This window comes from Bizionia sp. (genome assembly GCF_048259285.1).
Taxonomy (GTDB): Bacteria; Bacteroidota; Bacteroidia; order Flavobacteriales; family Flavobacteriaceae; genus Algorimicrobium; species Algorimicrobium hallyeonense.
In genome coordinates this window covers 1-45,465 of record NZ_JBLXHU010000012.1, presented here as the reverse complement: position 1 = coordinate 45,465, position 45,465 = coordinate 1, and the positions used below count along the sequence as shown (strand labels likewise).

The window sequence follows — 45,465 nt, the reverse complement described above, 5'->3', positions numbered from 1 at the left end:
ATTTAAATCCAATGGTTTCATTACTGAGCTCAAAAAATATCGTTTTATGTACTAATTTAATTAACGTTCTCTTTTTTATTCAAAAAATAAGGGGATATTGAACTCTTATTTTTATGTAAATGAGGGAAAAATGAAATAATTTTATTGTCATCTATTATGTAGAAATTAACTCTATTGCTATTATTATCAAAAACGGTAAAATATACTTTATCAAAATCTGAATATTTCAAATTTTTAAATATTTCGGATTTTGAAACAATAGAATCACTTTTCGCTTCTTTGTATGAAAGAATTTTAATTTTGCTCCAATTTTCTTTATTAATTTGCTCTTGATATGCCATAATAACAAAATTTGACATTTCTAAAATTTCGACTTTTTCATCTTTATTTATTTTGTCTATGTTTAAAAATGGTCTCAACTCCTCATAACTGTATTTCTTTAAAGAAATTTGAACAAGGCTGTCCAAATTTCTTTTTAAAATACGACGTTCCTCTTTTGTAATTGCGAATTGATTGTTGTTATAAAACATTGTTAATTCTTCTATTTCATGGCGATTATTTTCGTTGTCATTTAAAATGATTTCTATGAAAAAATTATTTATTAATTCTTTGTGATTATAAATGTTTAGTGAGTTGTTGGTTTCGCCACAACTCACTAAAATTAATATCATTATTAAGAATGTTGAACTTTTCATTATTAGGTTCTATTTTTTAATAAAACAGTGAAAATAATTATTAAAATTAAAACGGGAATCCAAAATAACCAACTAAATTTGAGTGAGTTAGAATTTATTAAGATCATAATTAAAGGGAATATAGCAAGCAAATAACCCAACGTTGATATGATTTTGTTTTTTAGGAAAATCAAGATTAGACCTGAAATACCAATTACGTGTATTAATAAATCTAACGATAAATCATTTTCCATGATTCGTTCAAAAGGAGTTAGAATTAAAATAAATCCATAGGGAATATCAAACTTCTTTCCAGGTACAAAAACTGCTAGTAATGCTAGGATTGAAATAATTTTCAGAAATATAATTTTGTATTTATTCATCTTTTGATTGGTTTTAGTTACAGTTACTATCTAAAGGCGCAATACCTCCATTTGGATTTCTTGTACTGCCTTGAGGTAAATCCATATTTCTTATATATTCACCAAAAGCGGCAGGTGTTGCTCCCTATCCAATGGTATATTAACCAATGCATTCAGACAAAGGCACATCAAAACCTACAATATTGGATGCGGAAATTGCAAAACTTGTGCAATTTGCGTTTTGAGCAGAATAGTCAGTATTTATTTTTCTTTCAATATTCTTATAGATGTATATATTGATACTATTATGCTTAATAAAAAAGGAATTATGAATTCTATTGTTTTAAAAGAATTTTGCTTTAAAATTAGGATCCAAAAAGAAATATTCAATATAAAACCAATAATGAAAAGTCTATTTCTTTTTTGAATCATTAACAAGATTGAAATAATATAAACAATTGCTAGTGTAAATTCTCTTAAATAGCTTTCTTGAAATTCTGAAGTCAATAGTAGAAAAGTCAGATTTAAAAATTGAAATATCATTGCTAAACCTGAAAATATAATAATTTTCCCAGAAGGTATTGGTGTTAACATTAATAAAACAACAGATATTCTTTTTAGCATTTTGATTGGTGGGTTCATATTGTTTAGTTTAATTACAGTTGTTGCTTGGCGTAGTTCCACCTATTAAATTTCTAGAAAAGGATGGTTATTACTAACCTATTGAGTGTATTAAATTATTTTTCCTGAAACTTCAAATACAATACTAAAATCATGGAAAAGGTAAAAATAATAAAAGGTAAATAAAAGGAAGTTTCAAAATCTGGTTGTATATAATATACATTTGCAATCAACAGAGGTAATGATAGGGTATACCCCATTAGTATAATGTTCTTCCTTTTATTAAAAATCATGAAAAGCCCAACGAGCAAAAGAAAAGAAAGAATAAAATGACTATTCAAAAAATCTAATCTATAGAAAGAATCTAAAATACAAAAAGAGGCTAAAAGACCATAAAGTATATCAAACTTGTTTCCAGGTATGCTTACACAAAGCAAAGCTATAATTGATATAATTTTTAAGGGTATAATTAATTTTTTTTCTAATTTAATCATTTTGTTTGTTTTTTAGTTACACCCATTTTCAGTTGGTGCATTTCCTCCATTTGGATTTCTTGTACAACCTTGAGGTAAATCCATATTTCTTATGTATTCTCCAAACATTCCAGGAGTTGGCCCTGTTCCGATACCATAATTACCTATACAACTTGATAAAGGAACGTCTAAACCGATAATGTTTGATGCTGAAATTACAAAACTAGTGCAGTTTACATCTTGTAATACATAATCAGTTAAGGAAAAACTAATACTGTGAGTAATTAAATCACCTAAAGTATCTCCATCAATTTCAATAGTTACACTTACATCATAACTATGATATTCATCATTTTCCATTGTTCCATCTACAGGAGAAAAGTAACCAATACCTTCATTAGGATAAAATCCAAAAGTGACATTGTAATTTCCTTGCTCGATGTTAATAAAAGCATGTCCAACTCTATCACTAATAGAAATTGGCCATTGAGGGTTATTAGGATTAGGTTGATCAGCATAAATAGTAATATTTGCTGGTGAATTTGTATCAAAACAATTCAAATAATCTTCTAAATCTACAATAGGGTCGTCAGAAGCTTCTATTATAATAATATCCGGATTATCCATAAAATACTGTTCAAGAGCCTCTTCAAAATCCATATTAGGATTAGCAATCATGATACTTGTTACGTCTAGCATGATTTCTTGTGCTTCCTCACTACAACCACTTTCACCCAAGAAGTTTTGTATTTTTCCTGCTTTGTGTTTGTTTGCTTTAAGCCAATCAATCATAATCAAATCCATTACGGTGTTATCCATAGTATTTGGTTGGTCAAAACCATTCATACATTTTTGCACATTTTCCCATGGTTGCGTATAGTTTGGAGCTGAAACAAACGGATTTGAACCTGTGCCATAGCCATTAGGGCCTTCATTGGGTGTGTTTGTAGGTCCGTTGTTATTAGGGTTGCCAGTACCAGTTGTAGCAACACATGAACTAGATTGTAATACATAACCAGATTCCCTGTAATTGCACCCAGATACTTTACAGACACCGTTTCGAGGTGCTCCATGAAGTTGACCACTATGATCTACTGAACCTAACCAAAGCCAAGTTTCAGTACAAATAAAATACATCATTTTATTACTTTCAATAACAAAACCTAATTCATCAAATGAAATAGCTGTGTATTTCGTTGATAAATTATTTAATTGATTTAAATCTGAAGTTTCATATTCATCTTCAGTAAAATCATATTCTACGATGTAAATATCATACGTGCCTGAAGCATTTAAATGAAATACAAGATTTTCAATTTTATCATTTTCAGGATTATCTCTTTTAAGATTAAAATTATAAGAATGGAATCCAGTTACAGTATTCTCAACAAATTTAACGTTTTCGGTTTCTATTGTAAAGCCATGTTCTTCATTATGAACTTCTCTACTATACTCTGAATTTATAGATTCATCTGTATTGGAGTTTATAGCCCTTAATTTATTTGAAATGTCCGTGTTTGAAAATACAAACTCTTTATTAACGTTTGTAACCTTAAATTGAGATTGGGTTGCATTTTGATTGTCAGTTTCAATGAAATCATCTTGTTCGCAATTAAAGAGAGCGGAAAGAAAAATTAAGCAGAATAAAGTTTTATATTGTTTCATATATTATAATTTGATTATTTATTTGAAACAATAATAAGCTGGTTTTGTATAACAGGAGTCCAATATTTGTATATAGTTACAGATTCTGGACTTCTTTTTTGAAGATAGCAGGCGTTTTTCCAGTAAACTTTTTAAAAGCGCTGTAAAAACTAGATTTAGAATTGAAGCCACATTCTAAACCAATGGATACATTTGTGTAGTAATTGTATTCTGGATTGGCTAGAAGTACTTTAATTTCTTCAACTCGTAATTTATTTAAGTAGTCATTAAAGTTATAATCTGTATTCTTATTAATTAGTTGCGAAATATAGCCTTCACTTAACGCTAATTTAGTTGCAATATCATGTAAGTTAATATTAGGTGATAGAAATAATTGTTCTTTTTTTATTAATCTCTCTAATTCAATAAAAGCATTTTCTTTACTTGTAGCGTGCTTATTAGCAACGTTGTTTTCTCTATTTTTCCGTAACGATAGAAGTTCTTGTAATTTTAAAGATTTAGAAACCCCTAAATATCCTATCCAATAAACTAAAATAGACATGCCTAACCACATTGGATAAAACACAAAGGATTCATTCACGTTAAAAAATACAACCAAGGAAATACCAATTGCCCAAAAAACGCAAATAATAATGCCTGTATAGATCAATTTCTTTAACCAGCTCGTTTCTGGTTTAATTTTGATTATATCTTCATGAGGTTTGGCTTCAAACCTTTTTATAGTCATGTAGGTAAGATATATAACTATAAAATTAAATAGTAACGAAGCAAATTCCAGATAACTATAAATACCACGCTCAAAATGACTAACCAATTTGACGGTTCCTATTTTAGTTGTATTCGTTAATAGATACACGAGTTCAATAAGTAAGACAATAAAAAAAGGCGCAATTAGAAACATACGGTATTTTAATTTCGCTTTTTCATGGAACAGGAATTTTGTAACATAAATGTAAAACATGGGTAGTATGAGCCAATGCCATGGAAGGTAAGTGAATTTTAAAAAAGGATAGTAGGATTCTAAATTAGTGTCAATTATCCAATATTGTAGATTGCTTAAAGAAAGGAACAACACCGTTGCAGCTAAATACCCTGTGTTGGTGGTTATATATTTTTTTTGTGTTAAAACAATGAGACTAAATATAAATCCTTGGACAACACCTGAAATAATGAGTATATTAAATATGTTTAGATGCAATTCTTTCATGTTCAAATATAAATAAAAAGACTACCGGTTTGGTAGTCTTTTTCTGTAATAAAACAAAATTATAGATTCTTCGCTTTGCTCTGAATGACATGTTAAATATATTCAGCACAAAACAGTAACTTACATAAAAATAGTTTGTTTTCTATCTGGTCCAACAGAAACCACTGTAATAGGGATTTCTAGCTCTTTTTCTAAAAAAGCTATATACGCGTTTAATTCTTTGGGGAATTGCGATTTTTCAGTCATTTTGGTTAAATCGGCTTTCCAACCAGCGAACTCTGAATAAATAGGTTTAATATTTTCAGGTTCTATATTATAAGGTAAATGCGTAATGGTTTCACCTTTATATTCGTAAGCTGTACAAATTTTAAGAGTTTCAAATCCGGAAAGGACATCGCCTTTCATCATCATTAATTTGGTAACACCATTTACTTGACAAGCATATTTTAAAGCCACTAAATCCAACCAGCCACAACGTCTAGCACGACCAGTAACGGCGCCAAATTCACGACCTATTCTAGCCATATCTTCGCCAACTGTATCAAACAATTCTGTTGGAAATGGACCAGAACCAACACGGGTTGTATAGGCTTTAAAAATACCATAAACATCGCCAATTTGATTTGGCGCCACACCTAAACCAGTACAAGCACCAGCAGCAGTTGTGTTGCTAGAGGTTACAAAAGGATAGGTCCCGAAATCGATATCTAACAGCGAACCTTGAGCACCTTCGGCTAAAATAGTTTTACCTGCTTTTTGGGCTTGGTATAAATATTCTTCTGAATCAATAAATGTTAATTCCTTTAAGCGCTCTATTGCTTCAAAAAATTCAGTTTCTAATTCTTCTAAATCATATTCAATCTTCACATTGTAAAAGTCAATCATGGCTTCATGCTTATTAGCAAGCGCACGATATTTATCTTTCCAGTCAACCAATTCTAAATCGCCAACACGAATACCATTTCTACCTGTTTTGTCCATATAAGTTGGGCCAATACCTTTTAAAGTCGAACCAATTTTAGCCTTCCCTTTGGAGGTTTCGCTGGCGGCATCCAACATACGGTGCGTTGGTAAAATAATATGTGCTTTTCTAGAAATGATTAATTTCTTTTTATAATCAATGTTAAATTGATCAAGTCCTTCTAATTCTTTTACAAACACAACAGGATCAATCACCACACCATTACCAATGACATTTATGGAATCGTCGTGAAAAATTCCAGAAGGAATCGTTCGTAAAACGTGTTTAATACCATCAAATTCCAAGGTGTGCCCAGCATTTGGTCCGCCTTGAAAACGGGCAATAATGTTGTAGTTGGAGGTTAAAACATCAACAATTTTTCCTTTGCCTTCGTCTCCCCATTGTAATCCTAGTAGTAAGTCTACTGCCATGTTGTAAAATATTATTTAGTTGTTTTCTTGTTGCCGTAAAAGTAGAGTGAATGATTTGTGATTTCAATATCAAAAACTTCTTCAATTGTTTTCTTTATAGATTGAATTCGCGGATCGCAGAACTCGATTACTTCTCCTGTATCTGTTAAAATAACATGGTCATGTTGCTTATCAAAATACGATTTTTCATAATGTGCCTGATTTTGCCCAAATTGATGTTTACGCACCAAACCACATTCTAAAAGAAGTTCAATAGTGTTGTATAAGGTTGCACGACTAACACGATACTTTTTGTTTTTCATGTTCAAGTACAACGATTCTATATCAAAGTGTTCTTCGCTATTATAAATTTCTTGTAAAATAGCATAGCGTTCTGGTGTTTTACGGTGCCCTTTATCACTTAAAAAAGCTGTAAACACATTCTTAACTATCTCCTGGTTTTTTGTATCGGTTTTAACGCTCATAATCGGCTGCAAATTTACACATATTTTTAAACTCTTTGTACTTTATCAATACCATTAATTTTTTTTAGGTTATCCATCAGCTTTTTCAAGATATTATTGTTTTGAACAACCACATTTATTTTACCTGAAAAAATCCCGCCATCACTTTCAAAACTGATGCTTTTCATGTTTACATGCATGTTGGATGAAATAACTTTCGTAATCGTATTTACTAATCCCAAATTATCAATACCAGATAAAATAATTTGTGCTGGAAATTCTTGTTGTGATGAATCTATCCATTTGGCCGTCATAATGCGGTAGGCATAATTAGACTGTAAGCTTACAGCATTTGGACAGTTTTTTTTATGAATTTTTAATCCATCATTAATGGTTAAGAATCCAAAAACAGGATCCCCAGGAATTGGATTGCAACAATTGGCAAATTTATAGTCTAGCTTTTCTTCTTCTTTTCCAAAAACTAATAAATCATATTTAGAAGTTATTTCATCTTTTTCAAGTTCTTCCTTTGGAATATTAGGCTTTCTAGAGATTTTGTTTTTAATATAACTCATGAAAGCATTGCTTCGGGATGATGCAAACTCCTTGAGCATGGTATTATCAATAGACCCTGTACCAATGCGGTAAAACAAATCGAGACTCGTTTTAAGTTTGAAGAAATTTACCAGTTCATTGACAGATTTCTCATCCAACACAATTTTTAATTGTTTTAATTTCCGACGAAGAATTTCCTTACCATCTTCAGCAACTATTTTCTTGTCTTCTTTTAAAGCTGATTTTATTTTACTGCGTGCTTTTGCCGTAGTGGCATAATCCAGCCAGTTTGGATTAGGTTTGGCATTTTCGGCAGTTAAAATATCCAACCGATCACCACTTTTTAATTCGTGACTTAAGGGAACTAGTTTTCCATTTACTTTGGCACCACGTGTTTTCATGCCAACTTCGGTGTGGATGCTAAAGGCAAAATCTAGAGGCGTGGCACCTTTTGGAAGCGATTTTAAATCGCCTTTTGGTGTGAAAACAAAAATTTCTTTGGAGTAGAGGTTAAGTTTAAATTGCTCTACAAAATCAATAGCATTTGTTTCTGGGTTTTCTAACGTTTCTTGTAATTTGGAAATCCAGCTATCAATACTATCATCTTCATTCTCGCTGCCTTCTTTGTACTTATAGTGCGCGGCATAGCCTTTTTCGGCTATTTCATTCATACGTTCGCTTCGGATTTGCACTTCTACCCAACGACTTTTTGGGCCAACAACGGTAATGTGTAGGGCTTCGTAACCCGTAGATTTTGGGGAGGAAATCCAATCGCGTAAACGGATAGGGTTGGGGCGAAAATGATCCGTTACAATGGAATATATTTTCCAAGCTAGAAATTTTTCGTTTTCAGGATCACTTTTATAAATGATTCGTACCGCAAATTTGTCATAAATCTCATCGAAAGACACACCTTGATTTAAAATTTTCTTACGGATGGAGAAAATGGACTTCGGTCTCCCTTTTATTTCGTAATTTAATTGTTCCTTATCCAAAGAGGTCGAAATTACTTTACTAAACTCCTTGATATAGAGGTCCTGGTCCTCTTTACTTTCTTTTATTTTGTTGAGAATATCAAAATACACTTCCGGTTCGGTGTATTTTAACCCTAAATCTTCTAATTCAGTTTTAATGTTATACAGCCCAATTCGGTGAGCAAGAGGTGCATATATATAGAGGGTTTCTGAAGCAATTTTAATCTGTTTATCCGCTCGCATAGAATCCATGGTCTGCATATTGTGCAAGCGATCTGCAATTTTAATAATGATAACCCGAACGTCATCATTTAAAGTCAGTAGCATTTTTCTGAAATTCTCCGCCTGCATGGAAACATCCATATCTGTGTCCTTATTCAGCGAGGATATTTTAGTTAAACCATCTACAATTTTAGCAACGGTTTCACCAAATTGGTCTTCAATATCTTTAATGGTGTAACGCTCGCTGTCTTCAACAACATCGTGTAATAGTGCGGCGGTAATGGATGTGGCATCTAGCCCAATTTCTTTGGCAACTATTTTAGCAACAGCAATAGGATGAAAAATATAAGCTTCGCCAGATTTTCTGCGCTGATCTTTATGTGCATCCACAGCCACATCAAAAGCTTTTCTAATTAGAATTTTATCTTCTTTAGAAAGCGTTTGATAGCTTACGCTCAGTAATTCGCGATATGCTTTGGTAATTTTGGCATTTTCCTTTTCGATGTCAATTTCTGTCATAAAAATAAAAATAGTATAAAGAATTTTAGTTTACAATAATTGGCTGTTTATTTTTTGCGGATTACAGCCGTTTCATTTTCGGCAAAACTTTTAAAATTTTTTAAATAAGTTTTTGTTTGATTTATAAAGGTTTTAGGCATAACTAAAAGCATCATACGCATTTTAAAATTGGTTGGAATATATTCGTTCCTTGAAGTCCATACGATCTCTGAATCTGAAATGGCCTTAAAATAATTTTCTTGAATGTTATAAAGTCCATTGCTTTCATAGGTAAAATGCAACTTATGCGGTAATTTGCTTTCAGAAATAGTTTGAATTAAAAAGAAAGGCTTTTTATTTAACACATAATGTAGCCGTATTTTAGAGCCTGTTTCACCTGGCGTGCCGTAAATATGATCATAATGAGTAAGTCCCTCTTGCCAGTGTTTTAAATTTTCCACATTATTAAATTTACAGATAAATGCTTTTAAACTTAAATTAATGTGTATTTCAGATGTGTATGTCATGCACAATAGGAGTTTGTATAAATAAAGATACAATTATTATTGGTTTTGGTATCTATTAATTCCACATACTAAAAAACTTTATTATCCGTTTGTAAAGCCACTTGTATTATGGGTTAATATTCCTATTTTTGCAAGAATTCAAAAAACAAATTTCTGATGTTTAGATCTATATATGTTTTAATATGCTTCGTTGTTTTTGCTGCTACCCAAGCGCAAACTACTGATAAACCCGTTTTGTTTACGGTTGCGGATACACCCGTTTATTCGGAAGAATTTATTCGAATATTTAATAAAAATCTAGATTTAGTAAAAGATGAGTCTCAAAAAGATGTGGATTCGTATTTGGAGCTATTCATAAATTATAAGTTGAAAATAAAAGAAGCACAAGCAAAAGGTCTGGATACCATGCCAACCTATGTTCGTGAATTGAGTAACTATAAATCCCAATTGGCTAAAAATTATTTAACCGACACGAAAGTTACGGATGCACTTGTAGAAGAGGCATACCATCGTACAGCCAATGAGGTAAAAGCGAGTCATGTGTTAATTCGTTTGGACGAAAATGCTTCACCACAAGACACCTTAAAAGCTTATAATGAATTATTGAAATTGCGCGATCGAATTTTAAAGGAAGGTTTTCAGCCTGTTCAAAAGGAGGTTCATAACGGAAAAACTGTATATGCTGAAAATTTAGGTTATTTCTCCGCGTTTAAAATGGTGTACGATTTTGAAAACGCTGCCTATACTACCAAAGTGGACGATGTTTCCATGCCTTTTAAAACACGTTTTGGATACCATATTGTTTTAGTGGAAGATGCAAGACCATCCAGAGGTGAACGCACGGTTGCACATATTATGATAAATAATAAGCGTGATGATAAATTGGAAGACGCTGAAACACGTATTCATGAAATTTATAAAAAAATACAGCAAGGTGAATCGTTTGAGTCTCTAGCAAAACAGTTTTCTGAAGATCGAAGCTCATCAGAAAACGGTGGAAAATTAGCTGCTTTTAGTGGTGGGCAATTAAGTTCTACAGAATTTGAAGATGTGGCATTTGGACTAAAAAATGAAGGAGACATTTCAGCACCTTTTGAAAGTAGTTTTGGATGGCATATTATCAAATTATTAGATAAATCTGAAGTAGCAGATTTTAATACCATGAAATCTGAATTAGAAGCGCGTGTAAAGCGGGATTCACGTTCTCAACTAATAAATACGTCTATAGTTAACACGTTAAAACAACGCTATAATGTAAAGGATAATCCAGAAGCTTTAGCGTATTTTGAGTCTATTATGAATGAAGGGTATTTTTTAGGTTCTTGGAAATTGCCAGAAGATTTTACAGCTGCCAAAACCTTGGTGGTTATTGATGCCAAAACAATTACATACGATGATTTTGGTCAGTACCTTTTTAAAAATCAACGTAGAGCAATATCCAGAAAACCGTTTAATGCTATTGTAAAAGAAAACTACGATGCTTTTTTAAATGCGAATTTAATACAGTACCAAGAAGAGAATTTGGAAAATGAAAGCGAAGATTTTGCAAACATCGTCACAGAATATCGTGATGGTTTATTGTTATTTGATTTAATGGAGACTGAAATATGGAATGCATCAAAAACAGATTCGGTGGCATTACAAGCCTATTTTAATGCTAATAAAAACAAATACAATTGGCGTAAGCGAATAGATGCTGATGTGGCCTCGTCATCCAATAAAAAGGTTATAAAAAAGGCTCAAAAAATGTTGGAAGCTGGCCAGTCACCAGAAGCCATTAAAGAAGCTTTAAATACAAATGGCGTTGTTGACGTCATATTTACATCCGGAATTATGGATAAGGAACACCAAGCCGTTACCGCGGATATGAGTTTTGAAAAAGGTGTTTCTAAAATTTATCGTCATGATGCAGCATATGTTGTAGCAAATGTAAAAGAAGTTTTACCCGAATCACCAAAAACCTATGAGGAAGCCAAAGGCCAAATTATAAGCGATTACCAGGTTGTTAAGGAAAAACAATGGCTAGAATCTTTAGAACAGAAATACCCTGTGAAAGTTAATGAGTCAGTTTTAAAAAACGTTAAAGCTGAATTAAAAAACAATTAATTGAAACACGCCTATTTTAGCATATTAATGAGTGCCTTTTTGCTCGTGTCTTGTGAATATTTTTACAAACATGAAGTTGAGCAAACAGCAGTGGCACGTGTTAATGATGTTTTTTTATATACTGATGATTTACAACATTTGTTCACCGAAAACATGAGTTCAGAAGACAGTCTACTACGTGTAAATAATTTTATTACACGTTGGGCTACCCAGCAATTGCTGGTTGCGGGTGCAGAATTAAATCTTAACGAAAAAAAACTTCAGGATTTTAATAGGCTGGCCAAACAGTATAAAAACGATTTATATGCAACTTCTTATTTAGATGCTTTAGTTCGTAAAAATATTGATACCGTTGTTACAGAAAGTGAAGCGGAAACATACTACACGAACAATCCGGATATTTTCACGCTTAAGGAGAACCTCATTAAGTTTAGATATATTCATGTGGATGAGAACCGATTGGATATAAACGATTTAAAAACCAAGTTTCAACGGTTTGATGCAGATGATAAAAGGGAATTGGATTCCATAGCCATTCAGTTTAAATCCTATTCATTAAACGATTCAATTTGGATTAAAGTAACGCAAGCCATCAAAAAAATACCAGTAGTTACAACTGAAAATAAAAATGAATTGTTAAAAAAATCTAATTTTATACAACTCAAAGATTCATTAGGCCTATATTTGATGCAAATTGAAGACGTTTTAGAACGTAACAGTGCGGCGCCATTGGAATATATTAAACCAACAATAGACCAAATTGTTATCAATAAACGAAAATTAGAACTCATTAAAGAATTAGAAAAAGATATTACAAAAGATGCTATTAAAAATAAACAATTTGAAATCTACAATTAGTCGTATGCGCCATATATTTACTGTATTAGCTATACTTTTTTCTGTTGCTATTCAGGCTCAAGAAATTATTGAAGATGAAGCACCAGCTGCTCAAAAGAAAGTAGATACAACCTTAACATCTGGAGCACAAAAAATTGACGGTGTAGCGGCAGTTGTTGGAGAATACGTGATATTAGATTCTGATGTGGATGCTAATATTATTCAACTAAAAGCACAAGGTGCTTCTTTAGATGGCGTAACACGTTGTCAACTATTTGGCAAATTAATGGAAGATAAGCTTTACGCACATCACGCTGTGCAAGATAGTATTGTCGTGTCAGATGCTGAAATTCGTTCCAATGTAGACTACCAATTACAACAGTTCTTGGCGCAATCAGGAAAAACCATGGAGGAACTTCTGGAATTATATAGTCATCCAAATGAAAAAGCCTTCAGAGATGAAATGTATGAAATTAATAAGAGTCAGAAATTAGCAAGTGAAATGCAAAAAAAGATTCTTGATGGGATTGAGATTACTCCAGAAGAAACACGCCAATTTTTTAATCAGATTCCAAAGGACGAACGTCCAACATTTGGTACAGAATTAAAAGTATCTCAAATTGTAATAGAGCCGAAAATATCAGAAGAAGAAAACCAACGGGTTATCAATCAATTAAAGGAATTTAAAGCCGATGTTATAGAAAATGGTGCAAACTTCCGCTCGAAAGTGGTGTTGTATTCAGATGATAAAGCCTCTATTCCCCAAGGTGGAATGTACACGTTAAACAGGAAACAACCACGAATGGTTAAAGAGTTCCGTGAAGTAGCCTTTTCATTACAAGAAGGTGAAATCTCCGATCCGGTGAAAACAGAATATGGTTACCATATTATATATTTAGAAAAAATTAGAGGACAAGAGTTTGACGTACGTCATATTTTGTTAATTCCTAAAGTATCCGATGCAGCAGTGGCAGAAGCACGTGAGAAATTAACGAAAATCAGACAGCGTATAGTGGATGGTGATATTAGTTTTGCAGATGCAGCTCGAGAGTCAAGTGATGAAAAGGAAACACGCAGTGAAGGCGGATTTTTAATTAATCCAGAAACACAAGATTATAATTTCGAATTAACAAAGATTGATCCTGAAGTATATGGGCAAATTCAAGATTTAAAGGAAGGGGATGTCAGTTTGGTACTTACGGATCAAGGACGATCTGGAAATGTGAAATTTAAGATTATGATGGTAAGCGATCGTGTTGAGGAACATGTTGCTGATTATGCACGCGATTATTTAAAAATTAAAGAACTAGCACTTAACGAAAAACGCATTAGAGCTATTGATAAATGGCAAAATGAAAAAATCATGGATACCTATATTAAAATAAATAATGAATATAGAGATTGTGAATTTTCTAGTAACTGGTTAAAACAATAAATATGTCTGATGTTGCTGCAATTGAAAGCTTCGTAAAAAAATATAAACTAATAAAAACCGAGATTGCCAAAGTTATTATTGGTCAAGATGCGGTTGTTGATCAAATTCTAATCTCCATTTTTTCTGGTGGTCATGCCTTATTAATTGGTGTGCCTGGTTTAGCAAAAACGTTAATGGTTAATACCATTTCGCAAGCATTAGGACTTAATTTTAAGCGTATTCAATTCACACCAGATTTAATGCCTAGTGATATTCTAGGAAGTGAAATATTAGATGAAAACAGAAATTTTAAATTTATAAAAGGCCCTGTTTTCGCCAATATTATTCTTGCCGATGAAATTAACAGAACACCGCCAAAAACGCAAGCAGCTTTATTAGAAGCTATGCAAGAGCGCTCGGTTACTGTTTCAGGACATCATTATAAATTAGATTTACCTTACTTTGTTTTGGCAACGCAAAACCCTATTGAGCAGGAGGGAACGTATCCCTTGCCAGAAGCGCAATTGGACCGATTTATGTTTGCTATTAATTTGGACTACCCAACCTTTGAGGAAGAAGTTGCTGTAGTAAAAGCAACCACTTCCGATGTTCAGAATACAGTGAATCCGTTGTTTACAGCACAAGAAATTGTGGATATCCAACACTTATTACGTCGTATTCCTGTGGCGGATAATGTGGTGGAATATGCAGTAAAAATGACGGGTAAAACGAGACCAAAAAGCCCACAAGCAGCAGATTTAGTTAAAAACTACATAGATTGGGGAGCAGGACCTAGAGCCTCACAAAATTTAATTTTAGCTGCCAAGACGCATGCGGCAATTCACGGTAAGTTTTCGCCAGATATGGAAAACGTTCAAGCTGTAGCATACTCTATTTTTAAACACCGAATTATTAAGAACTATAAGGCAGAAGCGGAAGGTATTACCGAAGAACAGATTATTACCAGTTTATTTTAAGTCGTTCTAAATTAATTCATTTATAATATTTTCACCATTAATTGTTAAATTAATATTTTTTATACAAAAATTTTGATTTTAATGTGATTATTTTCTTTAGAAGTGATATTTCGTTAAATATCCTTCAATGATAAGACGTTTTCGTTACATATTTTTTAATCTTCTTTAAAATTTGTATTTTTGCAGTCCCATTAGATTGGAGATAAAAAAGTTTATTCACTATTAAATATATAATATGGCATTCGATATTGACATGATCAAAAAGGTTTATGCAAATATGGCTGAACGTGTAGATAATGCACGTGAAGTTGTTGGTAAACCATTAACACTTTCAGAAAAGATTTTATACGCACATCTTTGGGATGGTAATCCTACTAAAGCGTTTGTAAGAGGTAAAGATTATGTGGATTTTGCTCCAGACCGTATTGCATTGCAAGATGCTACGGCGCAAATGGCCTTATTACAATTTATGCAAGCAGGAAAAGCTAAAGTAGCTGTTCCTACAACTACGCATTGTGATCACTTAATTCAAGCGAAACAAGGTGCTGTGCCAGATTTGAAGCGTGCAAATGAAACAAGTAATGAGGTGTTCGATTTTTTAGCCTCTGTTTCTAAAAAATATGGTCTTGGTTTCTGGAAACCAGGAGCAGGTATTATTCACCAAGTGGTACTTGAAAATTATGCATTTCCCGGTGGAATGATGATTGGAACCGATTCACATACTGTTAATGCAGGTGGATTAGGAATGGTTGCCATTGGAGTAGGTGGTGCTGATGCTGTAGATGTTATGGCAGGAATGGCTTGGGAATTAAAATTCCCGAAGTTAATTGGTGTTAAATTAACAGGTAGCTTAAATGGATGGACATCTGCAAAAGATGTAATCCTTAAAGTGGCTGGAATCCTTACTGTAAAAGGTGGAACTGGTGCTATTGTTGAATATTTTGGCCCTGGCGCTAAAAATTTATCATGTACTGGTAAAGGAACAATTTGTAATATGGGTGCCGAAATTGGTGCGACTACATCTACATTTGGTTATGATGATTCCATGGAACGTTATTTACGTGCAACAGATAGAAATGATATTGCCGATGAAGCCAATAAAATCCGTGAGTATTTAACAGGTGATGATGAAGTATATGCATCTCCAGAGCAATATTTTGATCAAGTTATTGAAATTAATTTAGATACCTTACGCCCACATTTAAATGGACCTTTTACACCAGATTTAGCTACAGAAGTTGGTGAGCTTGGTGAAAAAGCAAGAAAAAATGATTGGCCTTTAAAAGTTGATTGGGGATTAATTGGATCTTGTACGAACTCGTCTTACGAGGATTTAACCCGTGCAGCCTCCATTGCAAAGCAAGCGGTAGATAAAAATATTAAAGCAAAATCCGATTTTGGTATTAATCCAGGTTCAGAGCAAATTCGTTTTACGGCAGAACGTGATGGCGTTTTAAAAATATTTGAAGATTTAAACGCTACTATCTTTACAAATGCTTGTGGTCCTTGTATTGGACAATGGGATAGAAGTGATAGAAAAGGTGATGAAAAGAATACGATTGTACATTCTTTCAACAGAAACTTCTCAAAACGTGCCGATGGTAATCCAAATACGCATGCCTTTGTAGGTTCGCCAGAAATGGTTGCGGCTATCGCTATTTCAGGCCGTCTGGATTTTGATCCTATGAATGATACCTTACTAAACGAAGATGGGCAAGAAATTAAATTAGATGAACCAAAAGGTTTAGAGTTGCCACCTTTAGGATTTGATGTTAAAGAATCTGGTTATGTGGCACCAGTAGAAGATGGTAGTAAAGTAGATGTATCTGTTAATCCTAATTCAGAGCGTTTACAATTATTAGAGCCATTTACACCTATTGGAAATAAAATTACAGGTGCTAAATTATTAATTAAAGCTTTCGGGAAATGTACCACAGACCATATTTCTATGGCTGGACCTTGGTTGCGTTTTAGAGGACATTTAGATAATATTTCGAACAACATGCTTATTGGAGCTGTTAACGCCTTTGGTAAGAAAACAAACTTTGTTAAAAATCAACTAACAGGTGAGTATGGCGGTGTTCCAGATGTAGCAAGAGATTATAAAGCTAACGGCATTTACTCAATAGTTGTGGGAGACCATAATTATGGTGAAGGTTCATCTCGTGAGCACGCAGCTATGGAGCCAAGACACTTGGGTGTTGCCGCTGTTTTAGTTAAATCGTTCGCGCGTATTCATGAAACCAACTTGAAAAAGCAAGGTATGTTAGGTTTAACATTTGCTAATGAAAGTGATTACGATTTAATCCAAGAAGATGATACCATCAACTTCCTTGATTTAGATAGTTTTGCGCCAGATAAGCCATTAACATTAGAGTTTGTCCATGCAGATGGCTCTAAAGATGTTATAGTAACCAATCATACTTACAACCAAGCACAAATTGATTGGTATAATGAAGGTTCTGCTTTAAATTTAATTAAGAAAGAAAACAACGCTTAATATTTAAGTCTGTTTTAAATATTTAAACTCCTGATAATTTATTTTTTCAGGAGTTTTTTTTTGTTAGGATTCCGCATTGTTAGCGACAAATGAATTTTACTTGACACTATGAAGAAACCGAAGTTTACAACCAGTAATATTATTTTTATTATCGTGATTGCGTTGTTAATTATTCCACAAACACGACAGCCAATTCAAATCTTTTTACAGAAAGGCTTGGCAATGATTAGTCCTTCCCAAATTAGCGCTGATAAACGCGAGATTTTAGAATCCTACGAGAATTGGAAGCTAGTGGACTCAAAAGGAAATCAATTCGATTTTAAACAAGCCGAAGGAAAAGTGGTGTTTATTAATTTCTGGGCAACCTGGTGTCCGCCATGTATTGCTGAAATGCCAAGTATTGATAATTTATATGCCGATTATAAGGATCAGGTGGTTTTTCTATTAGTTTCAAATGAAAAATCTAAAACCATCACTGATTTCAAAAGTAAAAACGATTATAATTTCGAATTTTACCAATCGGTAACAAACGCCCCAAAGCAATTTCAAACTTCAAGTATTCCACAAACCTATCTTATTGATAAATCTGGGGCAATTGTAATGGATAAATCCGGTGCTGCAAACTGGAATAGTGATTCTGTGAGACAATTATTAGATGATTTGTTAGCGTCTGAATAATACACGGAAAAACGCACTAATAAAACGCCATGAAAACAGGGAGCGCATAATTTTTACATCTTCAGTAAAAGATGATTCTTCATCTAAAAACCGAAACATGGTAGGGATGGCGTTTTTCGCATAAAATTGCTCGAAAATCCAAACACCTTTCTCGTTATTTGTTTTTAAAACATTAAGGAAAATTTTATCGTAGAATTTATATTTCTTTTTAAAGAGCTTATTTGAAGGCTGTTGCCTGTTTTTAATATTGGAAATTATAACCGCTACATTTTTTTCTGTATGCTTAAACGAATAACCCGTTGAGCCTTTTACCCAACCGCCTCCAGTGCCAATTTTAGTTATATGCTTGGTATTATAGTTCCAAAAAGGAAAATCCGTCATAGGAATATTGCCCATTTCGGTTTCAACAATTTTGTACTTTTCAATTTCTAAATGACTTTCAATATAATCTTTTATAGCATCATCATAAACGGATTCTGAAACAGTTTTCGGTGTAAAAAAGGTATATTCAATAAGTGCTCGCGTTTCTGAAAAAGGTAGTACATAAACAAAACTTGTGGAATTTTGATGTTGAAACCGATAATCCATCATGGTGATAGCATTAGGATTAAAATGAGGGGTTTCGGTTTCAATAATCCAACCTTTAAAATGTTGTTGTACTAATGTAAATTTTTCTATTTCGGAGTTATAATCATTTGGAATTCTACTATCAAAAACGTGATTTGCTGTGTACGTTTCCACCTTACCTTGTACCAAAACGTTATTCGTTTCGGTTGTAGAAATAATAGAATCGTTTATAAAATATATGTTTTCCGATTTTTGTAAAATTTCCTTCGCCCAATTATAAAAATCAATAGATCGGATGCTTTTATAGGTGTATGGATTTAAGGGCAGTGTGAGTGATAGTGAATTGGAGTAAAAACGTACCGTTTCCCAAGATTTTTCAACTATTGCATCCCATTTGCTCATGCCAATTTCCCAAAAACTCCATGTTTTATCATTATAAGACTTATCAGAAGGGTCAATTAATGCAACCTTTTTATGTTTAAGTGCATTATCCTCGGAGAAACCTAAAGCAAGCTGTAAACCTGCGAGACCATGTCCTATAATGATATAATCGAAATGATTTTCGTAAGACATGAAACGGTTGGTTAATATTGATTATTTTTTGAAGTATTTAAAAGGAACAAAAAGCATTCCGAAGCATTCACCATCATCTTTACCCAAATGTTTATGGTGCATTTTATGCGCACGACGCACGCCTTTGGCGTACCAATTATTGGCATTTCGTAACAATTTGAAACGTTGGTGGATAAAAATATCGTGAACAAAAAAATAAGCCAGGCCGTAGGCAAAAATTCCCAAACCTAAAGGGAGTCCCGCCCAAAAGTCCGCATATCTCCACGTTAAAAACAGGCTAATACTAACCACGGCATAAAAAATAAAAAACAAATCATTTCGTTCAAACCAACTGTCATGCTTTTTATGGTGATGGTCTTTATGCAAACTCCATAAAATCCCATGCATAATGTATTTATGAGTAAACCAAGCCATGAATTCCATAATGAGGAATGTGCCAATAAAAACTAATATCCACAAAATATTATCCATCATATTTTTACAATAAATTTAGCTGATATTTTACATAACTGCGCGTTAATAACTCAATTTTTTTATAATTAGCCACGCGAATTCTCGTGTTCTTGATTTGTAATGCTGGTGTTTTCTTTAATTTTTTCAAAAGCTGACTATAATATCTGTAAGCGGTAAAAACACCAAACTTGGCTTCAATAGGTAATTCCTTAATGCCCTGAAGTCCAATTGCGAAATCGCGCTCTATTTCTTCAATTATTAAAATTTTTGAAGTCTCATCTAGTTTGGATAAATCCGTATTTGGAAAATATGTTCGACTTAAATCTTCATAATCACTCTTTAAATCTCTTAAAAAATTCACTTTTTGGAATGCAGAGCCTAAATGCATGGCCGAATTTTTAAGGTGATTGTATTTCTCATTATCACCTTTTACAAATACTTTCAAACACATAAGTCCAACCACGTCTGCAGAACCGTAAATATAGGTATTGTATTCATCTTGGGTTAAATAAGTAGTTTTATGTAGGTCTGTACGCATACTTCGCATAAAGGCTTCAACCATATGTTTTTCAATTCCATATTTATGATAGGTTTCTTGGAAGGAATTTAAAATGGGGTTTAAACTTATTTTACGTTCTAAAGCCAAATACAAATCGCTTTCAAATTCATTAAGCAAGGTTTCTTTATCGTAATCATGGAAACTATCTACAATTTCATCCGCAAACCTGACAAAACCATAAATATTATAAATATCCTGGCGGATAGAACGGGATAACATTTTGGTTGCCAAAGAGAAAGACGTGCTATAGGTTTTAGTAACCGTTTGACTGCACGCATGAGAAACATGGTCGAAAATTGATTTCATCTTTTAGTGTTTATTTGTTGCAAGGCTTTTAATTACATTCAGTAAATAGGATGCGTGGTTTTTAGGTTGTATGATGTTTATTAATTAGCTCGGCAACCAGTTTTCCAGAGATTAATGATGGTGGTACTCCAGGTCCTGGAACTGTTAACTGTCCTGTAAAATACAAATTATTTACCTTCTTACTTTTTAATTTTGGCCTTAAAAAGGCAGTTTGCAATAAAGTGTTGGCCATTCCATAGGCATTTCCTTTATAAGAGTTATAATCCTTAACAAAATCGTTTACACAAAACGATTCCTTAAAAAGGATATGTTCGCGTACCTTTTGAGAGGTTAATGTTTCAAAGCGATCCATAATTTTTGAAAAATACGTCATCCGTAACTTCGTATTGTCTTTCAATCCAGGTGCTAATGGAATTAAAAAGATGCCAGCTTCTTTCCCTTCAGGAGCTGCGTGACTATCTGTTATAGAAGGAAAGCTTGCATAAAATAGAGGGTTTTCTGGCCATGCGGGTTTGTCGTAAATAGATTCGGCGTGTTTTTCAAAATCTACATCAAAAAACAGGGTGTGGTGATTAACATTTTTGATTTTCTTATCAAAACCTACATAAAACAGGAGGGATGAAGGGGCAAACGTTTTAGAACTCCAGTAGGCTTCCGAATATTGCTTGTACTCAGGATCCAAAAGTGTTTCTGTGTGGTGATAATCGGCGCCACTTAAAACCACATCGCTCAAATAGGTTTCGCCATTTGAAATGACGCCTGAAGCGACTTTATTTGCAACGAGTATTTTCTCAATAGGTGCATTGGTTTTAATAGTAACATCCAAACTTTTAGCCAATGTTTCCATGGCTAAAATAACTTGATACATGCCTTTTTTAGGGTGAAATGTTCCTAGTCCAAAATCGGCATAATTCATAAAACTATAAAACGAAGGTGTATCACTAGGTTTGGCGCCGAGAAATAATACGGGAAACTCCAAAATGGTAACTAACCGCTCGTTTTTAAACTCTTTACGCACATCCTTTTTAATGGTGCTAAAAAACTGTCCTATTTTTTTGAAGGTTTCGGTTGTTACCAATTCAAAAGGCGAAACTCCCGGGTTATAAACCAAATCTTTAATAGCCACATTGTAATTGTCCTGTGCCTTATTTATGAATTTTTGAAGTGTTTTTGAACTGCCTGGTTCCTCTTTCTCAAAAGCGATAGCAATTTTATCTAAAGTGTCTTCTATCATTATATAATCGTCCTTTCCGTAATAAACAGAATAGGCTGGATTTAGCTTTTCTAATTGATAAAAGTCAGAAGGCTTTGTATTGAAATCGGCAAAAAAGCGTTCAAATACATCAGGCATCCAATACCAGGTTGGACCAATATCAAAGGTGAATCCATTTTTAGTTAATTGTCTTGCACGACCGCCAATAGTATTGTTCTTTTCAAATACAGTAACATCGTGCCCAGATTTTGCTAAATAGCAAGCTGCAGCTAAAGACGAGAACCCGGAACCTATAATTGTAATTTTCTTTTTCATGTGTTTAACAAATGTACAAAAATGTTAAACAAAAATACTATTTTTTAAAGATATTTTTCTAAATCTGCAATAGAATGAAACACTTTAATGGATTTATGTAGCTTGCTTGTATCAATATGATCTAACATTCGTCCAAAAACCCACAATTCGTTGTTGTTTGTGAGTAATTCATTTTGAAATTCATTTAAGTAACCCGAAATATTTTCTGCCTCTGGTTTCACAGTAAAGTATGAAAGGAAAATGACGTTCTTGTAATGTTTCAAAATGTCCTTTAAGCTAACAATGGGAACGCTTGGTCCTAAATAAATAGTGTGATATTCAGATTTTGTTAATTTGTAATTGATGAAGTGAAGACCTAAATCGTGAATTTCGTTGTTAGGAAGAAAGAGAACAAAGGTTTTCTCGTTGTTTTTTGGGGATATATATTGATGCTTTTCAATATTAATCAATAATTTCTGTTTAATCAGTTCTGAAATAAAATGTTCTTGCGCAGGTGTTATGGTATTTGTTTGCCAAAGCAAGCCTATTTCACTCATTAGTGGAATGAAGACTTCCAAGAATATTTCCGAAAAACTTTTATTATTTTTTAGTGTATCATAGGTTTTTAAAAAGAGTGCTTTGTCAAAATTCAGCATGGCCAGCTTAAACATGTTGGTGGCATGATCATCGGCATAATCTTTAGCTGATAGATTACGGACTGTGTCTGCAATATCTAGCTCAATAATTTTAGCGATTTTGGAAATTTTATAACCATTGTTATAAAGAAACGTAATGTTAAGTAGCTTCTGTAAGCTTTCTAAGCTATAAAACCTAATATTAGTTTCGGTGCGGTTTGGTTTTAGAAGGTTGTAACGTTTTTCCCAAATTCTAATGGTATGGGCTTTGACACCTGATAGGTTTTCAAGGTCCTTGATGCTGAAGTTATTCTTAATATTGTTCATATTTTATTCGAAAATATTAAACAAAAATAATAAATTAATTGGATATACAACCAGAAAGCTATTTTTTATGCTATGAGTTTAAGCGGTTCTTTGAGATGTAGATTGATAGATACTTGGTAGAAAATGATGAAAACGTCTAAAATTTAGGTTGACGTAATTTTAGTGCGCACGAGAAGACTCGAACTTCCACGGACTAATGTCCACCAACCCCTCAAGCTGGCGCGTCTACCAATTCCGCCACGTGCGCATTAAATAATGACTAAAAATAAAAAAAGTTAAGCAGATTGCTTAACTTTTTTTTAGTGACCAGGCTGGGGCTCGAACCCAGGACCATCTCCTTAAAAGGGAGATGCTCTACCAACTGAGCTACCTAGTCATTTTGTTTCTCTGTAACGAGGGTGCAAATATAAAAGCTTTAATTAATAAAACAAGGCTTTTTTTTAATTTTTTTTTGTTTTTTTGTTGACCAAGATCGTATCTTTTTAATAATCAATTTTTAAGCTAATTATGAATATTATTTTATTAGGTTATATGACGTCCGGAAAATCGCTAATTGGTGAAAAATTAAGCAGGATTTTAAGGAAACCGTTTCAGGATTTAGATGATTATATTGAAAATAAAGAAGGTTTGTCTATTTCTGATATCTTTAAAACCAAAGGTGAAATATATTTTCGTAAAATAGAGGCCAAGCATTTAGAGACGTTCTTACAGCAAGAAGATATGATATTATCATTAGGAGGAGGGACGCCTTGTTATGGCAGTAATATGAAGCTCATTAAACAGCAACCGAACAGTAAAAGTATTTACTTGAATGTTTCTGTAGCCGAATTAGGAAAGCGTCTTTTTTTAAATAAAACAAACAGACCTTTAGTAGCCCATTTAAAAACTCAAGAAGAAACAACGGAGTTTGTAGGGAAGCATATTTTTGAACGACTTAACTTTTATAATCAAGCCGATTTAAATATCAATGCTAATAAATCGCCGGATGATATTATTGAAGATATTTTACTAAAATTAATCTAAAGAGGCCTCAAAAAATTTCCCTTCCAAAATAACATCAACATGTTCATGAAGTGAGGTGGATAAAGAAATTCCTTTAAAATCTGCTTTAACAGGATACTTTTTGTGATTCCGGTTCACTAAAACGGCCGTTTTAAATTGTTTTAAGGGCACATCTAGAAAGTGTTTTACTCCGTAAATAAGTGTGGTTCCAGAATTTAATACGTCATCAATTAAAATAACGGACTTATTTGTGTAATCTGAAACCGCTAAAGAAGTAGTAATAGGGCTTAACGGATTTTTCTTATCAATTTTTACGCGACATAAAATAGGGTTGATTGTCGAAATTTTATTTAAAACGGTTTTTAATTTCTTGGCTAGAAGGTACCCATTAGAGTCAATGCCAGCCAAAACAACTTCTTCTTCATCCACATTGCTTTCGCAAATTTGATAGGCAATACGTCTTATTTTATGAACTATCTCATCGTGATTTAAAATCGTATTTTTTTCTGTTGTTTTCATAAAACTGTTTTTTCAAAGATAATAGAGATAATTATAAATTCTTTTAAATATCGGATTCAATTCCGTTCTCACCACGATATTCTTCAATGTCGCGACGATCTTTTTTAGTCGGTCTTCCTGTGCCTTTTTTTCGGTAGTAGTCTTTAGAGTACTTTAGTAATTCATTGGCTGCAAAGGCTTCTTTTGGTGTAGTGTCCGTTCTATAAATATCAACTAATTTAGCGCCAACACGGTTTGGTGGTAAATCATTAATAGTTAGGGTGTAGTTAATTTGATCTTTTCGAACCTCAATTTTATCTGTTGCATACACATCGCGACTAGGTTTTACAGAATCACCATTCACTTTTACGTGCCCTTTCTTGCAAGCTGTTGTGGCTATGGTTCTTGTTTTGAAATATCTAACACACCATAAAAATTTATCTATTCGCATACAAAAGGTCTAAAAACTACGTTAATGTTGTTGTACAAAATTATTTAAAAATTGTATCTTGCCAACAAAAATAAGCAATAATGAAATTAAGAAAAATATTAGTTCTTCTTTTAATTGTATCAGCGGTATTTACTGCCTGTGAAAAGGATGATGGAGGACCAGAGATTACACCCCTTAGGGATGCTACTGAAGTTTATGAAGAAGATCTTGAAGATATTGAAACATATCTGCAAACACATTTTTATAATTATGAAGAATTTCAAGAAAATAGTCCCTACAGTTTAGAGAATGATGCATTTCGCATAGTTTTTGACACTATTGCAGGCGATAATGCTGATAAAACACCATTGAAGGATATGGTAGATTTTAAAATTGTCCCTTTTGATGGTATTGATTATAAGCTTTATTACTTAAAGGTTCGTGAAGGACTTGGTAACGAAATCCACTTTACAGATCAAGCGACTTTAATTTATGAAGGCAGTAGTACAATAGATAACTTTGTTTTTGATAGTGCTGTAAACGAGTCTCAATTTAATTTATTAACCGTAGGTTCTTCGTCAGGTGTTGTACCAGGTTTCCAACAGGGGATTATTGAGTTTAAAACAAGTGATAGCTATACTTTAGATGATGATGGGCCTGTGTCATACCACAATCACGGAATTGGCGCTGTTTTTATTCCTTCGCGTTTAGGTTATTTTAATCAACCACTTGTTGGTGTTCCAGGTTATACCCCTTTAATATTTAAATTTAATTTGTACAAACGTGCTATTTTGGATCATGATATTGATGGAATTCCGTCATGGATGGAAGATATAGATGGTAATGGTGATGTGTATGATGATGATACAAATGGCAATTTTACACCAGACTTTTTAGATAATGATGATGATGGAGATGGCTATTTTACAAAAGATGAATTAGAGTATGGCGAATATACTATTATGGTGGGTGATCCAGAGCCTGTATTTGCTGAAAATGAATTTGAAGGTTCACGTACAGAAAATAATGGTGTTATAACCATTAAAACTGTAATCGTTACAGATAGAGATGGAGATGGAATTCCAGATTATTTAGATATTGATACCATTCCAGAAATATAAATTATGCCTTTAATAAAAACAAAAAAACCGCTATTTGCGGTTTTTTTGTTTTTATAATGTCGTTTCAACTTTAGAGTAACAATGAAATACTTAAAATGAGTTGATCCGGACGTGTGTCTATTCTTCTAATACTTAATCCGTTATCCGTGGCAAATACGGCTTCATTATCACTGAAACCACGTTCATAACGTAAATCAAATCCAATTTTATTTAAGCTAAAACCGACGCCAAAATTGAGTCCAACCGTAAAATCGTTTTCTATGGAGTCAATATTAATTCCATCAAATTCCGAGTCGATAATATATTGTAATGAAGGACCGGCAAAAACATTAAGTACTTTTAAAAATCGAACACCAACCAATAGCGGAGCATCAATTTTTTGCATTTTAAAATCACCAGTATTATATTTACTCTTGGTGGCTGTATAAACCAATTCTGGTTTGGCAAAAATCTTTCCTCCAGCTTTATAGAATAAACCAAAATGGTAGCCTACATTCCGGTCTGGTTTTTCTGCAGCGCTAACGGCCGATTCATAATAATTACCATTTGCGTTGTAGTTTAATCCACCTTTAAAACCAAAACCACTTGCGGTTTGAGCTGTTGCTGTGCCTATAAATAAAAAGGAGGCAACCAGACTTAAAACAAGATATTTCATAATTATTTGTTTTTTTGATTACCTCCTTTAAACGAAAATAAATTTCGTTTATTTTCTTTTCACGACAGTTTCTGCCGCTTTTACAATAGCTTCTGCATTTAGGCCATATTTTTCCATGAGTTGAGCAGGCGTTCCCGACTCTCCAAACGTGTCATTCGTTGCTACAAACTCTTGTGGTTTTGGATAGTTTGTTGCTAATACACGGGAAACACTTTCCCCTAAACCACCTAAATGGTTATGCTCTTCCGCCGTCACTATACAACCTGTTTTTTTAACTGATTTTAAAATAGCGGCATCATCTAAAGGTTTTATGGTGTGAATGTTAATTACTTCAGCAGAAATACCTTTCTCATTTAAAGTTTTAGCAGCTTCAAGAGCTTCCCAAACTAAATGACCCGTTGCCACAATCGTTACATCAGTACCATCCAATAAATGTAGGGCTTTACCAATTTCAAATTTTTGGTCAGCAGGTGTAAAGTTGGCCACACTTGGGCGTCCAAACCTTAAATAAACAGGACCTTCATGTTCTGCTATAGCAATAGTTGCAGCTTTGGTTTGGTTGTAATCACAAGGATTAATAACCGTCATGCCGGGTAACATTTTCATTAAACCAATATCTTCTAAAATCTGGTGTGTAGCACCATCTTCACCTAAAGTTAAGCCCGCATGCGATGCACAAATTTTCACATTTTTACCTGAATATGCAACACTCTGACGAATTTGATCGTAAACACGACCAGTTGAAAAGTTAGCAAAGGTTCCTGTAAATGGAATTTTACCACCAATAGTTAAACCAGCTGCTAGTCCAATCATGTTGGCTTCCGCAATACCGACTTGAAAAAAACGTTCGGGATGGTTCTTTTTAAAATCATCCATTTTTAACGAACCAATTAAATCCGCACAAAGAGCCACAACATTTTCATTGGTTTTTCCTAGTTCGGTTAATCCAGCTCCAAAACCTGAACGTGTATCTTTATTTCCTGTGTTTGTATATGTTTTCATTTGTATGTCCACCAAAGTGGAAGTCTTTTTAATTAATAATCGCCTAAAGTCTCTGGGTTTTGTTCTAAACCTATTGCTAATTGCTCGTCATTAGGTGCTTTTCCGTGCCATGCATGTGTATGCATCATAAAATCGACACCATTACCCATAACGGTTTTTAGCAAAACACAAACGGGTTTGCCTTGTCCTGTTTTAGATTTTGCTTCAGCCATTCCTTTTAATATAGCGTCTATATTATTACCGTCCTCAATCTCCACAACCGTCCAATCAAACGCTTCAAACTTGGCTTTTAAACTGCCCATTGGTAATACATCATCCGTAGAACCATCAATTTGTTGACTGTTTAAGTCGATAGTTGAAATAATATTATCAACCTTATTACCGGCTGCGTACATTATAGCTTCCCAGTTTTGACCCTCTTGAAGTTCGCCATCACCATGTAAGCTGTAAACTAAATGAGTATCATTATTTAATTTTTTTGCTTGTGCAGCCCCTAAAGCAACAGACATACCTTGACCTAATGATCCGGAGGCAATACGAATACCTGGTAAACCTTCGTGTGTAGTTGGGTGTCCTTGCAAACGGGAGTTAATTAATCTGAATGTATTTAATTCATCTACTGGAAAATAGTCCGAACGCGCTAAAACACTATAATATACCGGTGAAATATGACCGTTTGATAAAAAGAATAAATCTTCACCAAAACCATCCATATCAAATCCGTCCTTACGGTCCATGATATCTTGGTAAAGTGCTACAAAAAATTCGGCACAACCTAATGAACCTCCTGGGTGTCCAGAGTTTACCTTGTGTACCATACGTAAAATATCTCTACGTACCTGGGTTGTTAAATTTTCTAATTGTTGTGTGTTTGACATGTGTGTGTTGTTATTTTTATGTTGCAAAAATAACGCTTTATCTAGATTTATTATAAGAGTTTAAGTGCATTTATTAACGATTTCAATGCATTTGCTAACAATTTTGTTTTTATTAAGAAGTACATCGTAATATCTTATTTATATTTGCCCTCTCATGATAATTTGAATATGACATTTGACTTAAAAGCAACGGACCCGAAAACAAAAGCGAGGGCCGGAAAATTAACAACGGACCATGGTGTAATTGAAACACCAATTTTTATGCCTGTAGGAACCGTTGCAACCGTAAAAGGTGTGCATCAGCGTGACCTCAAGAATGAAATTAATCCCGATATAATTTTAGGAAACACCTACCATTTATACTTACGTCCACAAACAGATGTATTGGAAAAAGCGGGTGGAATACATAAATTTATGAATTGGGACCGGAATATTTTAACCGACTCTGGTGGGTACCAAGTATATTCCCTATCTGCAAATAGAAAAATTAAGGAAGAAGGGGTTAAATTTAAAAGTCATATTGATGGAAGTTACCATTTCTTTACACCTGAAAACGTCATGGAAATTCAACGTTCTATTGGTGCTGATATTATTATGGCTTTTGATGAGTGTACACCATATCCATGCGATTATAGATACGCCAAACGATCCATGCACATGACGCATAGATGGTTGGATAGATGTATTAATCATTTGGAAAAAACACCACTAAAATACGGGTATGATCAAGCTTTTTTTCCAATAGTTCAAGGAAGTACGTACAAGGATCTACGAAAACAATCGGCAGAATATATTGCCAATGCAGGAGCAGTAGGTAATGCTATTGGAGGATTATCGGTTGGTGAACCCGCCGAAGAAATGTACGGCATGACAGAAGTAGTAACTGCTATTTTACCTGAAGATAAACCCCGATATTTAATGGGAGTTGGAACGCCAATTAATATTTTAGAAAATATAGCCTTAGGTGTTGATATGTTTGACTGTGTCATGCCTACTAGAAATGCACGGAATGGGATGCTTTTTACGGCTCATGGTTCCATAAACATTAAAAACCTAAAATGGCGTGAAGATTTTTCGCCTATTGACGACATGGGAATCACCTTTGTTGATACCGAATATAGCAAAGCTTATTTAAGACATTTGTTTACGGTTAATGAATTGTTAGGAAAACAAATTGCTACCATTCATAATTTAGGTTTTTATATGTGGTTGGTTCGTGAAGCGAGAAAACATATATTAGCAGGAGATTTTGCCACTTGGAAAGATAAGATGGTAAAACAAATGGATAACCGCCTTTAATTTAGAAGCTACAGAAATTGAAAATATTAGATTGGTACATATTAAAACGTTATCTCTTTACATTTTTTGTTATGTTGTTACTGTTTATTCCAATAGGAATAACGGTTCACCTAGCCGAAAAGATTGGTAAAATTTTAGAGAATGAAGCACCTTTTGGTGAGGTCATGCTGTATTTTCTAGATTTTACTATTTACTTTGCACATCTATTATTCCCGTTATTTTTATTTTTGTCTGTTATTTGGTTTACCTCCAAATTAGCAAATAACACAGAAATTATCGCCTTTTTAAGCTCTGGTGTTTCTTTTACTCGTTTTTTAAGACCCTATTTAATTGGCGCAACTATCGTTTCAATTTTGGCTTTAATTTTAGGTTTATATTTAGCGCCGGAAGCGAGTAAGGGTTTTAATGATTTTAATTACAAGTACTTAAAAACGAATAAAAGTCCTATAGATAATCAAAATGTTTATAGGCAGATTAATGACAACGATTATATTTATGTAAGTAGTTTTGATACAAAACAAAAATTAGGGCAAAATTTCACTTTAGAACATATTGAAAATGATCGAGTGATTTACAAAATTACGGCAAATACAATTCGTTATGAAGAAGAAGACTCTACCTACAGGCTAACTAATTACGTAAAAAGAACCATAGGTGATGGTGATGATATTCTGGAAGAAAGCCGTCGGAAAAATGTTCATTTTGATTTTGATTTAGAAGATTTAACACCTGTAGAATATATTGCGGAAACCCTTCAATATGGCGAATTAAATAGGTTTATTGAAAAAGAAGAGGCACGTGGTTCATCTTATATTAGCCGTTACAAATTAGTGAAGTATAGAATTTGGAGTTTACCCGTTTCCGTATTTATTTTAACCATTATTGCCCTTTCTGTTTCATCTATTAAAAGGCGAGGAGGCATGGGCGTAAACCTGGCGTTTGGTATTGGTATTGCCATGGTATTTGTATTCTTTGATAAGATATTTGGTGTGTTGGCATCGCAATCAGATTTTCCGCCACTTATTGCTGTGTGGTTTCCAAATATATTATTCGGTATATTAGCTTCTTACCTCTTGTATAATGCTAAACGATAAATTAAAAAACTACGCACATTTACATCTGTTGGTTTTTATTGCTGGATTTACAGCTATACTAGGACAGTTAATTTCTATTGAGGCAGTTTCTCTTGTTTGGTATCGCATGCTTATTGCCCTAATTTTTATGGGTGTTTATGTCTATTTTTCCAAAGCAAAAATTAGAATATCACGTCAATCTATGCTCATGCTAGGTTTTGCGGGTATTGTTATAGCCCTACATTGGATTACGTTTTTTGCAGCAATAAAAGTGTCTAACATATCTATTACTTTAGCCATGTTTTCTACTGGAGCCTTCTTTGCTTCCTTTATAGAGCCCTTAATTTATAAACGAAAATTGATAGGATATGAAATCCTATTTGGGATTCTCGTTATAATTGGGGTTTATGTAATCACACAAAGTGAACTTCATTATTGGTTAGGTATTGTTTTAGGTATTGTTTCAGCTTTCTTATCATCACTTTTTGCTGTTTTAAACGGTAAGTTTTTAGAGAAGCATTCGGCAACGGTCATTTCATTTTATGAGTTTATTAGTGGAGTCATTTTTATAAGCCTGTATTTGTTTTTTGCCGGAAATGGTTTTTCTTCAGAATTTTTCGCCCTCCATCTATCGGATATAATCTACCTTTTAATTTTGGCTTCCGTATGTACCGCCTATGCATTTATAGCTTCGGTATATGTAATGCGCTACATAAGTCCATTCACGGTTGTGTTAACCTATAATTTGGAGCCCATTTACGGCATCATTTTGGCCATACTTATTTTTCCGGAAAAAGAAAAGATGAGCACTAATTTTTACATTGGAGCTTCCATTATAATTAGTGTTGTGGTACTTAACGGCATATTAAAAAATAGAAGAAATCGTCGGAATAAAATAACCATGTTGTCATAAAATTAATAATGCTTTTACCATGTAATTGGTAATTAGTACTTTTGTAAAAAGCGTTATGCATGCCTAATATTTCGTCTTTTTACTTCGGTTTAAAATGAAAAAAATATGTAGGTTTGTAGGCTAACTAATTTAAATTAAAAATTCCTATGGAATATTTAGAATTTGAACTTCCCATTAAAGAACTTGAAGAGCAGTTACAGAAATGCGAGATAATAGGTACGGAGAGTGAAGTAGATGTAACCGAGACTTGTAAGCAGATTGAAAAGAAGCTGATTGCTACTAAAAAAGATATATACAAAAATTTAACGCCTTGGCAGCGTGTACAAATGTCACGTCATCCAAACCGTCCATATACATTGGATTATGTAAAAGCACTTTGTGGTGAATCGTTTTTAGAGCTTCATGGCGATCGAAACGTTAAGGATGATAAAGCCATGATTGGTGGTTTAGGTAAAATTGGTGATCAAAGTTTCATGATTATTGGCCAACAAAAAGGGTATAATACCAAAACACGCCAATACCGAAACTTTGGAATGGCCAATCCTGAAGGTTACAGAAAAGCATTGCGTTTAATGAAATCTGCTGAAAAATTCGGTATTCCTGTCATTACCTTAATTGATACACCAGGTGCTTATCCGGGATTGGAAGCGGAAGAACGCGGCCAAGGAGAGGCAATTGCTAGAAATATATTAGAAATGACACGCTTAAAAGTACCAATTATTACCGTTATAATTGGTGAAGGTGCCTCAGGTGGTGCGTTAGGAATTGGTGTAGGAGATAAAGTCATGATGTTGGAGAACACCTGGTATTCCGTAATTTCACCTGAATCTTGTTCGTCTATCCTATGGCGCAGCTGGGAATATAAGGAATTAGCTGCCGATGCCTTAAAATTGACGGCTACAGATATGAAACGAATGAAATTAGTAGATCAGATTATTAAGGAACCACTTGGTGGTGCTCATAGTGATCGTGAAACAACTTTTTTATCGGTTCGTGATGCTATTTTAAAATCTTTTGAGGAGCTTAAAAACTTATCATCAAAAGAATTAGTGAAAAATAGAATGGATAAATATATGAATATGGGTGTTTTTAAAGGCTAATCCTTTTCATACTATACAACTTTAAAATCTGAAATTTTTTATTTCAGATTTTTTTATGCTTATTAACAATATAATCGACTTATTAACAGTTAAATTGTTAACTTATGGTTAACAACGAAACTCTAAAACTGCTATCATTATAGCAACCTTTTAATTACTTTCGCTCCTATGAAACAACCGAATCAAATAAAGGGATATCCCGTAGACAAAAGCACTTTAATCAGTCTTGAAAAAGGTAAAATACCACCGCAAGCTATTGATTTAGAGGAAGTTGTTCTTGGCGCTATGATGATTGACAAAAAAGGTGTTGATGAGGTTATTGATATTTTGAGTCCTGATGCATTCTATAAAGAAGCACATCAACATATTTTTGAAGCCATTTTTCAGTTATTTGAAAATAGTGAGCCCATTGACTTATTAACCGTTTCAAGTCAGTTAAAGAAAAATTTAAAACTGGATGTTGCTGGTGGCGATTTTTACCTGATTTCGCTTACACAAAAAGTGTCATCTTCTGCACATATTGAGTTCCATGCCCGTATTATTTTACAGAAATTTATTCAACGAAGTTTAATAAAAATTTCGAGTGAAATTATAGAAGATTCATACGACGAAACGCAAGATGTTTTTGATTTATTAGATAAAGCGGAAGCTAAATTATACGAAGTCACACAAGGAAATATTAAAAAATCCAGTGAAACCGCTCAAAGTTTGGTAATTCAAGCCAAGAAAAAAATTGAAGAAATTTCTAATAAAGACGGCTTAAGTGGTATTCCAACAGGTTTTACCAAATTGGATAAGTTAACTTCGGGATGGCAAGAAAGTGATTTAATTATCGTGGCAGCCCGTCCTGGTATGGGTAAAACCGCTTTAACCTTATCTATGGCCAGAAATATTGCTGTAGATCAAAATATTCCTGTGGCTTTCTTTTCTTTAGAGATGGCTTCAGTACAATTAATTATGCGTTTAATTTCGAGTGAAACAGGTTTGTCTTCAGAGAAATTACGTACAGGTAAACTAGAAAAGCACGAGTGGGAACAATTAAACGTAAAAGTTAAGGGTCTGGAAAAAGCACCTTTGTTTATTGATGATACACCATCCCTTTCTATTTTCGATTTACGAGCAAAAGCCAGACGTTTAGCATCTCAACATGGTATTAAATTAATCATGGTGGATTATTTACAATTAATGACGGCCGGAGGAAGTCAGAAAGGCGGAAACCGTGAACAAGAAATTTCTACAATTTCTCGAAACTTAAAAGCTTTGGCTAAAGAATTAAGTGTACCAGTAATTGCTTTATCTCAATTATCGCGTGCTGTTGAAACGCGTGGTGGAAGTAAACGCCCGTTACTATCAGATTTACGTGAATCTGGTGCTATTGAGCAGGATGCGGATATTGTGAGTTTTATTTACCGTCCAGAATATTATAAAATTGATGAATGGGATGATGATGAACGTTCGCCAACAGAAGGTCAGGCCGAATTTATTATTGCCAAACACAGAAACGGTGGATTGGATAACATCCGGCTGAAATTTATTGGTAATCTTGGTAAGTTTGATAATTTAGATGATTTTGATACGCCATTTGATCATGAATTTCATTCCAAAATGAACGAGGCCGCAAATGATAACACATTTAAAGCAGACCATTTTCCATCGCCTAATGATGCCTTTGGTGCTCCAGATGATAATGATGTTCCTTTTTAAACTCGACGGATTGGCGCAACTCATTTTAAACATTTTCTTTCTAATTTTAAAAACTTAAAATTGTCCTAACTTTTAGCAGGCATACCATGTTTTTGACTTAATTTTGCAATTCCATTTAATTGTGGCTTTTATATGAACCAGTTGCGTACTACAAATATATTATTATCCATCATCGTAATTCCGTTGGTGTTTTTTTTACTGAAAATACTTTCGTTTATATTTATTCCGTTGATTTTCTCCATGTTTATTGCCTTACTATTTTTACCGCTCATGCGTTGGTTAGGTAGAAAGAAAATTCCAAGAGCAATAAGCATAATAATAGTGGTTCTCTTAATAGCTATTGGTTTAAAAATTGGTCTGGAACTCGTTAAAGTTTCAGGTCGTGAAATCTTAAATTCGGAAACGGAATTTTTTGTAAAGGCTGAAGAAAAATTTGATGCCCTTTTACTTATGGGGAATGAAACCTTTGGAATTGAGGTTGATAGTAAAGAAAGCTTCTTTAAAAAATTCATTCACGAGGAAACAATTGGGGTTACTATTGATTTTGTTCGGAAAACTTTAACGATGATTTTAATGACCATATTTTTTGTTGTCTTATGGCTAGCCGAGTCTATTAATATTCAAAAAGTACTGAACAACACTTTACTTAAACTGAAACACACCTCTGTAAAAACCTTTATTAAAATTGAAAATGATTTAATAACGTTTGTCAAAGTTAAATTTGCCGTTAGTTTAGCCACTGGAATTGGAACCGGTTTGGCCTGTCTGTTTTTTGATGTTAGCTTTCCCATATTCTGGGGATTATTTGCGTTTTTAATAAATTTTGTACAAATGGTAGGTTCCATTATTACCGTGGTTTTATTATCAGCATTTGCCTTTATTGAGTTAGATCCTACGAGCATTTTATTCTTCTTTGTGGTTTCAATAACAGGTGTTCAGGTTCTTTTTGGTTCTATACTTGAACCGATTTTTATGGGGAAATCGTTTTCATTAAACGTTATAACTGTTTTAGTTATGCTTATGCTTTGGGGCTATATCTGGGGAGTTCCAGGTTTAATTATGGCTATTCCAATCACTGTTTTCTTAAAAATCATGTTGGAACAGTTTGAAAGTACTAAAGTAATTGCTAATTTATTATCAGGTAAAAACTAGACCATTATTGAGGTTAAAATTATTTTAAATTAATTTGAAAGGTCTATATTTTCAGTATCTTTCAACTATGAAAAAGTTAACCGTTCTCTTGCTGTTTTTGTTCACCTTAAATAGTTTTGCATCCTATATTTTAATTCCTATGGATGCCGAAGGCCAGAAAAATCATCTGAAGGCTTACGGTATTACCTATTGGACTTTGGATAATCAACTAAAAGTAAATTGGTTGTTGAATTACAGAGGTGGATCCTTTTTGCTTCCAGATACGGAACGCATTCGTCGGGAATGTCAAATTCGTGGTGTATCCTTTGAAGTTCTTTCGGATTCTAAAGCAGAAGCTATTCTTACAGAAATTAGTAGTCCGAGTAAAAATATGGAATCCGTTGTGCTTGAAAAAGCACCCAAAATTGCTGTGTATTCACCAAAAGGGAATTTACCTTGGGATGATGCCGTAACTATGGTTTTAACCTATGCTGAAATTCCTTATGAAACCATTTATGATGAGGAAGTATTGAATGATGCCTTGTTATTATATGACTGGTTGCATTTACATCATGAAGATTTTACTGGGCAATACGGAAAGTTTTACGCCAACTACAAAGCGGTTTCTTGGTATATTGAAGAAAAGAAAGCTGCCGAAGCTCTGGCAAAACGGCTAGGCTATGATAAGGTTTCCAATCAGAAATTAGCGGTTGCCAACAAGATTAGAGATTATGTTATTGGCGGTGGGTTTATGTTTGCCATGTGTAGTGCTACGGATAGTTTTGATATTGCATTATCTGCCGATGGTGTTGATATTTGCGAACCCATGTTTGATGGCGACCCTAGTGATGCTAACTATCAAAGTAAAATTGATTATGCTAGAACCTTCGCATTTAAAGACTATATTTTAGAAAGGGATCCTAACGTCTATGAGTTCTCCTCTATTGATATGACAACAAAACGTAGAATACCAAAGATGACGGATTATTTTACGTTAATGGATTTTTCGGCAAAATGGGATCCAATTCCAACTATGTTAAATCAAAATCATACAGCTTTAGTTAAAGGCTTTATGGGACAAACTACCTCGTATAGTCGAGATCAAATAAAGGCAAATGTGTTAGTTTTAGGTGAAAACAAAACCAATGGAGAAGCCAAATACATACATGGAGTTAAAGGGAAAGGTTTTTTTACCTTTTATGGTGGTCATGATCCCGAGGATTATACCCATAAAGTTGGTGATCCGAAAACGGAATTGGACTTATATCCAACATCACCTGGATACCGATTAATTCTTAATAACGTGCTATTTCCAGCCGCTAGGAAAAAGAAACAAAAGACCTAGAATGAAGCATACTATCGCTTTTCTTTTTTTACTTTTTTCGCTATTATCATTTTCTCAAAATGATTCCATTATAAGTTATGGTCAAAACCTGATTTATGAAAACAAGTTGGATGATGCTATTTCGTTTTATAATTCTCATTTAACCGAACCTCAAAGTCCAGAACAAAAAATAAAATTACTAATAGGATTAGCCGATACCTATAAATTGAAATTGGATTTTAAAAAAACCAATGCGTATTTAATGGAGGCCTATGAGGAGATTGAACGAATAGAAGATCTCCAATTAAAATTCCTGTATCATGTTAAAATGATGGAGTTTTATAGAAAAAGAGGACTTTATTCAGAGGCATTAGATCATCAGCTCAAAGCCGAAATTTTAAAAAGAAACAACCCAATTGCCGATTATTATTTATCCAGTTATTATGGTCGAAAAGCAGCACTTTTCTCTCAGCATTTTGGATATTTAGATTCCGTTGTGATTTACGCTAATAAATCTTTAAAATTGGCAGAAAAGGTAAATCACAAGGGTAATATATTTTATTCAAAATTAGAATTAGCTAGTGTTTATGAGCGGCGCGGAGATGTAAAAGGAGCCATTACCCATTTTAAAGATTTATTAGAATATGCCAAGAATAATAATTTGGTACAACATCAAGCTGATGTTTATATTAATTATACCAATGCTTTAATTAAAGATAATCAATTAGAAAAAGCCTTACAAATAGGGTTGGAGGCTATAGATTTTACAAAAGCCAACGACTTATTATTTAATGAAATAATTGTAACGATAAACGTTTACGAAACCTATAAAAAGCTAGGTAATAATGTAAAAGCATACGATTATTTGCTCTATCGTATGGTGCTTACAGATGCATATAACAGAAAAGAGCATGATAAATTTTTATTTGAACTTGAGGAAAAGTATAAACTTACAGAAAAGGAAAATCAAATTAAAATTAGTAACCTTGAAATTAAAAACAAAAATAAAGAATTAGCTTCGAATAAAATTAATCTTTATATTATATTGGGGTTGTTTTTAATAGCAATTGTTGTAACATTAATGATCACCTATTTTCTACAAAAAACAAAAAAGAGCAACAGAAAGTTACAATTACTGTCACAAGAAAATGAGTTTTTATTAAGCGAAGCCAATCACCGAATTAATAACAACTTACAACTTGTTGTTATTCTTATTTCAGATCAGTTAAAAAAATCATCACCAGACAATGCGTTCCAGCTTAAAAGTATATTAACAAAAGTAGATGCTATTTCAACCTTGCATAAGCATTTGTATAAAAATAGGGATAAAAGTAAAGTAGATGTTGCAAACTATTTGAATGATGTAAAAGTTAGCTTCTTCGAGGTCTTTAAGGAGAACGATATTCAAACCGATTTTAAAATCGATTCTGTTGATATTTCTTCAGATCATGCCATGTATTTTGGCTTACTGCTTTCAGAGTTGTGTATCAATTCCATTAAACATGCCTTTGATAAGGAAGACAGTAAAACGGTAAATTTCAGATTGACTCACAAAGAAAACAGGATGTATTTTAATTATTCCGATACAGGTTCACGCGAAAAAAATAAAGAGGTCAAGCCAAAACTAATTGATAAAATTTGCCGTCAGTTAAAAATAGAGTATCAAATAGAAACCGATAATGGGTTCTCTTTTTCATTTGAAAAACACATTACTAATGACTAGTTACCAAAACACTAAAGTCCTTATTGTAGAGGATGATGTGATTATAGCGGAATATATTGCTGATTTGTTACAGGATGAACAATTTTCTAATTTAAAAATAGTTCACGATAAGAACTCCGCTTTACATGAAATGGCTTCCTTTCTACCAGATATTATTTTAATGGATATCAACTTAAGTGGTTTTAATGACGGGATTGAATTATCAAAATCTAAAAACACGAACGCAACGGTTATTTTTATCACAGGACAGTCTGATTTTGCATTAATGAATGAAGCCTTAAAAACGAATCCAGATGCTTATTTAACAAAACCCATTAAAAAAGTAGATGTTTTGGCATCCATTAGTTTAGCTATTCAGAAAAAACAAAAGCAAAGTTTTCAGTTTAAAGATGGATATGACATTGTGAATTTAGAATATGATGCTATTAAATACATTATGGCTGACGGTAATTATAGTAATATTTATACAACTTCTAAAAAATATACAATTAGGCAGTCCTTAAGTACTATTTTTAAACAATTACCATCAGATATATTTAAACAAACCCATCGGTCATATGTTGTAAATAAAAGTAAAGTGCTTCGTATAACAGCCTCTTCCGTATTTGTTAATGATGTAGAAATTCCATTATCCCGAACCTATATAAAAGGCTTTAAGTAGTATTTTACATACAAACAACTGTATTTCATCCCTGTTTATTTGCAGTTCATGGATAAAAATTTAGTTTTGGTCGACAATTAATTCAAACTAAATTTTTTATGAAACTAAAATTACTTTTAATTTTTGCTGTATTGTTTGTAACTGCAGCTTCCGCTCAAACCTTTTCTGTAGGTGGCGTTAATTATTCTGTTATTTCAACAACTAACAATACAGTGGGTGTTACTTCGTCTGCAAGTTATGTGGGGGAATTAATAGTTCCTTCAACAGTTCAAAACGCTGGTGTTACTTATACTGTCGTTTCAATTTTAGATGCTGCGTTTCAAAATAGCACCACTTTAACTTCAATTACAATACCAAATACCGTTACTGAAATAAGGAATAGTGCGTTTCGATTTTGTACAAATTTATCCGCTGTAGACATGGGGGATTCTGTTACAAGTATTGGACAGCTTTCATTTAATGCGTGTTTTAGTTTAACTTCTGTGGTTATTCCTAGTTCAGTCACAAATATTAGTATTAATGCATTTGAATTTTGTAATACTTTGACCTCGGTTACAGTCGAATGGGTAACACCGTTGTCTATTAATAGCAATGTTTTTACAGGTGTAAATATTGGTATGGCAACTTTAAATGTTCCTGCTGGAACAGTAGCAACTTATCAAGCAGCACCAGTTTGGCAAAATTTTGGGACTATTTTACCACCACCACCAGCAACCCATTTAAATTTTGACGGTGTTAATGATCAGCTTAGTATTCCAAATGAGGCCAATTTCGATTTTACAAATCAAATGACTGTAGAGCTTTGGGTGAATTCAAGCGTGATGCCGCAACAATGGGATGCTTTAGTGGTAAAAGGGGATGATAGTTGGAGGTTGCATTTAAATGATTCAGGAACTGTGAATTTTACATGTAGCGGCGTAACACCTGTACAAGAAATTAATTCAATTTCAAATATAAACGATGGTAATTGGCATCATATAGCTGCAACTTTTGGTGGTAACGCTATTAAGATTTATATAGATGGTGTATTAGAAACTCAAGCTCCCGCTTCTGGTATTATTAATAACAATGCACAGACGGTGTTAATAGGAAACAATCCAATATATCCTGGTCGTTTTTTTACAGGTAATATGGATGATATCCGTATTTGGAATGTTACTAGAACAGCAGAACAAATAAATGGTTCAAAAGATTGTGAATTAGATGGCACTGAAACAGGTTTAGTTGCGTATTACAATTTTAACCAAGGGCTTGACTCAGAAGATAACACTTCTGAAACGACATTAACAGACCATACAGCAAATGCTAACAATGGAACCTTAAACAATTTTACTTTAACAGGAAGCACATCTAACTGGTTAGCAGGTTCTCCTGTAACAACAGGTTCAATAATTCCTTCTGAAGCGACAGTTACGACTCCAGTAACGTATACCCAAAACGATACAGCAACTCCTCTAACAGCAACAACAGGTTCTAATGGTACAGGTTTATTATGGTACACAACAGAAACTGGAGGGACTGGTTCAACAACAGCTCCTACACCAGATACATCTACAGTTGGATCAGCATCCTATTGGGTAGCTAGTACAAATGCAAATGGATGCGAAAGTGCACGTGTAGAAATTGTTGTAAATGTTCAAGAAACTTTAGGTTTAGAAGAGGTGGAAGCTTTAAAAAATATTCACGTGTATCCAAACCCAACAAGTGGTAATGTTTCCATTAGCTTTCCGAATGCATTGGAATCAAAAATTTCACTTTATGATTTGAACGGAAGGTTATTATTGAATACAACAGAAACGACCACGAAATCTATCATTGATTTGAGCAACTATGAGGATGGTGTTTATCTTTTAAAAATAGAAGTAAATCAAAACGAAATTATTAAAAGAGTTATAAAGTACTAATGAACTCAATAATTAAACAGGCTATTTAGGTTAAGTTGAAAACAGCGACTATCAGAATTGATATCGCTGTTTTTTTTATGAATGCCTCTATGTGATATATTATAAAATAGAAATATGAAAAGCCGTGTTATATTGCATTCACATACAAAGTGCTGCATTTCAAAACGTCTTTTTTGTGAGGAGTAAAATTAGTTATAGTTTAGTTCTGTAAAGCTATTACAGTCAATTTATCATGGGTTTAAATACTCAACATTAATTAAATTAAGGGATTTGATTAATTAGCATGAGGCAGCGATATTCAGTTTTGGATTTCGCTGTTTTTATTTTAAAGCATAAAAAAATCCGATTCAATTAAGAATCGGATTTTTTATAAGCGAAATATGTTTTACAATAGGCGAAACGCCTTACTTTACTTTCTTTACTACAGCTGCAAATGCATCTGGGTTATTCATGGCTAAATCAGCTAAAACTTTACGATTTAATTCGATATTGTTAGCTTTCATTTTACCCATAAACTGTGAGTAAGACATACCATGTTGTCTAGCTCCAGCGTTAATACGTTGGATCCATAATGTACGGAATGTTCTCTTTTTAACTCTACGGTCTCTGTACGAATATTGCATCGCTTTATCAACCGCATTTTTTGCTACTGTCCAAACGTTTTTACGACGTCCGAAGTAACCTTTTGCTTGTTTAAGCACCTTTTTTCTTCTGGCTCTTTTGGCAACAGAATTTACTGATCTTGGCATAATTTTAAATTTTTTTGTAGTAGGCGATCTTTTTCAGATACTTTTTTGAGCCTAACTCCAGGGTTTATAAATAATTCTAACCGAACGTTTTTACAATTATTTTAATCGTAATTGTTCCTTAATGCTGTTAACATCATTGTCATGTACTAACGTACTATGAGTTAATGCTAACTTACGCTTTTTAGATTTCTTTGTTAAGATGTGACTCTTAAAAGCGTGCTTTCTTTTAATTTTACCAGTACCAGTAATTTTAAATCTTTTCTTGGCACTAGATTTGGTTTTCATTTTAGGCATTTTTCTTCCTAGTTTAAGTTATTTCGCTTACTATCTTCAATCTGTCTCGAAGCGTCGAGAACAGCATTTTTGTTATTTTGATTTTTTTGGAGCAATAAACATCGTCATTCGTTTACCTTCCAGCTTCGGCATTTGTTCTACTTTGCCTAAATCTTCTAAATCTTGCGCTAAACGCAATAATAGAATTTGTCCTTGTTCTTTAAAAACAATGGATCGGCCTTTAAAAAATACAAAAGCTTTTAGCTTTGCACCTTCTTGCAAAAACTTCTCGGCATGTTTCTTTTTAAACTCGTAATCATGATCATCAGTTTGAGGACCAAAACGAATTTCTTTTACAACAACTTTTGAAGCTTTCGCTTTTAAAACCTTTTCACGTTTCTTTTGTTCGTAAAGAAACTTTTTATAATCCATCACTTTACAAACAGGAGGATCTGCTTTTGGCGATATTTCAACAAGGTCAAGCCCTTGCTCATCAGCTATTGCCAATGCTTCTTTTGTTGGGTAGACACCTACTTCAACATTGTCACCTACTAAACGCACTTTTTCAACCCTAATTTTAGTGTTGATTTTGTGCTGATCTTCTTGATTTACTCGACGAGGAGCTTGTCTTCTTCTACGTATTGCTATGGCCTTATAATTTTAGTTTAACTTATTTTTTATTAAAATTTCTTTAATGTTTTATTGACTTCTTTGTTCAACAATTCAGTAAACCCTTGTACAGAAATCATGCCAAGATCTTCACCTCCATGCTGACGAACAGAAATTTTATTTTCTTGTTCTTCGTTCTCACCAACAATAATCATATATGGGATCTTCTTCATTTCGGCTTCCCGAATTTTCTTACCCATCGTTTCGTTTCTATTGTCAATTAGGGCGCGAATTTCGTCATTTTCTAGCGAATTTAAAACTTTTTTCGCGTATTTTTCATATTTTTCACTAATAGATAACACAATTACTTGTTCAGGCACCAACCACAATGGGAAGTTACCTGCGGTGTGTTCTAGTAAAATAGCTACAAATCTTTCCATGCTACCAAAAGGCGCACGGTGAATCATGACGGGTCTGTGTAGCTCGTTGTCACTGCCTTTATAGGTTAATTCAAATCGTTCTGGTAAATTATAATCGACTTGAATGGTGCCTAGTTGCCATTGTCTTCCAAGGGCATCTTTAACCATAAAATCTAATTTTGGACCATAAAAAGCAGCTTCGCCTGTTTCTACAACATAATTTAAGTTTTTGTCCTTGGCGGCATTTAAAATAGCGGCTTCTGCTTTTTCCCAATTCTCATTACTTCCAATATATTTTTCAGGATTTTCAGGATCGCGTAAAGATACTTGTGCTGTGAAGTTATCAAACCCTAAAGATCCAAATACATACAATACTAAATCAATAACATCTTTAAACTCTTTATCTAATTGGTCTGGCGTACAAAATATGTGCGCATCATCTTGAGTAAAACCTCTTACACGTGTTAAGCCATGTAACTCTCCACTTTGCTCATATCTATAAACGGTTCCAAATTCAGCAAACCGTTTTGGTAAGTCTTTATAAGACCACTGAAAACTATTGTATATCTCACAGTGGTGTGGGCAATTCATGGGTTTCAATAAAAACTCTTCGCCATCTTTAGGTGTTAGTATAGGTTGAAAGCTATCTTCACCATATTTCTCATAGTGTCCAGATGTTTCGTAAAGTTCTTTCTGTCCAATATGCGGTGTAACAACCATTTCATAACCAGCTTTTTTCTGCGCATTTTTAAGAAAATTCTCTAAACGCTCCCGCAATGCAGCTCCTTTTGGTAACCACAATGGTAAACCTTGACCTACTTTTTGGGAGAATGTAAAAAGTTCAAGCTCTTTTCCAAGCTTTCTATGATCGCGTTTTTTTGCTTCTTCTAATAAGTGAAGGTACTCTGTTAATTCCTTTTGTTTAGGAAATGAAATCCCATAAACACGTGTTAATTGTTTATTGTTTTCGTCACCTTTCCAATAAGCGCCAGCAACACTTAATATTTTAACGGCTTTGACAATTCCGGTATTAGGAATATGGCCACCACGACATAAATCTGTAAATGTGTCATGATCGCAAAATGTAATTGTGCCATCTTCCAAGTTCCCTATTAAATCTAATTTATAATTGTTTTTATCTCTATAATAAGATAGCGCTTCTAGTTTGGAAACTTCCCGCATATTGAATTCATGTTTTCCACGTGCTATTTCTAACATCTTATCTTCAATACGCTTAAAATCTTTATCAGATATGGTTTCTTCTCCTAAATCAATATCATAATAAAAACCATTTTCAATTGCCGGACCAACCCATAACTTAGCAGTAGGGTAGAGTGTTTCAATTGCTTGAGCTAATATATGTGCGGATGAATGCCAAAATGCTTTTTTACCCTCATCATCGTTCCAGGTGTATAAAACAAGAGTACCGTCTGTTGTTAATGGGGTTTTGGTTTCTACAACCGTATCATTAAATTTTGCAGAAATAACGTTTCTAGCTAATCCTTCGCTAATGCTTTTTGCAACGTCCATGGAAGTTGTTCCCTTCTCAACTGACTTAATACTGCCATCTGGCAATGTAATATCTATCATTATATAGTATGTAATTATGAAAGGACAAATATAACAGGATAAATTTTTACATACAATATATATATAGGTATAAATTTAAAAACTAATTAGTAAAGCCGCTACCTTATATAATAGGTTATGTCTGGAACTTCTTCCTATAAATACGTAATAATTACAATATAATATTACCCGATATATACGTTGATTTGGATTTGTAACTGGACAAAAAAGAATACCTGATTTAAACAAATCCTGCGCCTAAGGTAATATTACCTATTTATACTAGTAAAAATGTTATGTGTAACCACTTGATACAGTGCAAGAAGAAAATTATTTCAAAAAAACATGAATAAAAGTTTGTAAAAGGGTAGAAATG

At 33.4% G+C, this 45,465-nt stretch carries 42 protein-coding genes and 2 tRNA genes; 18 read left to right on the top strand and 26 right to left on the bottom strand.

Annotated elements, in window-relative coordinates; genetic code table 11:
• Positions 1–56 precede the first annotated feature (56 nt).
• The 10 genes from ACN0QX_RS07880 to ACN0QX_RS07835 form a co-directional block, all read right to left on the bottom strand.
• Positions 57–695: a hypothetical protein gene (locus ACN0QX_RS07880; protein ID WP_417196176.1), complete on the bottom strand. Its 639-nt coding sequence runs from the start codon at positions 693–695 to the stop codon at positions 57–59.
• Between the two features lie 2 nt (positions 696–697).
• Positions 698–1,057 carry a hypothetical protein gene (locus tag ACN0QX_RS07875; protein ID WP_417196174.1) on the bottom strand — a complete coding sequence of 120 codons (360 nt, stop codon included), beginning with the start codon at positions 1,055–1,057 and terminating at the stop codon, positions 698–700.
• A 240-nt stretch (positions 1,058–1,297) separates the two neighbouring features.
• Positions 1,298–1,678: a hypothetical protein gene (locus ACN0QX_RS07870; protein ID WP_417196172.1), complete on the bottom strand. Its 381-nt coding sequence runs from the start codon at positions 1,676–1,678 to the stop codon at positions 1,298–1,300.
• A 95-nt stretch (positions 1,679–1,773) separates the two neighbouring features.
• Positions 1,774–2,151, bottom strand: coding sequence for a hypothetical protein (locus tag ACN0QX_RS07865; protein WP_417196170.1), 378 nt, complete (start codon positions 2,149–2,151; stop codon positions 1,774–1,776).
• Positions 2,152–2,163: 12 nt separating this feature from the next.
• Complete coding sequence (locus tag ACN0QX_RS07860; protein WP_417196168.1) at positions 2,164–3,795, bottom strand: hypothetical protein; 1,632 nt, start codon at positions 3,793–3,795, stop codon at positions 2,164–2,166.
• Between the two features lie 76 nt (positions 3,796–3,871).
• Positions 3,872–5,002, bottom strand: coding sequence for a helix-turn-helix domain-containing protein (locus ACN0QX_RS07855; protein WP_417196166.1), 1,131 nt, complete (start codon positions 5,000–5,002; stop codon positions 3,872–3,874).
• Between the two features lie 120 nt (positions 5,003–5,122).
• The gene (locus tag ACN0QX_RS07850; RefSeq protein WP_417196164.1) at positions 5,123–6,394 is read right to left on the bottom strand and encodes an adenylosuccinate synthase; all 1,272 of its coding nucleotides are present in this window, start codon (positions 6,392–6,394) and stop codon (positions 5,123–5,125) included.
• Between the two features lie 11 nt (positions 6,395–6,405).
• Complete coding sequence (locus ACN0QX_RS07845; protein ID WP_092208756.1) at positions 6,406–6,858, bottom strand: Fur family transcriptional regulator; 453 nt, start codon at positions 6,856–6,858, stop codon at positions 6,406–6,408.
• A gap of 26 nt (positions 6,859–6,884) precedes the next feature.
• Positions 6,885–9,107: a RelA/SpoT family protein gene (locus tag ACN0QX_RS07840; RefSeq protein ID WP_248398594.1), complete on the bottom strand. Its 2,223-nt coding sequence runs from the start codon at positions 9,105–9,107 to the stop codon at positions 6,885–6,887.
• Between the two features lie 47 nt (positions 9,108–9,154).
• Positions 9,155–9,613 carry an SRPBCC family protein gene (locus tag ACN0QX_RS07835; protein WP_417196161.1) on the bottom strand — a complete coding sequence of 153 codons (459 nt, stop codon included), beginning with the start codon at positions 9,611–9,613 and terminating at the stop codon, positions 9,155–9,157.
• A gap of 156 nt (positions 9,614–9,769) precedes the next feature.
• Here ACN0QX_RS07835 and ACN0QX_RS07830 point away from each other — a divergent pair, with 156 nt between their 5' ends.
• The 6 genes from ACN0QX_RS07830 to ACN0QX_RS07805 all read left to right on the top strand — a co-directional run bounded on the left by ACN0QX_RS07830 (position 9,770) and on the right by ACN0QX_RS07805 (position 18,125).
• Entirely contained in the window at positions 9,770–11,719 is a 1,950-nt protein-coding gene (locus ACN0QX_RS07830) for a peptidylprolyl isomerase (RefSeq protein WP_417196159.1), read from the top strand.
• Positions 11,720–12,577 carry a peptidyl-prolyl cis-trans isomerase gene (locus ACN0QX_RS07825; protein WP_248398600.1) on the top strand — a complete coding sequence of 286 codons (858 nt, stop codon included), beginning with the start codon at positions 11,720–11,722 and terminating at the stop codon, positions 12,575–12,577.
• Entirely contained in the window at positions 12,540–13,991 is a 1,452-nt protein-coding gene (locus ACN0QX_RS07820) for a peptidylprolyl isomerase (RefSeq protein ID WP_248398603.1), read from the top strand. Before ACN0QX_RS07825 ends, ACN0QX_RS07820 begins: the two co-directional genes overlap by 38 nt.
• Before the next feature lie 2 nt (positions 13,992–13,993).
• On the top strand, positions 13,994–14,947 hold the full coding sequence (locus ACN0QX_RS07815) for an AAA family ATPase (protein ID WP_417196156.1): 954 nt from the start codon (positions 13,994–13,996) through the stop codon (positions 14,945–14,947).
• 235 nt (positions 14,948–15,182) lie between these two features.
• Complete coding sequence (locus tag ACN0QX_RS07810; protein WP_417196154.1) at positions 15,183–17,447, top strand: aconitate hydratase; 2,265 nt, start codon at positions 15,183–15,185, stop codon at positions 17,445–17,447.
• A 108-nt stretch (positions 17,448–17,555) separates the two neighbouring features.
• A complete protein-coding gene (locus ACN0QX_RS07805) occupies positions 17,556–18,125 on the top strand; it encodes a TlpA family protein disulfide reductase (RefSeq protein WP_417196152.1) in 570 nt (189 codons plus the stop codon).
• Here ACN0QX_RS07805 and ACN0QX_RS07800 read toward each other — a convergent pair.
• The 7 genes from ACN0QX_RS07800 to ACN0QX_RS07770 all read right to left on the bottom strand — a co-directional run bounded on the left by ACN0QX_RS07800 (position 18,111) and on the right by ACN0QX_RS07770 (position 23,428).
• Entirely contained in the window at positions 18,111–19,265 is a 1,155-nt protein-coding gene (locus ACN0QX_RS07800) for a lycopene cyclase family protein (protein WP_417196150.1), read from the bottom strand. The genes ACN0QX_RS07805 and ACN0QX_RS07800 overlap by 15 nt on opposite strands.
• Positions 19,266–19,286: 21 nt before the next feature.
• Entirely contained in the window at positions 19,287–19,736 is a 450-nt protein-coding gene (locus tag ACN0QX_RS07795; protein ID WP_417196233.1) for a beta-carotene hydroxylase, read from the bottom strand.
• Between the two features lie 7 nt (positions 19,737–19,743).
• A complete protein-coding gene (locus ACN0QX_RS07790; protein WP_248398616.1) occupies positions 19,744–20,583 on the bottom strand; it encodes a phytoene/squalene synthase family protein in 840 nt (279 codons plus the stop codon).
• Positions 20,584–20,644: 61 nt separating this feature from the next.
• A complete protein-coding gene (locus ACN0QX_RS07785; protein ID WP_417196148.1) occupies positions 20,645–22,111 on the bottom strand; it encodes a phytoene desaturase family protein in 1,467 nt (488 codons plus the stop codon).
• Positions 22,112–22,155: 44 nt separating this feature from the next.
• Positions 22,156–23,052 (bottom strand): MerR family transcriptional regulator, encoded by an 897-nt coding sequence (locus ACN0QX_RS07780; RefSeq protein WP_417196146.1) that lies wholly within the window; start codon positions 23,050–23,052, stop codon positions 22,156–22,158.
• Positions 23,053–23,215: 163 nt separating this feature from the next.
• Positions 23,216–23,299: transfer RNA gene (locus tag ACN0QX_RS07775), tRNA-Leu, on the bottom strand.
• Positions 23,300–23,355: 56 nt separating this feature from the next.
• Positions 23,356–23,428: transfer RNA gene (locus ACN0QX_RS07770), tRNA-Lys, on the bottom strand.
• 131 nt (positions 23,429–23,559) lie between these two features.
• Here ACN0QX_RS07770 and ACN0QX_RS07765 point away from each other — a divergent pair.
• Positions 23,560–24,075, top strand: coding sequence for a shikimate kinase (locus ACN0QX_RS07765; RefSeq protein ID WP_417196144.1), 516 nt, complete (start codon positions 23,560–23,562; stop codon positions 24,073–24,075).
• On the opposite strand, the gene ACN0QX_RS07760 is transcribed toward ACN0QX_RS07765, so the two are convergent.
• A complete protein-coding gene (locus tag ACN0QX_RS07760) occupies positions 24,067–24,573 on the bottom strand; it encodes a phosphoribosyltransferase family protein (protein ID WP_417196142.1) in 507 nt (168 codons plus the stop codon). The genes ACN0QX_RS07765 and ACN0QX_RS07760 overlap by 9 nt on opposite strands.
• 43 nt (positions 24,574–24,616) lie before the next feature.
• Positions 24,617–25,003: an RNA-binding S4 domain-containing protein gene (locus ACN0QX_RS07755; protein WP_248398628.1), complete on the bottom strand. Its 387-nt coding sequence runs from the start codon at positions 25,001–25,003 to the stop codon at positions 24,617–24,619.
• Between the two features lie 80 nt (positions 25,004–25,083).
• Between ACN0QX_RS07755 and ACN0QX_RS07750 the strand changes: the two genes are divergently transcribed.
• Complete coding sequence (locus tag ACN0QX_RS07750) at positions 25,084–26,103, top strand: FKBP-type peptidyl-prolyl cis-trans isomerase (protein ID WP_417196139.1); 1,020 nt, start codon at positions 25,084–25,086, stop codon at positions 26,101–26,103.
• A gap of 70 nt (positions 26,104–26,173) precedes the next feature.
• Here ACN0QX_RS07750 and ACN0QX_RS07745 read toward each other — a convergent pair whose 3' ends face one another.
• Genes ACN0QX_RS07745 through ACN0QX_RS07735 form a run of 3 tightly spaced genes read right to left on the bottom strand, consistent with a single transcriptional unit; the run spans position 26,174 to position 28,638 of the window.
• Positions 26,174–26,758, bottom strand: coding sequence for an outer membrane beta-barrel protein (locus ACN0QX_RS07745; protein ID WP_417196137.1), 585 nt, complete (start codon positions 26,756–26,758; stop codon positions 26,174–26,176).
• Between the two features lie 48 nt (positions 26,759–26,806).
• Positions 26,807–27,760 carry a transketolase family protein gene (locus tag ACN0QX_RS07740; protein WP_417196136.1) on the bottom strand — a complete coding sequence of 318 codons (954 nt, stop codon included), beginning with the start codon at positions 27,758–27,760 and terminating at the stop codon, positions 26,807–26,809.
• 32 nt (positions 27,761–27,792) lie between these two features.
• Positions 27,793–28,638 carry a transketolase gene (locus ACN0QX_RS07735; protein ID WP_417196135.1) on the bottom strand — a complete coding sequence of 282 codons (846 nt, stop codon included), beginning with the start codon at positions 28,636–28,638 and terminating at the stop codon, positions 27,793–27,795.
• A gap of 168 nt (positions 28,639–28,806) precedes the next feature.
• Between ACN0QX_RS07735 and tgt the strand changes: the two genes are divergently transcribed.
• The 10 genes from tgt to ACN0QX_RS07685 all read left to right on the top strand — a co-directional run bounded on the left by tgt (position 28,807) and on the right by ACN0QX_RS07685 (position 41,470).
• On the top strand, positions 28,807–29,937 hold the full coding sequence (gene tgt / locus ACN0QX_RS07730; protein ID WP_417196134.1) for a tRNA guanosine(34) transglycosylase Tgt: 1,131 nt from the start codon (positions 28,807–28,809) through the stop codon (positions 29,935–29,937).
• Between the two features lie 17 nt (positions 29,938–29,954).
• A complete protein-coding gene (locus ACN0QX_RS07725; protein ID WP_376861253.1) occupies positions 29,955–31,031 on the top strand; it encodes an LptF/LptG family permease in 1,077 nt (358 codons plus the stop codon).
• Positions 31,018–31,923 (top strand): DMT family transporter, encoded by a 906-nt coding sequence (locus tag ACN0QX_RS07720; RefSeq protein WP_417196133.1) that lies wholly within the window; start codon positions 31,018–31,020, stop codon positions 31,921–31,923. The genes ACN0QX_RS07725 and ACN0QX_RS07720 overlap by 14 nt, the downstream gene beginning before the upstream one ends.
• Before the next feature lie 146 nt (positions 31,924–32,069).
• Entirely contained in the window at positions 32,070–33,023 is a 954-nt protein-coding gene (locus ACN0QX_RS07715) for an acetyl-CoA carboxylase carboxyltransferase subunit alpha (protein ID WP_417196131.1), read from the top strand.
• A gap of 168 nt (positions 33,024–33,191) precedes the next feature.
• Complete coding sequence (dnaB, locus tag ACN0QX_RS07710; RefSeq protein ID WP_248398653.1) at positions 33,192–34,727, top strand: replicative DNA helicase; 1,536 nt, start codon at positions 33,192–33,194, stop codon at positions 34,725–34,727.
• Positions 34,728–34,859: 132 nt separating this feature from the next.
• The gene (locus ACN0QX_RS07705; protein ID WP_417196128.1) at positions 34,860–35,879 is read left to right on the top strand and encodes an AI-2E family transporter; all 1,020 of its coding nucleotides are present in this window, start codon (positions 34,860–34,862) and stop codon (positions 35,877–35,879) included.
• Between the two features lie 139 nt (positions 35,880–36,018).
• Complete coding sequence (locus tag ACN0QX_RS07700) at positions 36,019–37,203, top strand: asparagine synthetase B (RefSeq protein WP_417196231.1); 1,185 nt, start codon at positions 36,019–36,021, stop codon at positions 37,201–37,203.
• A gap of 1 nt (position 37,204) precedes the next feature.
• Positions 37,205–38,905, top strand: a complete 1,701-nt coding sequence (locus ACN0QX_RS07695) for a tetratricopeptide repeat-containing sensor histidine kinase (protein WP_248398659.1) — start codon at positions 37,205–37,207, stop codon at positions 38,903–38,905.
• On the top strand, positions 38,898–39,566 hold the full coding sequence (locus ACN0QX_RS07690) for a LytR/AlgR family response regulator transcription factor (RefSeq protein ID WP_248398661.1): 669 nt from the start codon (positions 38,898–38,900) through the stop codon (positions 39,564–39,566). Before ACN0QX_RS07695 ends, ACN0QX_RS07690 begins: the two co-directional genes overlap by 8 nt.
• 98 nt (positions 39,567–39,664) lie before the next feature.
• Positions 39,665–41,470 carry a LamG-like jellyroll fold domain-containing protein gene (locus ACN0QX_RS07685; RefSeq protein WP_417196125.1) on the top strand — a complete coding sequence of 602 codons (1,806 nt, stop codon included), beginning with the start codon at positions 39,665–39,667 and terminating at the stop codon, positions 41,468–41,470.
• A 404-nt stretch (positions 41,471–41,874) separates the two neighbouring features.
• Here ACN0QX_RS07685 and rplT read toward each other — a convergent pair whose 3' ends face one another.
• From rplT to thrS, 4 genes are all read right to left on the bottom strand, one after another.
• Entirely contained in the window at positions 41,875–42,219 is a 345-nt protein-coding gene (gene rplT / locus ACN0QX_RS07680; RefSeq protein WP_248398665.1) for a 50S ribosomal protein L20, read from the bottom strand.
• 96 nt (positions 42,220–42,315) lie between these two features.
• On the bottom strand, positions 42,316–42,513 hold the full coding sequence (gene rpmI / locus ACN0QX_RS07675) for a 50S ribosomal protein L35 (RefSeq protein WP_092208693.1): 198 nt from the start codon (positions 42,511–42,513) through the stop codon (positions 42,316–42,318).
• A gap of 72 nt (positions 42,514–42,585) precedes the next feature.
• On the bottom strand, positions 42,586–43,140 hold the full coding sequence (gene infC / locus ACN0QX_RS07670) for a translation initiation factor IF-3 (protein ID WP_197503540.1): 555 nt from the start codon (positions 43,138–43,140) through the stop codon (positions 42,586–42,588).
• Positions 43,141–43,172: 32 nt separating this feature from the next.
• Positions 43,173–45,110, bottom strand: a complete 1,938-nt coding sequence (gene thrS / locus ACN0QX_RS07665) for a threonine--tRNA ligase (RefSeq protein WP_417196123.1) — start codon at positions 45,108–45,110, stop codon at positions 43,173–43,175.
• Positions 45,111–45,465 lie beyond the last annotated feature (355 nt).

Coding starts and splice junctions, on each gene's coding strand:
- ACN0QX_RS07705 (WP_417196128.1), top strand. CDS start 34,860: ATGAACCAGTTGCGTACTACAAATATATTATTATCCATCATCGTAATT.
- ACN0QX_RS07865 (WP_417196170.1), bottom strand. CDS start 2,151: ATGATTAAATTAGAAAAAAAATTAATTATACCCTTAAAAATTATATCA.
- ACN0QX_RS07875 (WP_417196174.1), bottom strand. CDS start 1,057: ATGAATAAATACAAAATTATATTTCTGAAAATTATTTCAATCCTAGCA.
- ACN0QX_RS07855 (WP_417196166.1), bottom strand. CDS start 5,002: ATGAAAGAATTGCATCTAAACATATTTAATATACTCATTATTTCAGGT.
- ACN0QX_RS07805 (WP_417196152.1), top strand. CDS start 17,556: ATGAAGAAACCGAAGTTTACAACCAGTAATATTATTTTTATTATCGTG.
- dnaB (WP_248398653.1), top strand. CDS start 33,192: ATGAAACAACCGAATCAAATAAAGGGATATCCCGTAGACAAAAGCACT.
- rplT (WP_248398665.1), bottom strand. CDS start 42,219: ATGCCAAGATCAGTAAATTCTGTTGCCAAAAGAGCCAGAAGAAAAAAG.
- ACN0QX_RS07800 (WP_417196150.1), bottom strand. CDS start 19,265: ATGTCTTACGAAAATCATTTCGATTATATCATTATAGGACATGGTCTC.
- ACN0QX_RS07785 (WP_417196148.1), bottom strand. CDS start 22,111: ATGAAAAAGAAAATTACAATTATAGGTTCCGGGTTCTCGTCTTTAGCT.
- ACN0QX_RS07830 (WP_417196159.1), top strand. CDS start 9,770: ATGTTTAGATCTATATATGTTTTAATATGCTTCGTTGTTTTTGCTGCT.
- ACN0QX_RS07700 (WP_417196231.1), top strand. CDS start 36,019: ATGGATGCCGAAGGCCAGAAAAATCATCTGAAGGCTTACGGTATTACC.
- ACN0QX_RS07760 (WP_417196142.1), bottom strand. CDS start 24,573: ATGAAAACAACAGAAAAAAATACGATTTTAAATCACGATGAGATAGTT.
- thrS (WP_417196123.1), bottom strand. CDS start 45,110: ATGATAGATATTACATTGCCAGATGGCAGTATTAAGTCAGTTGAGAAG.
- ACN0QX_RS07810 (WP_417196154.1), top strand. CDS start 15,183: ATGGCATTCGATATTGACATGATCAAAAAGGTTTATGCAAATATGGCT.
- ACN0QX_RS07880 (WP_417196176.1), bottom strand. CDS start 695: ATGAAAAGTTCAACATTCTTAATAATGATATTAATTTTAGTGAGTTGT.
- ACN0QX_RS07735 (WP_417196135.1), bottom strand. CDS start 28,638: ATGTCAAACACACAACAATTAGAAAATTTAACAACCCAGGTACGTAGA.
- ACN0QX_RS07795 (WP_417196233.1), bottom strand. CDS start 19,736: ATGGATAATATTTTGTGGATATTAGTTTTTATTGGCACATTCCTCATT.
- ACN0QX_RS07755 (WP_248398628.1), bottom strand. CDS start 25,003: ATGCGAATAGATAAATTTTTATGGTGTGTTAGATATTTCAAAACAAGA.
- ACN0QX_RS07860 (WP_417196168.1), bottom strand. CDS start 3,795: ATGAAACAATATAAAACTTTATTCTGCTTAATTTTTCTTTCCGCTCTC.
- ACN0QX_RS07840 (WP_248398594.1), bottom strand. CDS start 9,107: ATGACAGAAATTGACATCGAAAAGGAAAATGCCAAAATTACCAAAGCA.
- ACN0QX_RS07765 (WP_417196144.1), top strand. CDS start 23,560: ATGAATATTATTTTATTAGGTTATATGACGTCCGGAAAATCGCTAATT.
- ACN0QX_RS07790 (WP_248398616.1), bottom strand. CDS start 20,583: ATGAAATCAATTTTCGACCATGTTTCTCATGCGTGCAGTCAAACGGTT.
- ACN0QX_RS07690 (WP_248398661.1), top strand. CDS start 38,898: ATGACTAGTTACCAAAACACTAAAGTCCTTATTGTAGAGGATGATGTG.
- ACN0QX_RS07685 (WP_417196125.1), top strand. CDS start 39,665: ATGAAACTAAAATTACTTTTAATTTTTGCTGTATTGTTTGTAACTGCA.
- ACN0QX_RS07835 (WP_417196161.1), bottom strand. CDS start 9,613: ATGACATACACATCTGAAATACACATTAATTTAAGTTTAAAAGCATTT.
- tgt (WP_417196134.1), top strand. CDS start 28,807: ATGACATTTGACTTAAAAGCAACGGACCCGAAAACAAAAGCGAGGGCC.
- ACN0QX_RS07870 (WP_417196172.1), bottom strand. CDS start 1,678: ATGAACCCACCAATCAAAATGCTAAAAAGAATATCTGTTGTTTTATTA.
- ACN0QX_RS07715 (WP_417196131.1), top strand. CDS start 32,070: ATGGAATATTTAGAATTTGAACTTCCCATTAAAGAACTTGAAGAGCAG.
- ACN0QX_RS07750 (WP_417196139.1), top strand. CDS start 25,084: ATGAAATTAAGAAAAATATTAGTTCTTCTTTTAATTGTATCAGCGGTA.
- rpmI (WP_092208693.1), bottom strand. CDS start 42,513: ATGCCTAAAATGAAAACCAAATCTAGTGCCAAGAAAAGATTTAAAATT.
- ACN0QX_RS07740 (WP_417196136.1), bottom strand. CDS start 27,760: ATGAAAACATATACAAACACAGGAAATAAAGATACACGTTCAGGTTTT.
- ACN0QX_RS07820 (WP_248398603.1), top strand. CDS start 12,540: ATGCTATTAAAAATAAACAATTTGAAATCTACAATTAGTCGTATGCGC.
- ACN0QX_RS07845 (WP_092208756.1), bottom strand. CDS start 6,858: ATGAGCGTTAAAACCGATACAAAAAACCAGGAGATAGTTAAGAATGTG.
- ACN0QX_RS07745 (WP_417196137.1), bottom strand. CDS start 26,758: ATGAAATATCTTGTTTTAAGTCTGGTTGCCTCCTTTTTATTTATAGGC.
- ACN0QX_RS07720 (WP_417196133.1), top strand. CDS start 31,018: ATGCTAAACGATAAATTAAAAAACTACGCACATTTACATCTGTTGGTT.
- ACN0QX_RS07780 (WP_417196146.1), bottom strand. CDS start 23,052: ATGAACAATATTAAGAATAACTTCAGCATCAAGGACCTTGAAAACCTA.
- ACN0QX_RS07850 (WP_417196164.1), bottom strand. CDS start 6,394: ATGGCAGTAGACTTACTACTAGGATTACAATGGGGAGACGAAGGCAAA.
- ACN0QX_RS07695 (WP_248398659.1), top strand. CDS start 37,205: ATGAAGCATACTATCGCTTTTCTTTTTTTACTTTTTTCGCTATTATCA.
- ACN0QX_RS07815 (WP_417196156.1), top strand. CDS start 13,994: ATGTCTGATGTTGCTGCAATTGAAAGCTTCGTAAAAAAATATAAACTA.